Consider the following 54,739-nt stretch of genomic DNA (forward strand, 5'->3'; position numbering starts at 1 on the left):
GCAGCTGTGGCAGGAAGTCTTCGGAGGTGGCGAAGACGACGTCGTGGCCCGCGTCGCGCGCGGCGAACGCCAGCGGGAGGAGCGGGAACGTGTGACCGAAGGACCCCAGTGAGGTGAAGAGCAAGCGCACCCGCCCGACCCTAGCCCGTAGGCTGGCGCGGTGACCTTGACCTCCACGCTGCGGGACGCCGCGTTCCGCTGGATCGCCGACGACCCGGACCCCGCCTCCCGTGCCGAGCTGCAGGGGGTCGTCGCCCGCGCGCTGGGCGGCGAACCGGGGGCCGCCGACGAGCTGGCCGACCGGATGGCCGGGCCGCTGGAGTTCGGCACGGCCGGGCTGCGCGGGCCGGTGCGCGCCGGGCCGAACGGGATGAACGTCGCCGTGGTCACCCGCACGACGGCCGGGGTGGCGACCTGGCTGACCGCGCACGGGAACGCGGGCGCGCTGGTCGTCGTCGGCCGTGACGCGCGCCACGGCTCGGAGGAGTTCGCCACGGCCGCCGCGGAGGTGCTGACCGCCGCCGGCTTCACCGTCCAGGTCATGCCCGGCCCGCTGCCGACGCCGCTGCTCGCCTACGCCGTCAAGCACCTCGGCGCGGTGGCCGGGATCCAGATCACGGCGTCCCACAACCCCCCGGCGGACAACGGGTACAAGCTCTACGACGCGACCGGCGGCCAGATCGTGCCGCCGTCCGACGGCGAGATCGAGCAGGCCATCCAGGCCGCGCCGGCCGCGGTGAGCGTGCCGCGCGAGCCGGGTGCCGGGGTGGTCGACCTGCTCGGCAGCTACCTCGACGAGGTCGCCGCACTCCCGCTGGGCGCCGATCGCACCGTGCGGGTGGCCGCGACGGCGCTGCACGGCGTCGGCGCCGAGACGCTGCGCGCGGCCTTCGAGCGGGCCGGGTTCACCGACCTGCACCTGGTCGAGGCGCAGTCCACCCCGGACCCGGACTTCCCGACGGTGTCGTTCCCGAACCCGGAGGAGCCGGGCGCGACCGACCTGCTGCTGGCCCTGGCGTCCGAAGTGGACGCCGAGCTGGCGATCGCGCTCGACCCGGACGCCGACCGCTGCGCGCTGGGCGTGCGCGAGCGGGACGGCTCGTGGCGGATGCTGCGCGGTGACGAGACGGGCGTGCTGCTGGGCTCGACCATCCTGTCCACTGTGGACCGCACGATGATGCCGGACCCGCTGGTGGCCACGACGATCGTCTCGTCGTCGCTGCTGGGCGAAATCGCGAAGGCCGAGGGCGCCCGCTACGCGGAGACGCTCACCGGCTTCAAGTGGCTGGTCCGCTCCGGCGACGGGCTCGTGTTCGCCTACGAAGAGGCGCTCGGCCTCTGCGTGAACCCGGGGTTCGTGCGGGACAAGGACGGTATCGCCGCCGCGACGCTGGCGGCCGGGCTGACCGCGCGGCTGCGCGCCGAGGGCCGCACCCCCCTGGACGTCCTGGACGAGCTGGCGCAGCGGCACGGCGTGTACGTCACCGACCAGGTTTCGCTGCGGGTCACGGACCTCTCGGTGCGCGGCCGCCTGATGGGCAAGCTGCGTGAGGCCCCGCCGGCCGAGGTCGGCGGCGTCGCGGTGACGCTCGAGGACCTGCTCCCCGACGCCGACGTCCTGCGCCTGACCGGCGACGGTGTGCGGATCGTGGTGCGCCCGTCGGGCACCGAACCGAAGCTGAAGGCGTACCTGCAGGTCGTCGAGCCGGTGCGCGACTCACTGGCGGACGCGCGCGCCGCGGCCGGCAAGCGGCTGACGGCGTTGCGGGCCGACGTGGAGGCGTTGCTGTCCTGATGCCGAAGCTCCTGGTCGTGCACCACACGCCGTCCCCGTCGACGCAGGCGATGTTCGAGGCGGTGCTGGCGGGTGCTGCGCATCCGGACATCGAAGGTGTCGAAGTGGTCCGCCGCGCGGCGCTGGCGGCCACCGTCCCGGACGTCCTGGCGGCCGACGGTTACCTGCTGGGCACGCCGGCGAACCTGGGCAGCATGAGCGGCGCGCTGAAGCACTTCTTCGACACGGTCTACTACCCGTGCCTTGACGAGACGCGGGGCCGTCCGTTCGGGTACTGGATCCACGGCAACAGCGACACGTCGGGGACCGAGCGGCAACTGCTGTCCATCACGACGGGCCTGGCCTGGGTGAAGGCGGCGGATCCGGTCATCGCGACGGGCGAACCGGACAAGAAGGTGCTGGAAGCGTGCACCGAGCTGGGCGGCACGCTGGCCGCGACGCTGATGTCCTGAGGCTGGAAAAGTAAGAGGCCTGTCACCGGAAGCCCTGGGGGTCGACCTCCGGCAACAGGCCGTAGCCAAGGGTTCGCCGCGAGGCGATCGACCTTGGTGCTATGAAGCGTACTACAGACGGCCGATCATGACGAGTCGGAGGCATGGTCGCCTCTCGCCTTGTGGTTCTGTACACCCCCAGGGTACGGACGGCAAGGCGAGAGGCGAGGCCAACTGTAAACCACTGCATACGATAGCTGTCAACATGTGCGTACAGTGGTTTCCCGGCTAGAATTTTCACGGTGGAAACCTAGGGGGCGGCCATGGCACAAGAGCGCACGTTCGCGGAACGCCTGAGCGCCCTGATCGACGCGGCGCGGCTGGACGGCAAGGCACCGCACAGCTACCGCGAGATCTCCGCGGCGGTCGAGCGGGCCGGCGGGCCGGCGATGTCGCCCGCCTACCTGCAGCAGCTCGCGACCGGCAAGCGGGTCAACCCCAAGATCCACTACGTCGAGGCGCTGGCCAGGCTGTTCGGCGTGCCCGTCACCTACTTCTTCGACGCCGAGGCCACCGGGCCGGCGCCGGCGGGCGAGGTCCAGCTGATGGCGATGCGCGCGCAGGAGCTGTCGCCGCAGGGCCGCCGTCAGGTGATGGACCTGCTGGAGCTGGTGGAGCGCTACGAACGCGCCGAACGCGAAGGCCGGAACCCGGAGGACACCCCGCGATGAAGGAACGCGAGCTGCGCCGCCGGTGCCGGAAGCTGCTGAAGGACCTGGACATCGGGCCGCCGCTGGACGTCGAACAGCTGTGCGCGCGGGTGGGTGAGCAGCGGGGGAAACCGATCCGGCTGATGGCCTACCCGCTCGAGGTGCCCGGCCCGTTCGGCTGCTGGATCGCGACCTCGGCGGCGGACTACATCTTCTACCAGGCCGAAACGACGAAGTCCCACCAAGATCACATCATCCTGCACGAGCTCGGCCACATGCTCGCCGACCACCACCCGCAGGGCGACGCCGAGCCGGCGGACTTCCTGCGCGGCCCGGCTCCCGATCTTGACCCGGATGCAGTACACCGCGCACTGCGCCGCACGTCCTACGATGACGCCCACGAGTGGGAAGCCGAGACCGTAGCGACCATCATCCTCGAGTGGGCGTCGGTCCTGAACTACACGATCCCGCGGCGCGCTGCGGACCGGGATCTTCGCCGGATCCAGGGGGCGCTGGGCGATCACCAAGGGTGGTTGTGAGCACACTTTTCAGCCCCGTGAACGTTCTCGCGATGGTGCCGTTCGCCGCTGCTCTGGCGTGGCGGATCTATCAGGTGGTCCGGGCCCCGACCCTGCCGAACTGGTCGGTCACCGCGTGCATCGCCGGCTTTGCCGCCGCGTTCCTGCTGCAACAGACCGTGATCTCGGACGCCGTCGACGACGTCTTCGGCCTCGGCGCCGCCCGGGTGGCCAACAACGCGCTGCTCGCCTGCGGTGTCTCCGCGCTGATCCTGTTCTTCCTCGGCTCGGCGCTGGGGCCGGTCCGCCGCTACCGCCGTGTGGTCGTCGAGCTGGTACCGCTGGCCGCGGCGATCGTGCTGATGATCGTCGCGATGAGCGTGACACCCCCGGAGCTGCGGGGGGCCGCGCTCGGGCCGGAGACGATCCACGACAACGGCGTCGCGCTGTTCTACCTGGGCGCCGGGCTGTACCTGATCTACGCGCTGCTCGCGTGCACGGCCTGGATCGTGCGCTACCTGCGCGTCGCCGACCGGAACCTGCGGATCGGGCTGCGGCTGGGCGCGGTCGGGCTGGCGAGCGCGGCCGTCGGCAGCATCTTCCGCGCGCTGTACATCGTGGTGGCGTGGGCGTTCGGCCCGGTGGTGAAGATCCTGCTGCTGCTCGGCGTGCCGTTCGTGGTCCTCGGCGGCGCGCTGTTCCTGGCCGGCGTGACCTACCCCGGCGTCCGCGCGCGGCTGTCGGCGTTGCGGCGGCGACGACGGCACCGCCACGAGCACCAGGCGCTGGCTCCACTGTGGACGGTCCTGGTCAGTGCGTTCCCCAGCATCGTGCTGCGGACCCCGCCGCGCGAACGGTTCTCCCCGCGCAGCGTGCACCGCGTCTACTACCGCCGGGTGATCGAGATCCGCGACGGCCTGGTGCAGCTTTCGCCGTACTTGGACGCGAACTTCGGCGAGGTCGTCGCCAGCGATCCGGGCGCCGCCGCGGCCGCGCTGAAGACGGCGTTGCGGCGGCACGCGGACGGCGAGGAGAGCGACGGCCGCGCCAAGCAGGTCCTGCCCGCCGGCGCGGACGACATCGAGTCCGACGTCCGGCCGCTGCTCGCCCTTTCGGCCGCGATGGGGACGTGAGGCGTGGACACCCTGATCACCGCCGGCCGGTTGCTGCCCCGGCCGGCGACGCCGGTTACCGACGGCGCGGTCCTGGTACGCGACGGCGTGCTGGCCGCGGTGGGCCCGCGCGCGGAGGTGCTGGCCCAGGCGGCGCCCGGTTTCGCGCGGCACGACTTCCCGACCGGCACGATCATGGCGGGCCTGTTCAACGTCCACGTGCACCTGTCCTTCGACGCGTCACGCGAGATGCTGGCGAATTTCCTCGACGGCTCCTCGCTGGACGGCGCCCGCTCCCGGCTCACGTCGATGCTGCGCAGCGGCGTGACAACAGTGCGGGACCTAGGCGGCGCGGCGGTGCACCGCTCGCTGGACGACGTGGCCGCGCCGCGGCTGCTGGCGTCGGGCCCGCCGATCACGGTCCCGGACGGCCACTGCCACTTCTTCGGCGGCGCGACGACGTCCGACGCGTCGATCCGGTCCCTGATCGACGAGAACGCCGCGGCGGGCGCGGACGTGATCAAGGTGATGGCCAGCGGCGGCCAGATCACCGAGGGCGGCGCAGACATGTGGGAATCGCAGTTCGACGCCCGGCAGCTGGCCGTGATCGTCGCGCACGCGGCGTCACACGGCTTGCCGGTGGCGGCCCACGCCCACGGCGCCGACGCGATCGAGGCGGCGGTCGAGGCCGGCGTGTCGACGATCGAGCACTGCAGCTTCCTGACCGGCCCTCGCTCGTTCGACCGGCGGGACCCAGTGGCCGCTTCCATGGCCGCTCAGGGAATCTCGGCGTGTTCGACGAGCAGCCGCAACTGGCGAACGATCGTCGAGAAGCTGGGCGACGACGTCGCACAGGCGATGTACGGCCGGTTGCCATGGCTGGAGGAGCACGGCGTCCGGCTGCTGGCCGGGACGGACGCCGGCTTGCCGGGGTCGGTGTTCGACGATCCGGTGGGTGCGCTGGAGCTGTACGAGTGGCTGGGGTTCGGGCGGCGGCGGATCTTGGAGATCGCTACCGAGGACAGCGCGGCTGGGCTTGGTCTGGCTGGGGTGACCGGGCGCCTTGAGCCTGGGCTGGCGGCGGATGTGCTGGTTGTCGAGGGGGATCCGCTGGCCTCGCTCGCCGCCTTGCGGAATCCGCTGCTGGTGCTGGCTCGGGGGCTTGCGGCTTAGCGTTGTGAACGGGCCAGTCGCGGCTTTTTCGGCGCGAACGGGCCAGTCGCGCTGGTTGGCCGAGCGCACGAAAGGGCCGCTGGTGCCCTTTGCGGCACGAACGGGCCACTCGCACCACCGCCACACTCCCCCAAGGCACGAACGGCCCGCTCGCGCCTGCACAAGCCGTGAGGGGCACCTTCAGGGCTATATAAGCCATGAGGGTGCCCCTCACGGCTTATAGCGATCTCCGAGCCGCGCCCAGCCGCCGCCTCGAACGCCTCGGTCTCGCCACCCGCGCGCCGGCCCTCGCCGACCGGCGAGCGGTGCTCGTGGACGTCACCGACCGGCGAGCCGGTACGAACGGGCCACTCGACACGCCGCCAACGCGCGAACGGGCCGCTCGCGCCCTTAACCGCACGAGCGGGCCACTCGCGCTGATAGCCCGAAGGCGAACGGCCCCTCGCAGCCCCTCGGCGCGAAAGGATCGCTTGGGCCAAAGTCCCGAGTCACGAACGGATCATTCGCACCGCACGGCACGAACGGCCCAGTCGCACCGCCACCAGCACCTTGAGCGCACGAAAGGGCCACTCGCGCCCTTAACCGTACGAGCGGGCCACTCGCGCTGGTTGGCCAAGTGGCGGCAAAGGGCCACTCGCACCCTCCGCAGCGCGAAAGGGCCACTCGCGCCCTCCACAAGCACGAAAGGGCCACTCGCGCCCACAGCGTCACCCGCCCGGCTGGAACCACCCCCAGCCCACGCGTCACAACCCACCCCCACCTCCGACCTACGGCAAAGTCCCTCCTGGCAACCTCCCCGATCAGGGAATGCCAAGTTCCGTGACACCGTTTTAAAACAGTGTTACCGTAACCTCACCCCACCCGGAACAAGGAGTCCCCGATGCACGGACCCATCCAGCTCTTCACGGTGATCGCCCTGGTCTCGCTGCCCACCGTGATGTACGGCGGCTACGCGCTCATGGGCGTTATGCGCGACCGAAAACTCACCGACCACCAGCGTGCGATGTTCCGCGCCGGGCACGCGCACGCCGGTGTTCTGCTGATCCTCGCCCTGGTCACCCTGCAGATCCTCAGCCGCACCACGCTCTCCGTCAGCACGCTCTGGATCACCAGTTTCCTGCTGCTGTTCGGGATCCTGGCCCAGTCCGGCGGGTTCTTCCTGCACCTGATCCCGGACAGCGGCAAGAACCGCGGCAAGCTCGGCGGGCGGGTGACGTCCGTCGGGGCCGTGCTGCTCGGGGCGGCTACCCTGCTCACCGCGTACGGGGTCGCCTTCGCCTGACAAAACCGGTCGTTAAGCTGGTCACGTGCCTGAATACCTGCCGACCGCGCCCTACAAGGGGACCCGGGACTTCCTGCCCGCCGAGATGTCCGTGCGCACGCAGGTGTTCGGTCATCTCTACGACGTCCTCGAGCGCCGCGGCTTCCTCCGCTACGACGGGCCGATCCTCGAGTCGGCCGAGATCTACGAACGGAAGTCGGGCCAGGAGCTCGCGGACAAGCAGCTGTACACGCTCACCGACAAGGGCGGGCGGCGGCTGGCGCTGCGGCCGGAGATGACACCGTCGGTCGCTCGGATGATCGCCGGCAGCGCGAAGTCGCTCTCGTTCCCGGTGCGCTGGTACAGCCACCCGAACTGCCACCGGTACGAGGCACCGCAGCGTGGCCGTGTGCGCGAGCACTGGCAGATCAACGCCGACATCTTCGGCTCGGACAGCGCCAACTGCGAGATCGAGATCTTCGAGCTGGTGCACGACATGATGGCCGCGCTGGGCGCGACGCCGGACATGTTCGTGCTGCGCGTCAACGACCGGAACCTGCTGACGTCGGCGCTCACCGACGTCGCCGGCGTCTCCGAGGACCACCTCTCCCAGGTGTTCGCGCTGGTCGACCGCTGGGAGAAGTACCCCCGCGAGAAGCTGGCCGAGGGGGCCGCGGAGATCGGGCTGTCGGACAAGCAGTTCGCGAAGCTGGCCGAGACGCTCGACATGGGCGAGGCGCTGCTCGACGAGCTGCCGGCGGCGGTGCGCGAGCAGTCGAACCTGGTGAAGGTGCTCAACAGCAGCGCCGGCAGCCTGGTGAAGTACGAGCCGATCATCGTGCGCGGGCTGGCGTACTACACCTCGACCGTGTTCGAGGTCTTCGACACCTCGCCGGAGAACCGCCGGGCCCTGTTCGGCGGCGGCCGCTACAGCGACCTCGCGTCGATGTTCACCGCGCAGCAGATCCCGGGCATCGGGTTCGGCATGGGCGACGTCACGCTCATCGACTTCCTCGAGACGCACGGGCTGACGCCGGCCCCGCGCAGTGAGGTCGACGTCATGGTCATCCCGGTGACCGAGGATCTCTCGGACGCCGCCCGCTCGGTGGCGCAGTCGCTGCGCCAGGCCGGGCTGCGGACGTCGACGCCGATCGAGCACCGCAAGCTGGGCAAGGAACTCACCCGCGCGGACAAGGCGGGCGCGGTCGCGGTGGTGATCGTCGGCCAGGAGGACTGGGCCGCCGGGAACGTGACCGTCCGCAGCCTCGCCACCCGCGAGCAGAACCCGGTGGCGATCGCGGACGCCCCCGCGGCCGTCACCGCGCTGCTGGGCTGAAATCGGTTCGACTCCCCCTCGGCGCCCGGGCATCCTGGGCGCCGAGGGGGAATGCCGGATGACGGAAACCGAGCTGACCGTCGAGGATCTCGACGCGTTCGCCGCGGGCGACGCCCGGCGCTGGGCGGACTTCGACCTGGCGTACCGGAGGTCCTGGTGGACCGGACGCAACGCACAGTTGAGCCGCCGTCCTTCGCGGACCGAACTGGCCGAGGCCGCCTGCCACGGGAATGGGCGCCTGCGCGAAGCCGCTGTCGAGCGGCTCGCGGTCCGCACCGATCCCGAGGTACTGCCCCTGCTGCTGATCCGCTGCGTCGACTGGGTGCGGCCGATCCGGGATCTCGCGCGGCCGCTGACACTGTCCAAACTGGACGAACCGGCGTTCCGCGCGATGCTGCCGCTGATCGGCGTGCTGCGACGGCGTCAGGTCGACGACTGGATGACCACCCTGTTCCACCAGGCGCTCACCCCGCGGTTGCTCGACGACGCGCTGGCGTTGGAAGACCGCGAGAGCCGCCGCTTCGCACACACTGAGGCGGTCGGGTTCCTCCGCGCCGAGCGGCTGCTCGACATCGCCACCACGGACAACGACTTCCGGATCCGTTCGCTGTGCGGGGAAGAACTCCTCGACCGCGGGGAGGCCGTCGAAGAACTGCTCGCCGCCGGGACGCCCAAGGTCCGGATGCGCGCCCTGACGCTTCTCGGCGAAGACACCGCCGTGGCCTGCCTCGGCGACCGGGCGTCGGCGGTGCGCTCGATGGCGCAGGCGCTGGTACGGAAGGCGGGCGGCGACCCGGCCACGCACTACCGTGAGCTGCCGATCTCCGCGGGGATGCTAGCCGGGCTCGGCGAGACCGGGACGTCGGAGGACGCCGGACGGCTGGAGCGTCACCTCACCGACGAGCGGCCCCGGTTCCGCGCGCTGGCCGTCCGCGGCCTGCGCCGGGTCGCGCCGGAGTCGACGGCGGTGCGGCCGCTGCTGACGGACCCCTCCCCCGCGGTGACCCGGCAGGTGGTGGAGTTCCTGCGCGGCCGGCCGGCGCTGGTCGATGTGCCCGCGTTGCGCGCGCTGCTGAGCCCGGCGAACCGGGTCCACACGCGACGGGCGGCCGCGGCCCTGCTGCGCGACCGCGACACCTGGTTGCGGCTGCACACCGACCTCACGCTGCTGCCGGACCCGGACCTGGGCGAAGGCGCCCAGCAGGACCTGTACGCCTGCCGCAGCCACATGACGAACGTCTACACGAAACCGTCGGCGGAGCTGCGGGCGGAGATCGAGGCGGCCTGCCTCGGCCTCGAGCCGATGCTGGCCCGCGGGATCCGCCTCAGTCTCGGCAGCTGACTCACGTGAGGTCGGCGCGCAGCAGGCGGAGGGTGAACGTGGCGCCCGCGCCGGGGCGGGCGACGGCGGCGATCGTGCCGCCGTGGCCCGTCACCACCTCGCGGACCAGCGCCAGGCCGAGGCCGAAGCGGCGGCCGTCGCCGTCCGTGCCGCGGGCGAAGCGCTCGAAGATGCGGTCGGCGTCCGCCGTCGGGAAGCCGACGCCGGTGTCGCGGACGCGCAGCTCGACGTGCTCGTCGTCCGGCGCGCCCAGCGACACCTCGATCGAGCCGCCCGGCGGGGTGTGGCCCAGCGCGTTGTCCAGCAACGCCGAAAGCACCCGCCGCAACGCCGTCGGGACGCCCTGGACGACGTACGGGCCGTGCTCCCGCGTCACCGCGATGCGGACCCGGCCCGCGCCCGCGCGCACCGCCTCCGCCGCGACCACCTCGTCGGCCAGCACCCCCAGCTCGACCGGCACCAGCTCCGGACGGCCACCGCACGCCTGCGCCGACAGCAGCAGGTCCTCGACGACTTCGCCGAGTTCGCGCGTCCCGCGCACCAGCTGCTGCAGGTCGTCACCGTCCCGGCCGGACGATCGCCGGGCCAGCAGCTGCGCGCGGGTGTGCAGCCGGGTCAGCGGGGCGCGCAGCTCGTGGGACGCGTCCTCGACGAACGTGCGCTGCCGCCGCAGCGCGTCGGCCAGCGGCCGGATCGCGCGGCACGCCAGCACCCGCCCGCACACCACGGCCGCCAGCAACGCCAGCAGCTCGGCGATCCCGAGCCCGAACAGCAGCGACGACCGGTCCTGGATCTGGTACCGCTCCTCGAAGAACGCCTGCGAGACGACGCCGCCGCGGTTCTCCACCCGGATCGTGTACGTCATCCCGCCGAACGACCGGCGTTCCGTGTGGACGTCACCCGGCGACGACGCGAGCGCGTTCAGCCCGGTGATCGGCATCCCGGCCGGCGACGGCCCGGCCGGCGCGTGCAGCGCCGGGGTGAACAGCCAGACGCAGCCGGGTGGCGTCGCGGCCGGGCCGAGCTCGATGGTCCGGGCCAGCGTGCGGTCGGCGTCGGCGTGCTGCCCGGACAGCAGCATCCCGTAGGCGATCCCGCCCGCGACGACGACCAGCAGCGACACCACCACGGCGATCTGCGCGGTGATCACCCACCGCGCCCGCCGCAGGGCCCGTTCCTCGGGGTCGCCGCCGGCTCTCACACCGCGCCGATCTGGTAACCGAGCCCGTGCACCGTCCGCACGACGTCCCGGCCGAGCTTGCGCCGCAGGTAGTAGACATACGTGTCCACAATGGACTCGCCGGTCGAATCGGCGAAAACCCGGGTGCGCAGCGCCGCCCGCGGGTGGATCGCCTTCGGCCGCTGGGCCAGCGCCCGGAGCAGCTCGAACTCGCGCCCGGACAGCGTGATCCGCTCCCCGCGCGGCAGCACGACCTCGTGGCGCTGCAGGTCGAGCGCGGCTGTGCCGAGCGGGATGCACTCGGCGCCGTCGAGGTCACGGCGGCCCAGCGCACGCAGCCGGGCGAGCAGCTCTTCGGTCTCGAAGGGCTTGACGAGGTAGTCGTCGGCGCCGGCGTCCAGCCCGCTGACGCGGTCGGCGAGCGTGCTCAGCGCCGACAGCACCAGGACGCGCGTGGTGACCGCCCGGGCCCGGAGCCGCGCGAGCAGCTCCAGGCCGTCGAGCACCGGCAGCCTGCGGTCGATGATCATCACGTCGTACCGCCCGGTGAGGCCGAGGTGCAGCCCCCGCTGGCCGTCGTACGCCGCATCGGTTTCGTAGCCTTCGTCCGCGAGCAGCTCGGCGAGCAGGCCCGCGAGCTCGCGGTCGTCCTCGACGAGGAGCACTCTCGGTTTCTCCGCCGCATCGTGCACGACCCCATACTGGCAGTTATTTTCTGGTATTGAACCCTCAACTTTTCCCGGCTACCGGGACCGGCTCCGCCATCAAGACCACTTCGGTGGTCCCTCTGCGGGCATCACGCCGGTCGAGCCAGCTGAGCACCGGCGCGGTCATCACGGTGGTCACCAGGGCGACCAGCACCAGCACGGTGAACAAAGCGGGCGAAACGATCCCCGCCGCGAGCCCGACGTTCAGCGCGATCAGCTGCATCAGCCCGCGGGCGTTGATCAACGCGCCGACCCGCAGGGCGACCGGCTGCGACTCCCCCACCAGCCGGGCCGCGCCCCAGCACGCGCCGAACTTGCCGATGATCGCCACGGCGACGCACAGCAGCGCGAACAGCAGCAGCTTCGGGTCGGCGAGCAGGGCGAACCGGGTGTTCAGGCCGGAATAGGTGAAGAACAGCGGGAGGAACACGATCCGCCCGATCGGCATGATCTTCGCGAGCACGGCGTCCGCGGCGGGCACCCGCGGGAAGACGATGCCGACGCAGAAGGCACCGAACACCGCGTACAGGCCGATGATGTCGGTGAACCAGGCGGCGGCGAACAGCGTCAACGCCGTGATCAGCATCTTCTGGTCCGCGGAGATCCGTTCGCTGCCCATCGCCTTCGCGAGCACCCGGCGTCCGACCAGCACCAGCAGCAGCGCGAACAGCAGCCCGCCGCCGACGGCGATGGCCACCGGCCCGGCCGAATCGGCGTGCATGCCGAGCACGACGGCCAGCAGGACCCACGCCAGGACGTCGTCGAGCGCGCCGCAGGCCAGCGCCAGCGAGCCGAACCGGGTGCCGCCGAGCCCGCGTTCGGTGATGATCCGGGCGAGCATCGGGAACGCCGTGATCGCGAGCGCCACCCCGACGAACGCCGCCGACGTCGTCAGCGACACCCCGGACTTGCCGATGCCGGCCCAGCTCGCGCCGAACACCGCGACGCCGACGCCCAGTGCGAGCGGTACGACCGTGCCGGCCGCCGAAATCGCGCCGACCGACTTGGCCGAGCCGCGGATGCTGCGCAGGCTGAACTCGTAGCCCGCGCCGAACATGTAGATGACCAGGCCGATCTGGCCGCCGACGTAGAGCAGCGGGCGGACGCCGTCCGGGAACAGCCCCGTTTGCACCGCCGGGAGGATCAGCCCGAGCAGCGACGGGCCGAGCAGCACGCCGGCGATCATCTCGCCGACCACGGGCGGCTGGCCCAGCCGCACCGCGATCATGCAGACGACCCGGCAGACCACGAGGATGACCGCGACGGCGAGGAAGAACGCCGGCGCCGCTTCGGTGGGGGTCATGAGTTTCCTCCGGCGAAGTAGGTCGAGCAGAGGGCTTGGCGACGAGCGTCGACGACCATGTACGTGCCGAACACGAGCTGGGCCAGGCTGCGCCAGACGTCTTCCCAGCGGTCGCGCACCGCGAGCCACACCAGCGGCGCGCGCTTGCGGCGGGCCCCGCGGGGCGTCAGCAGGGCGGGCCCGCGGTTGGGGATCGAGCGCGTGTGCCCGGCGGTCGAGGCGAGGCTGAACCGGCGCAGCACCTCCCGCGCCACGACGCGCATGGTCAGCGGGGCCAGCCCGCGTGCCGGGCAGGCGCGGTTCTGCGCGATGCCGAACGGGACGAAGTTGACGTCCTTCTTGGCCTGGACGGCGTGCGAGCACCAGCGTTCCGGGTCGAACTCGTCCGGGTGCTCGAACCCCGCGTGGTGGAAGTCCGGGTAGCTGAAGCAGAGCACGGTGCCGGCCGGGATGGTCAGGTTCGGCAGCTCGATGTCGGCCGTCGAGATCCGGTGCGCGATGCCGAAGAGCGGGTACGTGCGCAGCCCTTCGTCGATGACGCGGTCGAAGTAGGCGTCGTCGTCCGGACTTTCGGCCAGCCGGCGCTGGACGTCCGGGTGCTGCGCGACGATCATCAGCAGGTGGGCCATCGCCTCGGACATCTGCACGACGGCGGTGTTGAAGAACGTGCCCTGCAGGTAGTAGGCCTGCTCCTCCCGCGTCAGGGCCTCCGGCAGCGGGTGCGGGACGTCGTCGAGGCGCCGCCGCAGGTACTTCGTGAGCCGCGCGCGGCGGCGCATGTTCCGCGGCCGCACGCACTTCAGCGCCGAGACGACGTCGTCGGCGTTCGCCACGATGAGGTCACGCGCCTCCGGCGGGCACGGCTCGTCGAAGACCAGCTCGTAGTACAGCTCGGCCCAGATCGGCATCATCTCGTCGCGCAGCCGGACCAAGCCGCCGTCCAGCTGGTCGAGCACGTGCGTCGCGACGCGCCGAGTCAGCTCCTCGGAGTCCTTTTTGGACTTGACCAGGATGTGCCGGGTGCACTTGGCGACCTCGTCGTAGCGCGGCCCCGGTTCGAGGTGCTCCTGGTGCACCTCCGGGCCCGGCGCGAGCCAGTACCAGAACAGGTCCGACAGCGCGGCGCCCTTGCTGCGGCCGTTCGCCGCCGGGTCGGCGTAGACGCGCCGGAAGTCCTCGGCGCCGATCCGCTCGCCCGGGATCGTCACCGTGTCCTCGCCGTTGACCAGCGAGAAGATCTTCACCCGCAGCGCGACGACGCGGCCGGGCAGCCACGCGGGCGCCGTCGCCACCACGGCCGCCGCAAGCGCTTTCCCGATCATCGCCGCACCTGGTCCGGCGTCAGGTCGGCCGGCCGCCGTCCGCCGCACTGGGCGAGCGCCTGGTCGAAGTCCTCCCGCAGCAGTTCGAGCACCTGCGAGACGCCTTCGCGCCCGCCCGCGGCCAGCCCCCACACCACGGGACGGCCGACGCCGACCGCGTCCGCGCCGAGGGCGAGGGCCTTGACGACGTCGGTGCCGCGGCGGATCCCGCCGTCGAGCAGCACCGGCATCGCCCCGCCGACCGCCGCCGCGATCTCGGGGAGCACGTCGATCGTGGCGGGGACGGTGTCGAGCTGGCGGCCGCCGTGGTTGGACACGACGATCCCGGCGACGCCGTGGTGCACCGCGAGGCGCGCGTCCTCGGGGTGCAGGACACCCTTGATCAGCACCGGCAGCTTGGTCTTCGAGCGCAGCCAGGCGATGTGCTCCCAGTTGAGCCCGGCCGACATGACGATGTCGCGGACGTGGCTGGCGTTGCCACCACTGCGGTTCTCACCGATGTTGCGGAGGTTCTCCACGACCAGCCCCGACGGCAGGTCGTGGAAATCGTTGCGGTCGTCGCGCTCGCGACGGCCGAGCACCGGGGAGTCCACGGTGACGACGAAAGCCTTGACGCCGGCGGCCTCGGCCCGGCGCACGACCGCCTCGGTGAACTCCAGGTCCGGCTGCAGGTAGAGCTGGAACCACAGCGCCGGGTCGGGCGCGACCTCGCGGGCCGCGGCGGCGACGTCCTCGATGGCCGTGGTCGAGGCCATGCTGACGATCATGATCGTGCCCGCGCGCGCCGCGGCCCGGGCGGTGGCGAGCTCGCCGTCGGCGTGGGCGAGCCGGTGGAACGCCGTCGGCGCGACCAGGATCGGCATCGACGCCGGCGAGCCGAGCAGCTCGACGCTCAGGTCGCGCTTGTCGCTGCCGCGCAGGACGCGGGGCAGCAGCCGCAGCCGTTTGAACGCGGTTTCGTTCTCCGCCAGGGTGATCTCGTCCTGCGCGCCGCCCGCGAAGTAGTCGTAGTGGACCGGGTCGAGCCGTTGCCGCGCCGCCGCTTCGAACTCCGCGATCGTGCGCATCACAGCTCCTTCGTGAAGAAGGCGGCCAGCGGTCCGATGTGGACTTCCCGGTCCCACTCGTTCTCGAGGTTCTCGGTGACGTGGTGGGTGGCGACCAGCTCGCCGTGGCGGTAGTGCCGGACGATCGGGTGCAGGTAGTGGCCCTCGCCGTGGTCGTTGGCCTGGTCCTGGCTGGCGCGGGCGACGAAGTCGAACGGGTCGACCTTGTCGTGATCGGGGCCGTAATCGAGGGTGACGACGAAGGCGTTCTCCGGCGGGTCGTCCAGCAGCCGCGCCACCGGCACCTCTTCGAGGTAGCTCGCGGTGTCGCCGTCGATGATCAGCACGTCGCCGAGGAAGCCGAACTGCTGGTACAGCGCGGAAGTCCGGTTGATCCGGGTGATCACGGCTTCGGTCAGCGCGTCCGGTTTCGCGGGCAGCCCGGTGTGCGGCCAGAGCTCGTCGTGGTACCGCTCGCCGAGGACCTTGGCCAGCGCGCGGACGCCGTAGCGGAAGCCGTGGATGAACGCGCTGGTGGCCTTCTTGAAGTCGCGGACCTGCGTGATCGTGCCGGCGAAGTAGAGGCCGGGCACGTTGACCGACTCCCAGCTGGACGTCTGCGCGGGGAAGCGGTCGTTGATGGTGAGCTGCGGGCGGCAGTCGTCGTCGAAGACGTCGGCGTCGAACCGGAAGCCGGTGCAGATGATCACCCGGTCGTAGCGGATCTCCTTGACGACCTCGTCGACGCGGGCGAAGGCGTACTTGACGTGGTAACCGTCGGCGTCCTTGCGGATCTCGCGGACGTCGCCGTCGAGGATCGCGTGCTGGAGCTTGAGCTGGTACATGTCGAGGATGCCCGCGTTGTACGCGCGCAGGTGGCCGACGAAGTGCGTGCGCCAGGCCAGTTTCACCGGCCGCGGGCCGCCGACGTGCACGATCGCGGCCGTCTCGATCAGGTTGTCCGCGGTCTCGAAGGCGGAGTTCCCCTTGCCGAGCACCAGGACCCGCTGGTTCTTGAACTCCTGCGGGTCGACGGAGACGTCGGAGTACTGGTCGGCCAGCTCGATGCCGGGGATGTCCGGGGTGTAGGACCTGCTGACGCCGGTCGCCATGATCAGCCGTCGCGCGCGGAACTCGGTGTCACCGGCGGTGACGACGAAGAGAGCGCTTTCCGGCTCGCGGTGCACCCGCGTCACCCGGGTGTCGTAGCGGACGTTGATCTGGTGCTTCGCCGTGTAGTCGGCGAGGTAGCGGAGCAGGTCTTCGGCGTCCGGGAAGAGCTTTTCGCTGTAGTCGGTGAAGAGCACCGGGTCGTCGTCGCCGTCGGCGAGGATCGAGTTCCAGTCCATCCGGAGGTTCAGCTCCGGGTCGGTCCAGCCGGTGTACTTCTTGTTGATCGAGATGAGCTTCCGGTGCCGCGGGTAGGTGCCGAAGAACGTGCCGGGCGCGGATCCCGCCTCCAGCACGAGGTACCGGCGCCCGGCGTGGCCGAGGAACTGCCCCAGCTGCAACCCGGCCGGCCCCGCGCCGACGACCAGATAGTCGAGAACTTCCTCGGACACGAAGACCTCCAGGCTCGGCACCGATCGCATGATCGGCACCGAGCCTTCCCCGGAGATCTCAGAAAACCTTCAGAGACAACTCGGCACGTGCTCACTTGCCCGCGGCGCGCGCCATCCGCTCCGGGTACCGCTCCCCCGCGACCGCCTCGGCGGGAGCCGCCGCTTCGATGGCCTCGATGTCGGCCGCCGTCAGCTCCAGTGAAGCCGCCGCGACGTTCTCCTCCAGGTACTTGCGCCGCTTCGTGCCCGGGATCGGCACGACGTCCTCGCCGTGGGACTGCACCCACGCCAGCGCGAGCTGCCCGGCGGTGACGCCCTTCTCCTCGGCGAGCTTGCGCAGCGCGTCGACGATCGCCATGTTGCGCTCGAAGTTGCCCTCGGCGAACCGCGGCAGGCCGCGGCGCATGTCGCCCTCCGGCAGGTCCTTCATCGTCACCGCGCCGGTCAGGAACCCGCGGCCCAGCGGCGAGAACGGCACGACGCCGATCCCCAGCTCACGGCAGGTGCCGAGGATTTCGCCCTCGATGCCGCGCGTCCACAGGGACCACTCGCTCTGCAGCGCGGTCACCGGGTGCACGGCGTGCGCGGCGCGGATCGTCGCGGCACTCGCCTCCGAGATGCCCGCGTACCGGATCTTGCCCGCTTCGACGAGGGAGGCCAGCGCGCCCCAGGTCTCTTCGATCGGCGTGTCCGGGTCGACGCGGTGCTGGTAGTAGAGGTCGATGTGGTCGACCCCGAGGCGGCGCAGCGAGTCGTCGCAGTTCTGCTTCACGTACTCGGCGTCGCCGCGGGCGCCCACCGCGCCGCCTTCGCCCCACACGATGCCGAACTTCGTCGCGAGGACGACCTCGTCGCGGCGGCCGGCGATCGCGCGGCCGACCAGCTCCTCGTTGGCGCCCTGTCCGTAGACGTTCGCCGTGTCCAGCAGGGTGACGCCGAGGTCGAGCGCCCGGTGGACCGTGGCGATCGACTCGTCTTCGTTGTCGAAGACGCCGTAGGCCTGGCTCATCCCCATGCAGCCCAGCCCCTGGGCACCGACTTCCAGTTCGCCGAGCTTCCTGGTCTTCACGCCGAGATTCCCTCCATGTCGGGTTCCACGCCGAACGCCTTGCGCTCGACCTGGGCGTAGTTGTCGATCTTGTAGTCGAGGACGTCGAGGCAGCCCTGCAGCTCGGCGATCCGCTCGGCGACCGATCGCCGCTGCTCCACCAGGAGCGCCTTGCGGCGGCCCGCGCTGGCGACGCCGTGGCGGCGCAGCGACGCGTACTCGCGCATGCTCTTGATGGGCATCCCGGTCGTGCGGAGCTTGGTCAGGAACCCCAGCCAGCCGAGGTCGTCGTCGGAGTACGCCCGGCGGCCCGCGGTGTCGCGGGCGGGCGGGTCGAGCAGTTTGATGCGCTCGTAGTACCGGAGGGTGTCGATGGACAGCCCGCTACGTCGAGCGGCTTCCGCTATCGAGTAGCTCATGACCTCGACACTACGACCTGGAGTGCACTCCAGGTCAACTCCTGGCTCTGGTCATTGATAACAGCGTTCCGATACGCTGCGTAGATGGCTCGACCACGCACGCACGACGAAGCCCTCCGGCTGAAGCTCCTGGACCGCGCCGGCGAGCTGATCGCCGCCGACGGGCCGAAGGCGCTTTCCCTGCGGAAGCTGGCCGCCGACGCCGGGACGTCGACCACCGCCGTGTACTCCCTGTTCGGCAGCAAACCCGATCTGGTGAACGCGCTCTACACCGAGGGGTTCCGCCGGTTCGGCGCCCGGATGGCCGGGACGCCGCTGACCGGCGACGCGGTCGAGGACCTCGTCACGCTCGGCAGTGCCTACCGCGCGAGCGCGCTGGCCGACCCGAACCTCTACGGGATCATGTTCACCAGGTCCGTCCCCGGGTTCGAGCCCAACGAGGACGCCGAAGAACTCGCCCGCGAGACGCTCAAGCCGCTGGAGCGCATCATCGGCCGCGCGGTGGCGGACGGCGTCTTCCTGGACGTCCCCCCGCCGACGATCGCGGTCGCCTGCTGGGCGTTCGTGCACGGGCTCGTCTCGCTGGAGCTGACCGGCAACCTGCCGGAGGAGTTCGACGTCACGAGCACCTACGAGACGGCCTTGCGCGCGAACGCCTCCGGCTGGCTGGCTCACACCAGCGGCAGCGTCCCGTCGTAGACGACCTTTTCGTGCGCGTCGAACGCCCGGACGTGCACCTTCCCGGTGTAACCCCGCGGTACCCAGGCGAGGGCCATCCCGTCGGTGACCACCGCGTCGGCGCCATCGCCGTTGCCGAACTCGAAGCCGGCCGAGGTCGCCGAGGCGGGCAGCACCACGGCGAGCGGCATCCGGGCCCGGCCCGGCGCCGCCCCCAGTTCGGGGCTGCCGAGGGTGTCCACCGGCAGGACCCGGGCCGGGACCTGCCGGTTGCCGGCCGGATCGGGATACGCGCGGGCGTTGGTCCCCGGCCGCCAGTAGTCCGGCTCCCGGGTGCAGACGATCACCCGGTCGTCCCGGCGGCCCATGACGACCTGGTAGCCGCCTTCCTCCAGCAGCGGTCCCGGCCGGTAGGCCGCGGCGTCCGGAATCACCGCGCCGGCGTCGGTGAGGCAGTCGCCCAGGGCCCGGCCCGCGGCTGAGGTGCGGTCGGCCGGTTCCGGGCGGTCGGTCACCGCGAGCAGGGGTGCCGGTGCGTCCGGCAGGGTGCTCGCCCGCCCGTTCCCGACGGCCACCTCCGACTTCGCCGGCAGCGCCCCGGTGAAGGCCACGAACTGGCGGCTGACCGGCGAGAAGCGGAGCGGCCACGCACTCACGGAGCCACCGCCCGTCTTCACGAAGAAGTCCGCCTTCGGCAAGGCCGGATCGAGGACCCCGGCCGCCAGCCCGGTCGCGCTGCGCAGCAACAGCCCGGTCCGCGTGCCGGGCGCGTACGCGGGCGTGGCTCCCGGGTCCGACAGCGTCACCGTCGTGCCGGTCGTCTCACAGAACATCGGCTTCCCGGCGGCGGTGGCCGCGACCACCGCGTCCCCGTCCCGCTCGTCGGTGAACAGCGGGACCCACTCCGCCCGCGGAGGCACCCGATCGGTCTTGCCCGCCGCTCGGACCGCGGCCCAGCAGCGGTCCAGCGAAACCGTCGCGAGCCCGGCGTCGAGCGTCGGGCCGCCGGCGACCGCGGACGGGGTGTCGGCGAGCGGCCGCAGCTGCCGCGTCACGACCACGGCACCGGCGGCCAGGACGAGCACCGCGGCCGCCGCGGCGTACCAGACGTGGGTCTTCCGGGGTGGCTTCGCGATGCCCTCGCGGAGGTTCACCCGCAGCCGGTCGCGGACGTCGTCCGGCAGCTCACGCCGTGCCGGGAGTCCTTCGATGGTCATTTCGCCTCCAGCAACGCGCGCAGCCGGGCGCGGGCCCGGGACAGGTGGGAGCGGACGGTGACCTCGGCGACGGTCAGCAACGCGGCAGCGTCCCCGATGCTCAGGTCCCCGAGCAGGCAGAGTTCGACGACTTCGCGCTGCGCCCTCGGCAGCGTCCGGACGGCCTCGACGACCTGGCGCAGCCGCTGCTCACCGTCGAGCTGCTCGGCGACGGCGTCGGCGTGGTCGGACACCACCGGCGGGTCCGGGATCCGCCGCAGCAATCGCGACCGCCGTTTGGCGCCGCGGAATTCGTCGCGGGCGGCGTTGCCCGCGACGGTGTAGAGCCACGGCAAGGCGCTGTCGCGCACCAAGGTGACGTCGGCGCGGCGGCGCCAGGCGGTCAGGAACGTCGTGGACGTCAGGTCTTCGGCGCCGGACCACGATCCGGTCAGCCGGTACGCGTGGTTCCAGACGGCCTCGGCGTGCCGCTCGAACAGCGCGCCGAACGCGTCTTCGTCACCTCCGGCCGCCCGGTCCCACAGTTCCCGGTCGCCGGCCTGGCCCACCGGTACCCCCAGATGACTGCTCACACTCGTCAGTGGCCGGCGGCGCCCGGGATGTTGTGCCGGGCTAGACGGCGCCGTACTGGCGGTCGCCCGCGTCGCCGAGGCCCGGGACGATGAAGCCCGAGTCGTTGAGCCGCTCGTCGATGCTGGCCGTGACCACGCGGACCGGCAGGCCGGTCTTCTCCAGGTGGGCCAGGCCCTCGGGCGCGGCCAGCGCGCAGATCGCCGTGACGTCGTCGGCGCCGCGGTCGGTCAGCAGCCGGATCGTGTACTCCATCGAACCGCCGGTGGCGAGCATCGGGTCGAGCACCAGCACCGGCCGGTTCGCGAGCGACTCCGGCAGCGACTCGAGGTACGGCGTCGGCTTGAGGGTTTCCTCGTCGCGCGCCAAGCCGACGAAGCCCATCTGCGCGTCCGGGATCAGCTTGTGGGCCTGGTCGGCCATGCCCAGCCCGGCCCGCAGCACCGGGACGAGCAGCGGCGGGCTGGCCAGCTTGTACCCCTCGGTGCGCGCGACCGGCGTGTGGATCCGCTCGGTCTTCACCGGCACGTCGCGCGTGGCTTCGTAGACCAGCATGACGGTCAGTTCGTGCAGCGCGGCCCGGAACGCGGCGCTGTCCGTGCGCGCGTCGCGCATGGTGGAGAGCCGGGCCTTCGCGAGGGGGTGGTCGACGACGTGCACATCCATGCAGGTCAACTTAGCCGGTCGGCGAACCTTTTCACCCAGCCGCGCTGCCAGGGTGTTTCGACGGCGCGTTCGTTGTAGTGCTCGCGCACCCACGCGACGGCGTCCTCGGCCGGGACTCCCGAAAGGACCGCCAGGCAGGCCAGCACCGTGCCGGTGCGCCCGGCACCGCCGTAGCAGGCGACTTCGACGGTTTCGATCTTGGCGCGCGCGTGCAGGGCCTTGATCTGACGCCGGGCCTCCGCGGGCTTGGCCGGCAGCAGGAAATCGGGCCAGGTGACCCATTCGTGCGGCCAGGTGATGCCGCCGCCGTGCTTGCGCCGCAACCGGCTCGTCCCCAGGTAGAGCCCGAAGTCCGGCGCCGGCCCGTCGGGCGCGGGCCGGGCGAGTCCGCGGCCGCGGACCTTGGTGCCGTCCGGGAACTCGACTGTCGGTGATCCCATCGGCCCAGTGTCCTTCGGAAGATGGACACCGTGGGTGGTTTTCGCCACTAAGCTCCCCCGGGTGAGCGAACTGACGCCCGACCAGATGCGGGCCTCCGACGCCGACCGTGAGCGCGTCGCCCAGGTGCTGCACAACGCCCTCTCGGAAGGGCGAATCACGGTGAACGAACTCGAAGAGCGGCTCACCACCGTCTACGCCGCCAAAACCCTCGGGGACCTCAAGCCGGTGACGGTGGACCTCCCGACGTCCGGCGCGGCGATCGAGCAGGCCACGACGCGCGCGCTGGGTTTCCCGGACCAGCGCATCGGCGGCCACCCGGGCTCCCCGGTCTCGATCGGCGTCATGTCCGGCGCGATCCGCAAGGGCAGCTGGGTCCTGCCCCCGCAGCACAACAGCTTCGCCTTCTGGGGCGGCGCGGAGATCGACCTCCGCCAGGCCCGCTTCGCGGAGAAGCACTGCACGATCACGGCGGTCGCCATCATGGGCGGCATCCAGATCACGGTCCCGGACGACATCAACGTGGACGTCACGGGCATCGGCTTCATGGGCGGCTTCATCCTGGAGGACAAGTCGGGAGCACCACCCGCCCCGCCGACGGCGCCGACGGTGAAGATCAACGGCCTCGGCTTCTGGGGCGGGGTGGTCGTGTACCGGAAACCGGCGCAGCGAAGCGAACCGCCGCGCATCGAAGGCGCCTGACTCGCTGCTTTGCCGCGGTGTTCCGCCGCTTCGTTGCGCCTCGGTGTTCCGCCGCTGTCTTGCGCCGCTGTCTTGCGCCTGCCCGGTCGGCGTGAACCCTTTCGTGCGCGCGAACGGTCCACTCGTGCCCTCCCGCAGGGCGCGAACGGCCCGTTCGCGCCTCACCGGCGTCACGAACGGTCCGCTCGCGCAGCCTCCGCCGCACCAATGGCCCGTTCGCACCGACATCTGCCGACGCGATCAACACCGGGTCGCCGAGTGCCCCTTGGCCAGATGCCTGCCGTCGCCACCCACGCCTCCGCGGCGAAGATCAACGGGCTCGGCTTCCGTGACTGAACGACCCATTCGCGTACGTCCACCGGCGCGAAAGGTCCACTCGTGCCCTCCCGCAGGGCGCGAACGGTCCACTCGCGCACCCGTCCCACGTCACGAACGGCCCGCTCACGCCCAACCAGCGTCGCGAACGGCCCGTTCGCACCGACTTACGTGACACTTGCCGCCGGGAACGTCACACCGGGTGACCCTCCGCCGGAGGCCGCGCGGTGTCGGACCCGCCGCCTAGACTCAGGCCCATGACAGCCACGACCAGCACGTCAGCGGCGCCGGCCACCCCGGCACCGCTGGCGGACGCGACTCGCGACGAAGCGAGCCTGCGCCGCTTCCTGCTCGGGCTGCCCGGTGTCGACCAGGTCGGCGTCGAGCAGCGCGCGGCGGGCCTCGGCACGCGCAGCATCAAGAAGGACGCCAAGCGGTGGGCCATCGACACCGCCATCTCCATGGTCGACCTGACCACCCTGGAGGGCGCCGACACCCGCGGCAAGGTCCGGGCGCTCGCCGCGAAGGCGGTCCGCCCCGACCCCGAGCGGCAGGACGCCCCGCGCGTCGCCGCCGTCTGCGTGTACCCGGACATGGTCGAGACGGCCGTCGAGGCGCTGAAGGGCAGCGGCGTGCACGTCGCGAGCGTCGCGACCGGCTTCCCCGCGGGCCGCACCAGCCGCGAGATCAAGCTGGCCGACACGAAGAACGCCGTCGACGCGGGCGCGCACGAGGTCGACATGGTGATCGACCGCGGCGCCTTCCTCGAAGGCCGCTACATGGACGTCTTCGAGGAGATCCAGGCCATCAAGGCCGCCTGCGGCGACGCCCACCTGAAGGTCATCCTCGAGACCGGCGAGCTGGCGACCTACGACAACGTGCGGCGCGCGTCGTGGCTGGCGCTGCTGGCCGGCGGAGACTTCATCAAGACGTCCACCGGCAAGGTCTCCCCCGCCGCCACGCTGCCGGTCACGCACATCATGCTGCAGGCCGTCCACGACTGGCACGTGACGACCGGGCAGCTGCGCGGCGTCAAGCCCGCGGGCGGCATCCGGACCACGAAGGACGCCATCAAGTACCTGGTCGCGGTGCACGAGGTCGCCGGCGAGCAGTGGCTGACCCCGGACCTGTTCCGCTTCGGCGCGTCCAGCCTGCTCAACGACCTGCTGCTGCAGCGCCGCACCCAGGTGGACGGCCACTACAGCGGCCCCGACTACGTGACGGTGGACTGATGCCTGTTTTCGAGTACGCACCGGCGCCGGAGTCGCGCGCCATCGCGAACCTGAAGGACCACTACAAGCCGTTCATCAACGGTGAGTTCGTCGACGGCTCGGGTGAGCCCCTCAAGACGATCAACCCGGCCACCGAAGAGGTCCTGGCCGAGGTCGGCACCGCGTCGAAGTCCGATGTGGACACCGCGGTCAAGGCCGCGCGCAAGGCGTACACCGGCGTCTGGTCGAAGATGCCGGGCACCGAGCGCGCGAAGTACCTCTTCCGCATCGCGCGGCTGATCCAGGAGCGCTCGCGCGAGCTGGCGGTGCTGGAAAGCCTGGACAACGGCAAGCCGATCAAGGAGTCGCGCGACTCCGACGTCCCGACCGCGGCGGCGCACTTCTTCTACCACGCGGGCTGGGCCGACAAGCTGGAGTACGCGGGTTACGGGCCGAATCCGCAGCCCCTGGGCGTGGCCGGGCAGATCATCCCGTGGAACTTCCCGCTGCTGATGCTGGCCTGGAAGATCGCGCCGGCGCTGGCCACCGGCAACACCGTGGTGCTGAAGCCGGCGGAGACGACGCCGTTGACCGCGCTGGTGTTCGCCGAGATCTGCCAGCAGGCCGAGCTGCCGCCGGGCGTGGTGAACATCCTCCCGGGCGCGGGCGACATCGGTGCGTCCATTGTGGAGCATCCCGACATCAACAAGATCGCGTTCACCGGCTCGACCGAGGTCGGCAAGGCGATCCAGCGCGAAGTCGCGGGCACGGCGAAGAAGCTGACGCTGGAGCTGGGCGGCAAGGCGGCGAACATCGTCTTCGAGGACGCGCCGCTGGACCAGGCGATCGAAGGCATCGTCAACGGCATCTTCTTCAACCAGGGCCACGTCTGCTGCGCGGGCTCGCGGTTGCTGGTGCAGGAATCCATCGCCGAAGAGGTGCTGGAGAAGCTGCGCTACCGCGTCTCGACGCTGCGCCTGGGCGACCCGCTGGACAAGAACACCGACATCGGCGCGATCAACTCGGCCGAGCAGCTGGCGAAGATCCGCGGGCTCGTCGAAGCGGGTGACGCCGAGGGCGCGCAGCGCTGGACCAGCCCGTGCCCGGTGCCGGACCGCGGGTTCTTCTTCGCCCCCACGGTGTTCGCGAACGTCCACCAGTCGATGCGCATCGCGCGCGAGGAGATCTTCGGCCCGGTGCTGTCGGTGCTGACGTTCCGCACGCCGGACGAGGCCGTCGCGAAGGCGAACAACACGCCGTACGGGCTTTCGGCCGGGATCTGGACCGAGAAGGGCTCGCGCATCCTGTGGATGGCGAACCAGCTGCGGGCCGGCGTCGTCTGGGCCAACACCTTCAACCGCTTCGACCCCGCCGCGCCGTTCGGCGGCTACCAGGAATCCGGTTTCGGGCGCGAAGGCGGCCGCACCGGGCTGGAGGCGTACCTGAATGTCTGACCGAATCTCCGTCGCCAAGACGTACAAGCTGTACGTGGGCGGCAAGTTCCCGCGCTCGGAGTCCGGGCGGGTCTACCCCGTGACGGACGCCAAGGGCAAGTTCCTGGCGAACGCGGCCCACGCGTCCCGCAAGGACGTCCGCGACGCGGTGGTCGCGGCCCGCAAGGCCTTCCCGGGCTGGTCGTCGGCCACGGCGTACAACCGCGGCCAGGTCCTGTACCGGGTGGCCGAGGTGCTGGAAGGCCGTCGCGACCAGTTCATCGCCGAAGTTTCCGCTTCGGAGGGTCTGGCGGCGAAGAAGGCCGAGTCCCTTGTGGACGCCGCGATCGACCGCTGGGTCTGGTACGCGGGCTGGACGGACAAGATCGCCACGGTCCTCGGCGCGGCCAACCCGGTGGCGGGCCCGTACTTCTCGTTCACCGTCCCGGAACCGACGGGTGTGGTGGGCATCCTGGCGCCGCAGCAGTCGTCGTTGCTGGGCCTGGTCAGCGTCCTGGCCCCGGTCCTGGCCACGGGCTCGACGGCGGTGGTGGTCTCGAGCGCGGAGCGCCCGCTGCCGGCGATCACGCTGTCGGAGGTCCTGGCGACGTCCGACGTCCCGGGCGGGGTGGCGAACATCCTGACGGGCCACGCGTCGGAGCTGGGCTCATGGCTGGCTTCACACGGCGACGTCAACGCCCTGGACCCGACGGGCGCTCTCCCCGCGGACCGCCCGGAACTGGCCCGCGAGGCGGCGAACACGGTGAAGCGGGTCCTGACGGTCCCGGACACCGAGCCGGACTGGACGGTCGCCCCGGACCTCTCCCGGCTGCGCCGCTACCTGGAGGCCAAGACGGTCTGGCACCCGCTGGGCGTCTGAGTTTTCGCTGGTGAAGGCCACCACCCGGGGCTGCCGGGTGGTGGCCTTCACGCGTACCGATGCACCCGCGGGCCTACCCCTGGATCCCACCCCGGACAGTCACCAAGATCAGGCGCACCCTGCCGCTCTTCGGAACCCTCACCACCGTCGCTGGGTGCGTTGCCGTTCCGGTCCTGGGGTTGCAGCACGCCGACCAGCCACGATGCCGCCAACGGCATCCCCGTATTGCTCGACATCTCCAGTGCCGTTCTGCTGCTCATGACCGGCATCGCGCTGCCCTTTGCCCCGAGGTGGGTGGAGGCCACCACCACTGCACCGGCACCGGTTACATCCTGCGGCTCCGCCGGCCTACCTTTCCGTCGGGCCACAGTGCGGCGCGTGCGTGCCGGTCGTCGTCCTGCTGCTCCGCTACCGCAGATCAGCTTCGGGATCTTCGTCTTCCTGGTCATGCCGCTGGTCGCGTTCGTCCTCGGCTGCGTCGACCTCGCGATCGGGCTGCCCGTGCTGCGGCCCTCCCCGCGCACCATCCAGCGGTATGCGCGCTAACTCATCGTCACCGAGAAGTCCGTCAGCGTGAACCGGGCCTTGCCGCCGCCCGTCGAGCAGAACTCGATGCCGTAGCCGATCTGGTTGACCGTGGGGTTCGGCGGGATGAAGCCCTTGCCGATGCCCCAGGCGATCATCGCCTTCAGGTCCACCGCGCCCGAGTACTGCGTCGTCTGGGAGACGAACGCGATGTAACCGTCGTCGTCCGCCCAGACGTCGTACGAGTGGCCGCCCGCGGAGTACGTCGCCACCTTGTCACCCGAGGGCTGCTGCTTGAGGTTCTCCGTCCAGACCATCACCTCGGTCACGCCCTTGCCGTCGCCGACGCCGTTGAGCCAGAGGTCGTACGCGACGTCGTAGATGCCCGTGCCCGGGCCGCGGCCGGCGAACGTCGACCGGATCACCGAATAGTCGTTGAACGGCTTCCCGTTCTGGTCATTGATGTCCTTGTGAACGTTCGGATAGGTTTTCACCGACGTCGTCGACGGCTGGGTGGAATCCACATACCAATTGTCGTACGCGCAGGCCCGCAAAGTTTCCGGGCCCGCTTCGTCCGAATTCCACATGTTGTTGTGGACGTAGTAGCCGCCGTCGGACCAGCCGCCGTCGGCGTCGCTCGTGGTGAACTCCGGGCTGCCGCAGTTGCGCGACGGAGTCACCGAAGGCGGACTCGGCGCAGGTCGGGGCGTACTTGACGGCGCCGAAGCAGACGTCGCCGGAGCCGAAGACGTCGAAGATGCCGAAGCTGTCACCGACGGCAGCGGCACGGACGAGGACACCGCGGCCGGAGCCGCCGAACCGCCGTCCTGCCCGCACGCCGCGAGCACGAAGAAGGGAACGATCAACAAAGCAGCAAGGGTTCTTCGTCGCATTTTCCCGCCTCGTCAACAATGGCAGAACGAGGCGGAACCCTAACACGCGAAAATGACGATCAGTGTTCTTCGGGATCCAGGTCGTGGGACGTGATCGGACGGCCCGGCAGCGGCGTTCCCGGGCGCGCGCTCAGCCCGTCGATCATGATGCCGACGCAGCGGCTCGCCGCCATCGCCGCGACCTCGTCCGTCTTCGCGCGCATCTGGCGCAGCAGCGTCGCGAACAGGATCGCGATGTCCCCCGCGCCGACGTCCATCCGGAGCTTGCCCTCGGCCTGGGCGCCGCGGACGAAGTCGTCGAGCACCACGAGGATCTCGTCACGGAGCCGGCGGACCTCCGGGTCGCCCTTCAGGATCACCAGCGCCCGGTGCGACACCATCGCCAGCTGGACGACCAGCTGCAGCTCGACCGACTGCCGCAGCAGCCGCTCGAGCCCGTTCCACGGGGACGTCTCCTCCGCGGCGATCCGGCGCGCGTCGATCAGCACCCGCTCGAAGTTGTCCATCGCGACAGCCCTGACCAGGGCGTCCCGGTCCGGGAAGCGGCGGTACAGGGTGCCGACACCGACGCCGGCCGCGCGGGCGATCTCCTCCATCGGCACTTCGGCTCCGGACGCGGCGAAGATGCTCTTCGCGGCGGCCAGGATCTGGTCGCGATTCCGCCGCGCATCCGCCCGCAGGCTGGTCTCGGGGTCTGCCGTCATGCCGTTCGCCTCTCGCTGAATCTGGCGCGGGGTGATTCTCGCATGGTCAGGCAGCCACACAGTGCATCCGCAAGATGTCACCCGTTAGCTAGTGGACGACTTCCTTCCGCTTCGGTACGTTGGGTTCTAGAACCGGAATGTAATCCTCCACATACTTTCCGTCCGATTTGGGGATCCGAAATGACCGAAGTCGCCGAACCCACCACGACCGCGACCGGGGAAGAGGCCTTCCCGCTGGTGCGCAGCTGCCCGTTCGCGCCGCCGCCGGCGTACGGCAAGCTGCGCGAAGCGGGCCCCGTGCACCGCGTCGAGCTGCAGTCCGGCCAGGAGGCCTGGGCGATCACCCGGCTCGAGGACGTCCGGCAGATGCTGACCGATCCGCGGTTCAGCTCCGACCGGTTCAACCCGGGCTTCCCGTTCCTGACCAAGCAGGGCCGCCCGGTGCGGCGGACCAACTTCACCGCGTCGCTGATCAACATGGACCCGCCGCAGCACGGCGCGGCCCGGCGCGAGGTCGTCGGCGAGTTCACGGTGAAGCGGATGAAGGCGCTCCAGCCGCGCATCCAGCAGATCGTCGACGAGCACATCGACGCGATCCTGGCCGGCCCGAAGCCCGCCGACCTCGTCACCGCGCTGTCGCTGCCGGTGCCGTCCCTGGTCATCTGCGAGCTGCTCGGCGTCCCGTACGCCGATCACGACTTCTTCCAGGTCCGCAGCTCGACCCTGCTCAACCGGGACGTCGAGCAGGACGACCGGATCAAGGCCGTCGACGAGCTGCAGAGCTACCTCGACCAGCTGGTCACCCAGAAGGAGAACGAGCCGGCCGACGACCTGCTCAGCCGCCAGATCGCCAAGCAGCGCGAGGACCACGGCGACGTCGACCACGACTCGCTCGTCTCGCTGGCGTTCCTGCTGCTCATCGCCGGGCACGAGACGACGGCGAACATGATCTCGCTCGGCACCGTCGCGCTGCTGGAGAACCCGGACCAGCTCGAGCTCATCAAGAACGACCCGGGCAAGACGCTCGACGCCGTCGAGGAGCTGCTCCGGTACTTCACGATCGCCGAGTTCGCGACGTCGCGCGTCGCCACCGAGGACGTCGAGATCGGCGGCCAGCTGATCCGCGAGGGTGAGGGCGTGCTCGGCCTGAGCTACTCCGGCAACCGTGACGAGGAGGCGTTCGAGGACGCCGACAAGCTCGACCTGGAGCGCGGCGCGCGCCACCACGTCGCGTTCGGCTTCGGGCCGCACCAGTGCCTCGGCCAGAACCTCGCCCGGATGGAGCTGCAGATCGTGTTCGACACGCTCTTCCGCCGTCTCCCGGAGCTGAAGCTGGCCGCGCCGGTGGAGCAGCTGCCGTTCAAGCACGACTCGTCGATCTTCGGTTTGTACTGCCTGCCCGTGACCTGGTGACAAGGGGGAAGTCATGACGACTGTCGAGCAGCACGAATTCCCGATGACCCGCACGTGCCCGTTCGCGCCGCCGCCGGCGTACGAGGAGATCCGTGAGGAGGAGGCCGTCACGCAGGTGCGGCTGCCGGACGGCGGCCAGGCCTGGGTGGTCACCCGGCTGGAGGACGTCCGGACCGTGCTGAACGACCGGCGGTTCAGCGCCGACCGGCAGCACCCGGACTTCCCGCAGCTGGTCAAGGGCGGTTTCCGGCGGCAGGGTGACGAGCGCACCATGATCACCATGGACGCGCCCGAGCACGGGCCGGCCCGCAAGGCCGTGCTCGGCGAGTTCACCGTGCGCCGGATGGAGGCGCTGCGGCCGCGGATCCAGGAGATCGTCGACGAGCAGATCGACGCGCTGCTGGCCGGCCCGAAGCCGGGCGACCTGGTCGAGACGCTGTCGCTGGCGGTCCCGTCGCTGGTGATCTGCGAGATGCTCGGCGTGCCCTACGCCGACCACGACTTCTTCCAGACCCACACGGCGAAGCTGATCAAGCGCTCGACGTCGCCGGAGGAGCGGCGGGCGGCGTTCGACACCATCCGCGGGTACATGGCCGACCTCATCGCGAAGAAGGAGGCGAACCCGCCGGACGACCTGCTCGGACGGCAGATCGTCAAGCTCCGCGAGGAGGGCACCTACCGGCGGGAGTCGCTGGCCGCGACCGGGTTCCTGCTGCTGGTGGCCGGGCACGAGACGACGGCGAACATGATCTCGCTGTCCACCGTGGCGTTCCTGCGCAACCCGGAGCAGCTCGCGGCGATCAAGGCCGACCCCGGCAAGACGCTCGACGCCGTCGAGGAGATGCTGCGCTACTGGACGATCGTCGACGCGGCCACCGCGCGCCTGTGCGTGGAGGACGTCGAGGTCGGCGGCCAGCTGATCCGCGCCGGGGAAGGTGTGCTGGCGCTGGGCTACGCGGCGAACCGCGACCCACGGGCGTTCGAGAACGCCGACGAGCTGGACATCGAGCGCGGCGCCCGCCACCACGTCGCGTTCGGCTTCGGCCCGCACCAGTGCCTCGGCCAGAACCTCGCCCGGATGGAACTGCAGATCGTCTTCGACACGCTCTTCCGGCGCATCCCGACGCTGGAGCTGGGCGCGGACGTCGACGACCTGCCGTTCAAGGACGACGCGAACATCTACGGCCTGTACCGGCTGCCGGTGACCTGGTAAAGATCGAACGGACGGCCCTCCCACCACAGGAGAAGAACCATGAAGATCATCGCGGACACCGGCAAGTGCGTCGGCGCCGGTCAGTGCGTGCTCACCGAGCCCGCGCTGTTCGACCAGAGCGAGGACGACGGCACGGTCATCGTCCTCAACGAGACGCCCGAGGGTGAGCTGGTCGAGAAGGCCCGCGAAGCGGTGCACGTCTGCCCGAGCCAGGCCCTCTCGCTGCAGGAGTAGCCAGGGAAACGGCCACCTCGCGGGCAAGGGGTTTCCCGCGAGGTGGCCGTGGCCTGTTTTCTCTCAGGAGAGACGCAGGGTCGTTTCCGGGTTGAAGGCGTGGGTCTCGCCTTCGCCGCGCAGGCCGACCCGTACGTTGTCGCCCATGCGCGGCGGGGTGCGGCCGTCGACGCGGACCACGAAGCGGTCGTCGCCGACCTTGCCGTGCAGGTACGCGTCCGCGCCCAGCTCCTCGACCAGCTCCACCACCAGCTCGAAGCCGCCCTCGGAGACCAGTTCCAGAGACTCCGGCCGGACGCCGAACGTGACCTCCTTGAGGTCCTGCGACGACGCCGAGGAGATCACCGACCGCGGCAGCGGCAGGGTGACGTCGCCCAGCTTGACGCCGCCCTCGGTCAGGGGCAGCTGGGCCAGGTTCATCGCCGGCGACCCGATGAAGCCCGCCACGAACGAGTTCGTCGGGTTCTCGTACAGCTCCCGCGGCGACGCGCACTGCTGCAGCACCCCGTCGCGCAGCACCGCCACCCGATCGCCCATCGTCATCGCCTCGACCTGGTCGTGGGTGACGTAGATGGTCGTCGTGCCGAGACGCTGCTGCAGCTGAGCGATGTTCGCCCGGGTCTCCACCCGCAGCTTCGCGTCCAGGTTGGACAGTGGCTCGTCCATCAGGAACACGCTCGGCTCACGCACGATCGCCCGGCCCATCGCGACGCGCTGCCGCTGGCCGCCCGAGAGCGCCTTCGGCTTGCGGTCAAGGTACTTGGACAGGTCGAGCATCGCGGCGGCCTCGGCCACCTTCGCGTCGATGTCCGCTTTGGACAGTCCGCGCAGCTTCAGCGCGAAGCCCATGTTGTCGGCCACCGTCATGTGCGGGTACAGCGCGTAGGACTGGAACACCATCGCGATGTCCCGGTCCTTCGGCGGCAGGTTCGTGACGTCGCGGTCGCCGATGTGGATGGCTCCTTCGTCGACGTCCTCGAGCCCGGCGAGCATCCGCAGCGCCGTCGACTTGCCCGAACCGGACGGGCCGACCAGCACCAGGAACTCGCCGTCCGGCACCGCGAGGTCGAGCCGGTCGACCGCCTTCACCGACGAAGCACCGGGGTAGATCCGGGACGCCTGCTGATATTCGACACCTGACATGACTACTTCACCGCTCCCATGGACAGACCCCGGACGAGGTGGTTCTGCGCGAACCAGCCGACGATCATCACCGGCAGCGAGGCCAGCAACGCGGCTGCGGACAACTGGGCCCAGTACAGGCCCTCACTCGTGATGAACCCGACGAGGAACACCGGCACGGTGCCGGCCCGCGCCGCCGTCAGGTTGACCGCGTAGAAGAACTCGGTCCAGGAGAAGATCACGCAGATCAGCGCGGTCGCCGCGATCCCGGGCGCGACCACCGGCATGATGATCTTGCGCAACAGGGTCGGCAGGTTCGCGCCGTCGATCCGCCCGGCCTCGATCATCTCGTGCGGCACCTCGAGGAAGAACGACCGCATCATCCAGATGGCCAGCGGCAGGTTCATCGACGTGTAGAGGATGACCAGCGCCCACACGGTGTCCAGCAGCTCGGTGTTCTGGGAGATGATGTACAGCGGGATGATCGCCGCGACGATCGGCAGCATCTTCGTCGAGAGGAAGAAGCCCAGCGCGTTGGACGTCTTCTTCACCGGTGCCAGCGAAAGCGCGTACGCGGCCGGGATGCCGAGCAGCAGCACCAGCAGCGTCGAGAGCACCGTGACGAACGCGGAGTTCGACACGTAGGGCAGGAACCCGCCCTTCAGGACGTTCGCGATCTGGTCGAACGTCGGGCTGAAGAACAGCTTCGGCGGGTCGGTGTAGGCGTCGGCCTCCTGCTTGAACGCCGTGAGGATCATCCACAGCAGCGGGAAGACGAACAGGATCGCGATGATCCACGTGACGACGGTCAGCGAAGCCGGGCCGAGCTTGCGCTTCGGCTTGCGGGCCGGAGGGGCGGCGGTGGCCGCCTCCTGGCGAGTGTCCACTGTGGTCATTTGACGCCTCCGTCCACCGAGAAGGTGCGGAACATCAAGCGCAGTGCGAAGGTCGCGACGATCATCGTCAGGATCACGACGATCACGCCCATCGCCGACGACTGGCCGACGTCGAAGCCTTCGAACGCGCGCTGGTAGATGTAGTACGGCAGGTTGGTGCTGGCCACGCCCGGCCCGCCCTGCGTCATCAGGAAGATCGCGTCGAAGCTGTTCACGATGTAGATCGCGCCCAGCAGCGTCGCCAGCTGCAGGAACCGGGACAGGTGCGGCAGCGTGATCGAGGCGAACGTCCGCCAGCGGCTCGCGCCGTCGACCGAAGCGGCCTCCAGGACCTCCTTGGACTGGCTCTGCAGGCCGGCCAGGATCAGCAGCATCATGAACGGCGTCCACTGCCACACGATCTGGGCCATCACCGACGCCAGCGGGAACTCCGAAAGCCAGTCGGTGTCGGTGCCGAAGACGAAGTGCAGCAGCCCGTACGTCGGGTCGAACATCGTCGTCTTCCACAGCAGTGCGCCGGCCGCCGGCAGGATCAGGAACGGCGTGATCAGCAGCGTCCGGACGAAACCGCGGCCCATGAACTTCCGGTCCAGCAGGATCGCCAGGCCGAGGCCGAGCAGCAGCGCGACGAGCACGCAGACCACGGTCAGCAGCACCGTGTTCAGCAGCGCGACCAGGAACGTCGTGTCGCTGAAGACGTCGATGTAGTTGTCCAGGCCGACGAAGTGCCGCGAACCCGGGCGAACCAGGTTCCAGGACTGGAACGAGTAGAACACGGTCAGCAGGAACGGCAGCTGCGTCACGGCGATGACGAAGATCAACGCCGGCAGCAGCGGCAGCCGCCGCTTGGCCGCGGAGCTCAGGCCCTTCTTTTCCTCGGCCTTCGCCTGCGAGTGGGAGGTGGGGGTGGATACGGAGAGCGTGGACATCACTTCACCGCCTTGTAGGAGTCGCCCACCGTCAGGGCGTAGTCCTGGGACTGCTTCAGGGCGTCGTCGACCGACTCGCGGCCGGCGATCGCGGCCGACAGCTGCTGGCTCACCCGGGTGCCCAGGTCCTGGAACTCGGGGATGCCGACGAACTGGATGCCGGGGTAGGGCACCGGGTTCGCCATGGCCTTCTGCTGGTTCGCGTCCGCGATGCCGTCCAGCGTCGGCTTCGCGTAGGCCTGCGCGGCCTTGGCGTAGTCGGGAATGTCGTAAGTGGACTGACGCACACCCGGCGGGACGCGGTTCCAGCCGTAGGTCTGGCCGACCTTCTGCACGTACGCCTTGTCGGTCATCCAGGCCATGAACTTCCAGGCCGCGTCCTTGTCCTTGGCGACCTTCGGGATGCCGAGGGCCCAGGTGTAGAGCCAGCCGCTGGCCTGCGTCTTGACGACCGGGGCCGGCGCGTAACCCGACTTGCCGACGATCTTGCTGCTCGACGGGTCCTCGTTGGTGCCCGCCATGACCGTGGCGTCGTACCACATCGCGGCGTTGCCCTGCGTGTAGCGCGTGCCGCACTCGGAGAACCCGGCGCTGGAGGCACCGACCTCACCGTGGTCGCGGATCAGGTTGACGTAGAAGTTCGCGGCGTCCTTGAACTCCGGCGACGTCAGCTTGGCGTTCCAGTCCTTGTCGAACCACTGCGCGCCGAAGGTGTTGGCCACCGTGGTGAACGGCGCGAGGCTCTCGCCCCAGCCGGGCTTCCCGCGCAGGCAGATGCCCGAGACGCCGTTGGCCTTGTCGTCGAGCTTCGCGGCGAAGTCGGCGATCTGCTGCCAGGTCGGCTTGGCCGGCATGGTCAGCCCGGCCTTCTGGAAGAGGTCCTTGCGGTAGGCCAGGAACGACGACTCGCCGTAGAACGGCACCGCGTACATCTGGTTCTGGTACGACAGCGACTGCTTGATGCTGGGGATGAAGTCGCCTTCGTCGTAACCCGGGGTGGCCGCCATGTGCGGTTCGAGGTTCTCGAGCCAGCCGTTGGCCGCCCACTGCGGGGCCTCGTAGTTGCTGATCATCACGACGTCGAACTCGCCGCCCTCGGTGGCGGTCGACGCGGTGATCTTGGCGCGGGCCTGGTTCTCCGGCAGCGACACGAACTTGAGGTTGATCCCCGTCGCCTTCTCGAACTCCGGCGCGAGCGAGATCGCGTCCTTCATCTGCGGGTTGGACACGATCGCGATGACGAGGGTGCTCCCGCCGGTGCCGACCGAGCCGGCGCCGGCGCAGCCGGTGGCCAGCAACGACGTCGCAGCGAGGAGGGTGAGCAGCTTACGCACGGCTACCTCCCGGAAGTACTTGCACCTTGAGGCCCGAGCCGCTGCGCATCTTCGCGAGCGCCTCGGGGTACTGCTCCAGCGGCAGGGTGTCCGTGAGCAGCGAATCGGTGTCGATCGCACCGTTCGCGACGAGGTCGAGCGCGGCGCCGAAGCTGTTCAGCACGGCCATCGAGCCGACGATGGTGATCTCGTCGTTGTAGATCCGGAACGGCGAAAGCGCGACGCGGGCCTCGGCCGGGGCGACCCCGAAGACGAGCAGCCGTCCACCACGCCGGACCGAGTCGAAGGCGGCTTCGATGGCCGGGGCGGCGCCGGTGCAGTCGACGGCGACGTCGAACGTCTCGCCGTTCAGCTCCTTGACGTCCGACGCGGTGGCGACGGCGCCGAGGCTGCTCGACCGCGGCAACCGGGAAGCGTTGCGGTCGACCATCGTGACCTGCGCGCCGGAGCGCTGCAGCAGCTGCTGCATGATCAGGCCCATCGTGCCGGCGCCCACGACCAGGATGCGTTCCCCGGCTTCGACACCGACGCGGCGCACGCCGTGCACCGCGCAGGAGACGGGCTCGACCAGCGCGCCCTGCTCCCAGGTCATCGAGTCGGGCATCCGGTAGCAGTTGGCCGACGGCACGGCGACGAACTCCGCGAAGGCGCCGTCGACGGTGTCACCGGTGGCATTCCAGTTGGCGCACAGGTTTCCGTGGCCGGAGCGGCACGGGCCGCAGTAGCCGCAGAACAGGGAGGGGTCGACGGCGACGCGGTCGCCGATCTTCCAGTCGCCCGGCACGTCCACGCCGAGCTCGACGATCTCCCCGGCGAACTCGTGCCCGGGGACGATGGGGTACGGAGTCGGCGGGAAGTGCCCGTCGGCGATGTGCAGGTCGGTGCCGCAGATGCCGCACGCACCGACCTTGACGATGACCTGCCGTTCCCCCGGTTTTGGATCGGGCACCTCGCCGACCCGGATCTCGCCGGGCCGATCGATGATGGCGGCACGCATGCCAAGCCCCTTCCTCGCGCTCATATGAGCGTCGTTGACCTATGGCGTCGAGAACATGTGAAGGCATTACAGGACTGACCTGTGTGTTACGTCAACCTTTCGGGCATATTTCTAGCTATAGTGCTCATATGAGCACGTCTAAGAAGCAGTCGTCGCTGACCGAAGCTATGCTCCTCGCGACCGTCGCCCGGCGCTTCTACGTGCAGGGACGCTCCAAGCTGGAGATCGCCGATGAGTTCGGCGTCAGCCGGTTCAAGGTCGCGCGGATGCTCGACACGGCCATGGAGTCCGGCCTGGTCAGGGTGGAGTTCGCGCTGCCGGCACCGGTCGACCTCGCCCTGTCGGACGAGGTCCGCTCCGCATACGGCCTGGACCGAGCCCTGGTGCTCGAACGCTCAACCGAGCGGGAGCCGAAGGAGGTCGTCCGGGCGAAAATCGGCACCCTGGCGGCCCGGCTGCTCGAGGAGGTCGTGGGGACCGACGACATCGTCGGGCTCTCGTGGGCCCGCTCGGTGAACGCGATGACCGAGGCGATCCGGACGCTGCCGCGCTGCCCGATCGTCCAGCTCTGCGGGGTGCAGGCCGGGATGGACATGCGCGGCCGTTCGGTCGAGACGGTCAGCCGCGTGACCGCGGTGTCCGGCGGCGACGCCTACCCGATCTTCGGCCCGCTGGTGCTCCCGGACCGCCGCACGACGGAGACGCTTCGGCGTCAGCCGGGCATCGCCGAGACGTTCGGCCAGTTCCGCAACCTGACCAAGGCGGTGGTGAGCATCGGTGCGTGGCAACCGGGCGAGTCGACCGTCTACGACGCGCTTGACGAGGCAGAGCGAGCGGCGATAGCGGCCCGCGGCGCGACGGCGGAGGTCGCGGCCCGCCTGTTCGACGAGTCGGGCAACGCCCTGTCGACGGGCTTGGCCCACCACGTGCTGGCGATCAGCCACGAGGAGCTGATGGCAGTCCCAGAAGTGATCGCTCTGGGCTACAGCAAGCCAAAAGCCTCGGCGGTAGACGCGGTCCTGCGCTCAGGCATGGTCTCGACCCTGATCACCGACGCCGCAGCCGCAGTCCCGCTCTTGGCCCTGGCAGCCAAAAACCCACCCCGCTGACCCCCGCACTTTCGCCGAGAAAGATGCGCTTCCCGGGCCCCGAGACGCAACTTTCGCCGAGAAAGATGCGTTTGGTGGAACCTGGGTTTCAGAATGTGGGGCCTAACGCCCTGGGTGTAGGCGTTGTCCGGCGCGCTAACCCAGCGGGTGCAGATCGGGTGTCGCGGGCTCCGGGGTTACGCCCGATGTGCGGGTGCGGCTTCTCCGTGAGCCTTGAACCGTGACCCGAACCAAGACTTCTCCGCGCCGGCGGCAGGCCGTCGTCTGGCTGCACGTCGTGTCGTCGGTCGCCTGGATGAGCCAGGCCCTCGCGCTCGTCGTGCTGATGGCGCTGGCCCTCACCCGTCCCGCGCAGGCCGCCGCCGCGACCGCGATGGCCGACCGGCTCGACTCCGTGCTCCTCGCCCCGATGGCGAACGTCTCCGCCTTCACCGGCCTCGTGCTCGCCGGCGCGACCGCGTGGGGCTACTTCCGGCACTGGTGGGTGCTCACCAAGTTCGCCCTGACGTTCGTCCAGCTCTACGCCGGGATCTTCCTGCTCTCCCCCGCGTTGCGGGAGTCCGCCGACACGGCCACCGCCACCTGGCTGCAGATCGCCGGCGCCTCGCTGATGGCGAGCGCGTTGTCCTTCCAGGCGTGGCTCTCGATCGCCAAGCCCGGCAAGCGGACGCCGTGGTCGCCCGCCCCGAAACCGCCGACCGCGCCGACCTGGGTGTTCGTGGCCGGGGTGGCCGCGCCCGCGTTCGACGTCGGCGCCGGGCTCGCCGCCGGCTACCCGCTGCCCGCGTTGTCGCTGGTCACGCTGGTCGTACTCGGTTTTGAGCGGCGACGACGTCGTCGCCGTGCTCAGCCGCCCACCGCCCGAAGCCCTCGATCGGCTCCAGCAGCGTCTCCCCCAGCGGTGTAAGGGCGTACGCGCCTTCGCGTCGCTCGACGAGCCCGTCGAACTCCAGGCGCCGCACGGTTTCCGTGAGCACCTTGGCGCTGATCCCGCCGATCGTGCGGCGCAGCTCGCCGTGCCGGCGCGGGCCGTGGCGCAGCGCCCACACCACGACCGGGTTCCAGGTGTTGGCGACGAGGTCGAACGCGAGCCGCGTCGGGCAGTCGGCGAGCAGGTCCATCGGTTACCTTCCGGTTCCTTCCGGGGTCTCTAACGTCGTGCTGGTACAGCAAAGCACGAGGAGGACGCATGCGGATCGGGATCTTCGGCACCGGCGCGATGGCGACGGCGCTGGGCGCGCACTGGACGAACGCCGGCCACGAACTGCGGGTGGCCGGCCGTGGCAGGTGGGCCGAGGTGGCGTCGTTCGCGGACGCCGTGCTCCTGGCGATCCCCGCGGACGCCGTCTTCGAAGTCCTGCCGAAAGCGGGCCCCCTGCACGGGAAAGTCCTGGTCGACTGCACCAACCAGCCCGGCCCGACCGGCACCGAACCCCCGCCCGGCACCCCGGTGGCGACGCGCATCGCGGCCGCCGCACCGGACGCGCACGTCGTCAAGGCGTTCAACCTCGCCTCGGCCGACGTCTGGCGCAAGCCGCCCGCGACGCTCACGGTCCCGCTCTGCGGCGACGATCCGGGCGCCCTCGACACGGTCCGCACGCTGGTCCGCGACGTCGGCTGCACGCCGGTCCTCGGCGGCGGCCTGGACCGCGCGCACCTGCTGGAGGCGACAGCGGCGTTCGCCATCGGCCTGTGGTTCGCGGGCGAAGACGCCCAGGCGATCCTGGTTTCAGCCGACGGCTGAGACGTTTCCGGCAGCCAGGTCCGCGGCCCGGGCCCGCAGAGGTGCGCCGCCGCGCGGGATGAGCGTCACCGTGCCGTCGGCCAGGTCCGTGACCAGCGTGCTCAACGTCAGCAGCGGGTCGCCGTCGGCGGCGTTGCGGTGCACGTCGTTCGTCAGCGTGTCCGCCAGCCACTTCGCGTCCGGCGCGACCGGCGCCAGGTGCGCGCAGACCTCGGCGCGGTCCAGGCTCTCCTCCGCGGCCGCGTCGAGGTCCGGCGGCAGCTGGCGGAAGTGGTTGGTGTGCCAGGAAAACCCACTGCCCACAGTGGTCACCGCGGTCTCGTGGCCCGCCTTCTCGACCATGGTCACCCCGGCCGCACCGACCTGGCCCATCGTGTACGCGAACCCGCCGGCCGAAGGGTGTGAACGCAGCAGCGACACCGCCTCCGCCACCGTGACGGCCCGCTGCGCCGACCGCGCCAGGAAGTGCCGCCCGGCGCACGGGGAGGACGAGACGACGTCAACGCTGTCGATCCCCCACACCAGGCCGTGCGTGGTGAGCGTGAACGTGTTGGCGGGCACGAAACCCGGGTACCACCAGACGCAGACGCCGGGTTCCCCGTCGATCAGCAGGGTCAGCAGGCGCCCGATGCCGTCGAACACCGGCGCGCCGTCCTCGTTGTGCCCCAGCAGGCTCGGCGCACCGACCCACGCGAGGTCGGTGCAGCCGGTGCCGTCGCCCCTGCCCAGGTCGCCGCGCAGGTTGGCCAGCAGCAGGTCGTCGAACGGCACCCCGGCGCCCGCGGCCATGGCCGCCAGCTCGGCGTAGGCGTCCGGGTGCTCGACCTGTGACGCCGATTCGATCGCCCGGAACAGCACCGGCGAGCGCCGCGCTCGCTCGGTGACCGGCCAGGACGACAGTCCGTCGAGGACGGTCCGGATGTCGTCGGCCGCGTACGCCCCCAGCTCGCGGAAAGCGGCTTCGCGGGGACCTCGGACGACCGTCCAGCGCACGTCACCGATCCGGTGCTCCACGACCGTCGCGACCATGCGATCACGATGCCTGAGCAGTCAGGAAATGGCAACGCTCTAGTGTGCGCCCACCTCGGTCACCCGGACCACGGCCGAGCCGGCCTCGTCGGACGCCGCCAGGTCGATCTCCGCGCTGATGCCCCAGTCGTGGTCGCCGGCCGGGTCGTCGAAGATCTGGCGGACCTTCCAGACGTCCGGCAGCTGCTCGATGATGATCAGCGCCGGGCCGCGCGCGTCCGGGCCGGTGCCGAGCGAGTCGTACTCCTCGAAGTAGTCCTCGATCGCGTCTTCCCAGGCCTCGGCGTCCCAGCCGGACGCCGCGTCCAGCTCACCCAGCACGTTCCACGCCCGCCGCCCGAACAGCTCGACCCGGCGGAACAGCTCGTTGCGCACCAGGACGCGGAACGCGCGCTCGTTGCGCGTGACGGCCGGCGGTTCGGACGGCGGCCGATGGGACACCGGACCTTCTTCGTCCGGGTGACGCAACGCTTCCCACTCGTCCAGCAAGCTGGAGTCGACCTGCCGGACGAGCTCGCCGAGCCACTCGATGAGGTCCTGCAGCGGTTCGGTCTTCGCCTCGTCGGGCACCGTGTGGCGCAGCGCGTCGTAGGTGTCCGCGAGGTAGCGCAGCACCAGGCCTTCCGACCGCGCCAGCTGGTAGAAACCGATGTACTCGACGAAGTTCATCGCGCGCTCGTACATGTCGCGCACGACCGACTTCGGCGACAGCTCGTAGTCGTCGACCCACGGGTGGCCCTGCCGGTAGCTGTGGAACGCGCCCTGCAGCAGCTCTTCCAGCGGCTTCGGGTACGAGACGTTCTCGAGCAGCTCCATGCGCTCGTCGTACTCGATGCCTTCGGCCTTCATGGCGTTGACGGCCTCGCCGCGCGCCTTGAACTGCTGCTGCGACAGCACGGGCCTCGGGTTGTCCACAGTGGATTCCACAGTGGACACGACGTCGAGCGGGTAGCTCGGCGACTCCAGGTCGAACAGCTCGATCGCGGCGAGCGCGAACGGCGAAAGCGGCTGGTTGAGGGCGAAGTCGAACTGCAGGTCGACGGTGAGCCGGACGATCCGGCCCTGCTCGTCCGGCTCGGGCAGCCGCTCGACGATGTCGGCGGACAGCAGCGCGCGGTAGATCGCGATGGCGCGCAGGATGAGCTTGCGCTGCGACGCGCGGTCCTCGTGGTTGTCCTCCAGCAGGTGGCGCATGGAGTCGAACGCGTTGCCCGGCCGCGAGATCACGTTCAGCAGCATCGAGTGCGTGACCTTGAAGCTGGACGTCAGCGGCTCGGGCTCGGCCGCGATCAGCCGGTCGAACGTGCTCTCGGTCCAGTTGACGAAGCCCTCCGGCGCCTTCTTCCGGACGATCTTCTTCCTCTTCTTCGGGTCGTCGCCCGCCTTCTCCAGCGCCTTCGCGTTCTCGACGACGTGGTCGGGCGCCTGCACCACGACGTAGCCGTCGGTGTCGTAGCCCGCCCGGCCGGCGCGGCCGGCGATCTGGTGGAACTCGCGCGCCTTGAGGTGGCGCTGGCGGACGCCGTCGTACTTCGTCAGCGCGGAGAAGACCACTGTCCTGATTGGTACGTTGATGCCGACCCCGAGGGTGTCCGTCCCGCAGATCACCTTCAGCAGCCCGGACTGGGCCAAGGTCTCGACCAGTCGGCGGTACTTCGGCAGCATGCCGGCGTGGTGGACGCCGATGCCGTGGCGGACCAGCCGCGAGAGCGTCTTGCCGAAGCCGGCGGAGAACCGGAAGTCGCCGAGCAGCTCGGCGATGGCTTCCTTCTCGGCCTTGGTCGTGACGTTGATGCTCATCAGCGTCTGCGCCCGCTCGATGGCCGCGGCCTGCGAGAAGTGCACGACGTAGACCGGCGCCTGGCCGCCGTTGAGCAGCTCGGACATGGTCTCGTGCAGCGGGGTCAGCGCGTACCGGAAGGTCAGCGGCACCGGGCGCTGCACCGACGTGACCACGGCCGTCGGCTTGCCGGTGCGCCGGGTGAGGTCCTTCTCGAAGAAGGACACGTCGCCCAAGGTCGCCGACATCAGGACGAACTGGGCCTTCGGCAGCTCGAGGATCGGCACCTGCCACGCCCAGCCGCGGTCGGGCTCGGAGTAGAAGTGGAACTCGTCGGCCACGACCTGCCCGACCGGGGCGTCGGCCCCGAACCGCAACGCGATGTTCGCCAGGATTTCGGCCGTGCAGCAGATGATCGGCGCGTCCGGGTTGACGGCGGAGTCCCCGGTCATCATCCCGACGTTGTCCGCGCCGAAGATCTCGATGAGCTGGAAGAACTTCTCCGACACGAGCGCTTTGATGGGCGCGGTGTAGTAGCTGCGGCGGCCGTGGGCGAGCGCGGTGAAGTGCGCGCCGACGGCGACGAGGCTCTTCCCGGAGCCGGTCGGCGTCGAGAGGATGACGTTCGATCCGGAGACGACCTCCATCACCGCCTCCTCCTGCGCCGGGTACAGCTCGATGCCCCGTTCGGCCGTCCAGGTCGTGAAGGCTTCGAACAGGGTGTCGGGGTCGGGATCCGCAGGCAGGAGGTCTGTGAGAGTCATCAGGCGTCCATCGTGCCATCCGCTCGTCGCAAAGTCGGCAGGGGCAATCGCGTCGCGCGTGGTAAACCCGTAGGCTTCGCGGTACCGCGCATCGACCGGGGGATACATTCGGTCTCGCGCGCACACGGGCGGTAATCCGGAGGGCTTAGGAATGGCACAGGACATCATCCCGATCGAACTCGGCCTGCCGCAGGGGGACGTCGTCACCCTGTGGGCGCCGCGCTGGCGGGAAGACGGCGAGGAGTGGGAGGCGTTCCTCGGCGACGAGGACGACCTGTACGCCTTTCCGGATGCGGCGCACCTAGCCGCGTTCGTGCGCACTTCCGAGCGCCACGACCTGCTGGACCACCCGGCGTGGGACGCCGTGCCGTCGCTGAACGTCCCGGAGCTGATCCCGGACGAGGACCACACGTACGACCTCGTCGGCGTGCCCGAGCTCGTCGCCGAAGAGCCGGACATGTGGCACATCGCGGAGCTCGCCGAGATCATCGGCATCGTCCGCTCGCTCGCCGACGTCTGCGACCTCGAAGAGGTCCACGAGATCCTCGACTCGACCGAGGGCTTCTCGCTGCTCGACCAGGGCACCCTCCCGTTCACCGGGAGCGTCGGCGTCCAGGTGTGGAACGACCTGTCCGAGACGGTGTCGACCAAGTGGGACACGATCCTGGACGCGATCGACGGCCTGGTGACCGCGCCCGACGTCGACGAGAAGGTCCTGGAGCAGACCGCCGAGGAGCTGGCGGCGTTCCACGAGGAGTCCGCGGAGGCCGAAGCCGGCGCCGAAGGTGAAGAGGACCTCGAGGCCATCGACTCCGCCGACTCCGATGAGGACGAGGACGACGAAGAGGACGAGGGCCCGGTCGGTTTCTGGGCCGAGGTCGGCATCGACCCGATCAAGATCATCACGTCCGGCGCGGAGTACTACACGCTGCGCTGCTACCTCGACGACGCGCCGGTGTTCCTCGGCAGCGAGGGCGAGATCGACGTCTACACGTCCGAGAAGGCGCTGGCGCGAGCCCTGGCCGACGGCAAGGACCTCGCCGACACCGACCTCGCCGACGTGTCCACCTGGGAAGAGGTGCTCGCCAAGGCGACCGCCGGCGAGCTCGAGATCGAGGTCGACCAGGAGAACACGTACGTCCTCACCGGCATCGACGCCGACATCGCCGAAGGCCCGGAGGCGATCGACCCGACGCAGCTGGAGCTGGCCGTCGAGCTGATCACGGACGCGGCCGACTGGGCGGGCGACGACACGGCCGAGACGGCACTGGCGGGCAACGAAAGCCTGGGCTGGCTGGTCTCCTTCGTCCTGCGCCCCGACCCGACGCGCCTCGAGCCGAGCGCCCCGTTCGACGCGGAGCAGGGCTCGTGGCGCAAGCTGGTGGAGACGTTCGAAAACCGCCTCACGGTCGCCTGATTTCCCGACCTCACGAAGGCCGCCTCCCGCTGCGGGAGGCGGCCTTCGTCGTGTCGGCCCGCTTATCTGTCCACAGCCCAGCCCTGATGTGGACAACCCGGCCCGCTCCGCCGTCGGCCCCCGGATTCCGTCGTGGGCGGCCGATACGCTGGAAACCGGGGGGCGGCGCCCCACGTTCTGCTTCGCCCACCTGCCCGCCGCCTGCCTCCTGCCTCCTGCCGCCCACGCTCTCGGCTCTCGCACTCGGCCGGCTCGCGTACCCAGGCAGCCGGATCACGTACCTGGAACGCCAACTCGCGTACCTGGAGGGTCGGTTCGCGCACCCGAAGGGTCGGCTCACGCGGGACTCGCGTGCTTGGACGCGCATCCCGCGTGATTGAGGGCGTAACTCGCGTGCCGGAGGGGCATCACGCGTGTCTGGAGGGCATCGCGCGTGATTGGGGAGGCATCACGCGTGATCAGAGGGACGACACGCGGACCTGGGCGGACGACACGCGTACCCCCGTGGACGACACGCGTACCGGGACGGACGACACGGGGTCAGTCCGTCGAGGACTGCTCCGCGCGGGTCGGGACCACCGCGATCGCCAGCGCCGGGAAGATCGCCGCGACGCAGAAGGCCAGCGCGTAGCGGCTGTCGCCGATGACCAGGCCGAGCAGGGGCGGCGTGAGCGATGCCGCGATGTTCTGGCCCGTGTTCTGCGTGCCCATCGCGCGCCCCGACCACGCCAGGCCCGCCAGTTCAGCCGAGGCCGTGAAGCCGAGGCCGTTGTCGGCGACCGTGATGATCCCCGCCAGCGCCAGCGCGAGCAGCACCAGCCACGGCCACGTCGTGTCCCCCAGCGCCACCAGCAGCATGACGAGACAGCTGAACACCGCGAGCTGCCGCATCGGGCGGAGCCGGCTGCCGACGCGGTCGGACCACCAGCCCGACCCGAGCCGGCCCGCGGCGCCCAGGATCTGGACCACCGCCAGGTACCAGCCCGCCGACAGCGGGCTCCAGTGCTGCACCGCGACCAGGTACACCGGCGCGAAGGCCGACACCGCGAACTGCGGGACCACCAGCAGCGCGCTCGCGCCGTGCACCCGCCACAGCGTCGGATGCCGGTACGGCGACGGCGGCTTCTCACCCGAAGCCGGCCGAGGCGGCCGCGGCGGGTCCTTGACGAGCCACGCCACCAGCAGCGCGACGAGGATCGCCAGCCCGGCCGGCAGCAGCATCGCCGCACGAAACCCGAAGTGCGCGGCCAGCGGCGGCAGCCCGAGCGCCGCGACGCCGACCCCCAGCGGCTGGGCCGTCTGGCGGATCCCCATCGCGACCCCGCGCTCGGACTTCGCGAACCAGCCCATGACGACCCGGCCGCTCGCCGCGTTCACCGACGCCGTGCACGCACCGGCCACCAGGAACACTCCAAAGAGCAGCCCGACCGAGTGAGCGCCGAGCCCGGCGTACACCAGGAGTAACCCCGAGGCCCCCAGCCCGAGGGCCATGATCAGACGCTCTCCGTAACGGTCCGCAGCCGCGCCCCACACGATCAGGGTGAACAACAACCCGATGCTCGGGGCCGCGACGACCGTCCCGGCCTGGGCCAGCGTCAGTCCTTCCGCCGCCCGCATGGCCGGGACCAGGAACGGGAGGCCGTAGAGGAACGAACAGCTCGCGGTCTGCGCGGCGAGGCCGAGCGCGAGGATGAGCCACCGCCGTGAACTCGCCTGCACCTGCTCGACCGAACCGTCCGCGACCTGCGCCATCGTCGTCACCGTCTCAAAATCTGAGAACAACTTCCTACATGGTGAACGATAGTTGTCGTGCCTAAGGACCGCAACCACCTATCGGCGGCCACGGTCCGGGAGCCGGCGGGTCAGCTCAGGGCGGCGTACCCGGGCTTGATCACGTCGTCGATCAGCGCGAGCCGGGAGTCAAAATCGATGAAGGCGGATTTCATCGCATTGATCGTGAACCAGCGCAGCTCGTCCAGGCCATAGCCGAAGGTCTCGTGCAGCGTGGCGAATTCGCTGGTCATCGTGCATCCGCTCATCAGCCGGTTGTCCGTGTTGACGGTCACCCGGAAGCGCAGCTTCGCCAGCAGCCCGATGGGGTGCTCGGCGATCGAGCGCGCGGCGCCTGTTTGGACGTTCGACGTCGGGCAGATCTCCAGCGGGATGCGGCGGTCACGGACATAGGCGGCCAACCGTCCAAGGTGGACCGTGCCGTCGGCGTCGCTCTTGATGTCCTCGATGATCCGCACGCCGTGCCCCAGCCGTTCGGCGCCGCAGTGCTGAATCGCCTCCCAAATGGACGGAAGGCCGAACGCTTCACCGGCGTGAATGGTGAAATGCGCATTGTTCTGCCGCAAATACTCGAAAGCGTCGAGATTGCGGGTCGGCGGGAATCCGTCCTCCGGGCCGGCGATGTCGAACCCGACGACGCCGGCGTCGCGGTAGCGGACGGCCAGGTTCGCGATCTCGAGGGCCCTGGCGTGCTGGCGCATCGCGCAGAGCAACGTCCCGACGCGGATCGAACCACCGGCCGCGGCCACGCGCCGTGTGCCCTCCGTGAACCCCGCCTGGACAGCCTCAACCACCGCATCGAGTGACAGACCGCGTTCGACGAACAACTCCGGTGCGTAGCGCACCTCGGCGTAGACGACGCCGTCGGCGGCCAGGTCTTCGACAGCTTCCGCGGCGACCCTGACCAGGGATTCCTCCGTTTGCATCACACCGCAGGTGTGCGCGAACGTCTCGAGGTAGGACACGAGTGAGCCGGAATCGGCCGCTCGGCGGAACCAGCTGCCCAGCTCGGCGGCGTCGGTGGTGGGCAGGCCGGCATAACCGGTGGCGTCGGCGAGCTCGGCCACGGTCGACGGCCGGAGGCCGCCGTCCAGGTGGTCGTGCAGCAGCACCTTGGGCGCGCGGCGGAGCGTCTCGATGGGCAGATCAGGGGTTTCGTCGGACATCCCTCAACGGTAACCTCGGTGTCATTCCCCTACATGGCCGTAACTCTCAGCCTCGGGCTAACCCTCAGCGTCGAGATCAGGTAACGAATCGGCCATCCGGGGGCAGCCTCCGCAATACCCGCTTCACGGGGGCCATACGCACAGCAATTTCGCAATCGTTAAGCTTCGTGGCACGTCCCTCCATTTCCCCGCCGACGAAGGACACACAGCAGTGACCACTGACAACCACATTGCCGCCCCGTCCTTCGACCGGATGCGCAACATGCTGGTGCGCGCGGCCGAAGTGCGTGAGAGCGAGCAGCAGCAGATCTTCGACGCGCTCGACGACATCTACGCCCGCCTCGCGCCGGTGGACTCGCTGGGCGCGGTCCGCAAGCGGCTCTCCGAGATGCCCGACCGCACCGAGGTCAGCGTCCTGGCCGAGCGCCTCGACGAGACGATGTCCCGGCTGGAGGCCCAGGACAACGCCATCGCCGCGCTGACCCGCGCCGTCGAGAGCATCGTCGACAAGCTGGCCAAGCCGTTCGCGCAGCTCGACGGCCGCCTCGACGGCATGGCCGCGCGCTTCGAAGGCGTCGCGGGCCGGATGGACGGACTCGAGGACAAGCTCCAGAACATCCACCGCCGGATCGACGAGGTCGGCGGCCACCTCGACAAGCAGGACGCGAAGCTCGACTCGATCCCGCAGTCGGTCCTCGGCCCGGTCCGCGAGCGGATCGAGCAGTCCGAGGCGTCGCTGCGCGACCGCGTCGACCACGCCGACCACGAGCTGCGGGGCAAGGTCGACGAGCTGAGCCGCGTCACGCAGGAGCGGATCGGCGAGCTGGACCGCGTCACCGGCGAGCGGATCGGCGCGAACACCGAGGCGCTCAAGGTCGCGCTGACCGAGACCGGCGAGATGATCGACGCCTCGGACCGCCTGGAGAAGCTCGGCAACCGCCTGGAGACGGTCACCACCCGCCTCGACGACCTGGCCGGCCGCCTCGACAAGGTCGAGGACGGCTTCCTCTCCGGCATCGGCGACCTCGACGGCGCGCTCAAGGCCGGGCTGTCCAAGGTCGAGGGCACGCTGTCGAAGCAGCCGGACACCGACTCGGTCGACACGCTGGTCCGCAAGAGCAACGACGAGAGCGTCCGCCGCATCGGCGGCCAGCTCGACGAGGCGATGGCGACGTTCGCGGAGCTGATGCTCGGCGGCGGCCCCGCGGTGCAGCAGATCGCGCCGGCGCCCCCGGCCCCGCGCCAGCCGCGCCGCAGCTCGCGCAACGGCCGCGCGCCGAAGCCGGCCGACGCCAAGGCCAAGCCGGGCGAAGGTTCGGAAGAGCCCACGGAGTAAGCAAGCCCCAGGAGAAGGCCCCCGCCGGTACGCCGGCGGGGGCCTCTTCGTGTCCAGGTCCGTGAAGGCCCCATTGAGGGACTCTGAGTCCCTCAATGGGGCCTTCACGGACTTACGACGTCACTCGGTCGGGTGATCATCTTCGCGATGATCATCACACCGTGCCGCGGATCGTCTCCCGGACGATCGGGTCCGGCGCGGATGCCGCCGAGGCGACCGAGTAGGCGCCTTCCAGCGCCGCCAGGGCGGCGGGGACCGCGGACGGCGTGTCCGTGTGCAGTTCCAGCAGCGGCTCACCCTCGGTGACGGCCTCGCCGGGCTTCGCCAGGCACAGGATGCCGGCCGCGGCCTGCACCGGATCCTCCTTGCGGGCCCGGCCCGCGCCCAGCCGCCACGATGCGACGCCCACCGCGTACGCGTCCAGCGAAGCCAGCACCCCGGAAGCCGGGGCGACCAACGTGTGGACATGAGAAGGAGACGGCAGCGGCGCCGTCGGGTCGCCGCCCTGGGCCGAGATCATCCGGCACCACGTCTCGTACGCCTCGCCCGACGCGAGCACCGCCGCCGGGTCGACGTCCAGGCCGGCCAGCGCCAGCATCTCCCGCGCCAGCGCCAAAGTGAGCGTGACGACGTCCGACGGCCCGCCGCCCTGCAGCACCTCGACCGACTCCGCGACCTCGACCGCGTTGCCGACCGCGCGCCCCAGCGGGACGTTCATGTCGGTCAGCAGCGCCGTCGTCGGGACGCCGTGGTCGACGCCGATCGACGTCAACGTCGAAGCCAAGGTCCGGGCCTGGTCGAGCGTCTTCATGAACGCGCCCGACCCGAACTTCACGTCCAGGACCAGCCCGGACGCACCTTCCGCGATCTTCTTGCTCATGATCGAGCTGGCGATCAGCGGGATCGACTCGACCGTCGACGTCACGTCCCGCAGCGCGTACAGCTTCTTGTCCGCCGGGGCCAGCCCGGCCGTCGCCGCGCAGACCACCGCGCCGACGTCCTCCAGCTGAGCCTGGATCTCCGCCGTGGTCAGGGAAGCGCGCCAGCCGGGGATGGACTCCAGCTTGTCGAGCGTGCCGCCGGTGTGCCCGAGCCCGCGGCCGGACAGCTGCGGCACGGCCGCGCCGCACGCGGCCACCAGCGGCGCGAGCGGCAGCGTGATCTTGTCGCCGACACCCCCCGTCGAGTGCTTGTCGACCGTCGGGCGGGACACGTCCAAGGAGAGCCGTTCACCGGACGCGATCATCGCGCCGGTCCAGCGCGAGATCTCGTCGGAGTCCATACCCCGCAGGAAGATCGCCATCGCCAGCGCCGACATCTGCTCCTCGGCGACCACACCGTGGGTGTAGGCGTCGACGACCCAGTCGATCTGCTCGTCGGTCAACCGGCCGCCGTCCCGCTTGGCGCGGATGACGTCGACGGCCGAAAAAGGCTCAGGGGTGTGCATGCCGTCCATGCTAACCGCGGAAGACGCCGGCGAGCGGAGAACTCAGTTGACTGTGGCACACGTCTTGGGAACGGTCGGCGAGGTGTTCGGCGGATTCAACGTTTCCCAGGTGAGACAGAATTCAGCGCCGCTGGGATAGGAAACCCCGATCCACGCGCTCTGCCGGTCACCGTACTGCAGGGTCTGCTTCTGCGTGCAGATCCGGTCGTACCCGCGGTTGACCCCGTCGTGCTCCACACTTGGCGTGTCACAACCACTGTCGTTGACCTGGGTGACGTTGATCGCGCGCAGCGTGTGCCCGTCCGGCGCCATCTCCAGCTGCAGGCAGCTCTTGATCGAACTGTTCCAGTTGACGTGGCAATTCAGTGTGCCCGCGGACGCCGGGGACGCACCGGCGAATACCGTCAGCGCCGCCAGGAATGGCAGTACCAAAGCCACGCGGAGTATTTTTTTCACGAGAACTCGTCCCTCCTCGATATTTCGGCGGGGACCGTCGAGAATATCCGAAAAGGACTGAAGCAATTTCGACCGTAACACGTGCTCGCGCCGGTCGCAACGCACCGGCGCGAGCACGGGGATCACTCCGGCAGGTCCTCGGGACCGAACGCGTCCGGCAGCACGTCCGACATCGGCAGGATGCCGCTCGGCGTGTCCACCAGGCAAGCGGAACCGCCCAGCTCGAACAGGATCTGACGGCAGCGGCCGCACGGCATCAGCAGGTCACCCGCACCGCTGCGGCAGGCGACGGCGACCAGCCGGCCACCACCGGACAGCCGCAGCTGACCGGCCATCGTGCACTCCGCGCAGAGCCCGAGCCCGTAGGACGCGTTCTCGACGTTGCACCCGGTGACGATGCGGCCGTCGTCGACGATCCCGGCCACGCCGACCAGCAACCCCGAATAAGGCGCATACGCGTGGGAAGCCGCTTCGATCGCGCGAGAACGCAGCGCATCCCAGTCCACTGTGGATACTTCAGGCACTAGTCCTCACCCCGCCGGTACGGCTGGCCGTCGGCCTTCGGCGGCCGCAGCCGCTGCGAGGCGACCGCGAGCACGATCAGCGTCACGAAGTGCGCGGTGTACGGGATCAGGTCCGACGGCAGCGTGTCGTTGGCCCAGTAGATCGCGTACAGCACGCCGGCGCCGACGACGCCGAGCCCGGCCGCGAGCCACTGCTTGCGGAACAGCTGCACCACCACGATCACCACGAGCAGGATGGCCGCGCCGTAGAACAGCGCGAGGACCGCTTCGCCGCCACCGGCGAGCTGCAGGCCGTCGGAGTAACCGAACAGCGCCGCGCCACCGAGCAGCCCGCCGGGCCGCCAGTTGCCGAAGATCATCGCCGCGAGGCCGATGTACCCGCGGCTGTTGGTCTGGTTCTCCAGGTAGTCCGCGCCGCCGTGCAGCAGCACGAGCGACGCGCCGCCCATCCCGGCGAACGCGCCCGAGATCAGCATCGCGACGTACTTGTGCCGGTAGACGTTGATGCCCAGGGACTCCGCGGCCACCGGGTTCTCGCCGCACGAGCGCAGCCGCAGGCCGAAGCGTGTGCGCCACAGCACCCAGAAGCTCACCGGCACCAGGAGGATCGCGATGAGCGTCAGCGGCGCCACCTCGGTGACCAGGCCACGCAGGATGCCGGCGACGTCGGAGATGCCGACGCGCTGCTCCTTCTCCAGATCGGCGAGCCAGTCGGAGACGCCCGCCGCGGAGTACGTGTCGAACTTCGGCACCACCGGCGACTGCCGCGGGTTGCCCGACAGCGGCTCGAAGATCAGGTTCGCCAGGTACTTGGTGACGCCGAGGCCCAGCAGGTTGATCGCGACGCCGGAGACGATGTGGTTGACGTTGAACGTCACCGTCGCCACCGCGTGCAGCAGGCCGCCCAGTGCGCCGAACGCGATCGCGGCCAGCAGACCGGCCCACACCCCGCCGTAGAACGAACCCCAGGCGGCGCCCCACGTGCCGAGGATCATCATGCCCTCGAGACCGATGTTGACCACGCCCGCGCGCTCGGCCCAGAGGCCGCCCAGCGCGCAGAGCAGGATCGGCAACGCCAGCCGCAACGCCGTCTGCGCGGTGTTGGACGACGTCAGCGCCGAGACGCCGGTCGCGTAGGACGTGGTCGAGAGCACGATGATCGCGACGACCGCCCAGATGACCCCGCGGAGCCAGCCGGGGACACGGGGCCGCTTGCGGTGCACCGGCATGGCGCCGGGGCTGCCCGCGTCGGGCCGGGAAACGTCGGTGACGACCATCAGACGGCACCCCCTTCGGCGACCGAAGCGCCCTTGCGGCCGTTGCCGCCGAGTGCGCGGCCGACTCTGCGTTGTTCGGCCGCCAGGTCGGCCCGGCGGACGATTTCGTACGCCACGACGACCGACAGCACGATGATGCCCTGCATGATCGTCGCGATCTCCTTGGACACGTTGATCTGCTCCAGTGATACCGCGGAGGTGTCGAGGAACGACCACAGCAGCGCGCCGAGCGCGATGCCACCGGGGTGGTTGCGGCCGAGCAACGCGACCGCGATGCCGGTGAAGCCGTACATCTGCGTCGAGGTGATCCCGTAGTGGTAGTCGCGGCCGAGCAGCTCGGGCATGGCGACCAGGCCGGCCACCGCGCCGGAGAGGACCATCGCGATGAGCGTCATCTTCTTGGCGTTGACACCGCCGGCCGCGGCCGCGGTGGTGGACTCGCCCGACGCCTTGAGCTCGAACCCGAACCGCGTGCGGTTGAGCATGAACCAGTAGCTGCCCCCGATGAGGGCGGCGATCAGGACGAACCCGAACAGCGTGCCCGAACCGAGCGGGATGCCCGGGATCCGCCCGGAGGGCGCGATGTCCTTGGTACCGAGGTTGTTCCCGCTCAGCACCCCGAACTGGTCGGCGTTGATGAGGAACGCGATGATCCCGCCGACGATCGAGTTCAGCATGATCGTCGAAATGACTTCGCTGACCCCTCGGGTCACCTTCAGCACCGCCGGGATGGCCGCGTAGAACCCGCCGGCGAGGATGGCGACGGCGAGGATGACCACGACGTGGATCACCGGCGGCAGCTTCAGCGCGCCGCCGATGATGGCCGCGACCACCGCGGCGAACCGGTACTGGCCCTCGACCCCGATGTTGAAGAGGTTCATCTGGAAGCCGATGGCGACCGCGAGCCCGGACAGGTAGTACACGGTCGCGAGGTTCACGGTGTCGACCGCGGTCGAGCCCTTGAACATCTGGCCGATCATGGTGCCGTACGCCTGCAGCGGGTCGGCCCCCGAGATGATCAGCGCGATCGCCGACAGCAGCACGGCGAACGCGATCGCCAGCAGCGGTGGCAGCAGTTTCGTGCGCCAGGAGGTCATTCTTCGTCACCCTCTCCTGCGCCGGTCATCGCCGAGCCCAGTTCCTGCGGCGTCACGGTGGCGGGGTCGGCCTCGCTGACGAGCCGCCCGCGCAGCATGACGCGGATCGTGTCGGACAGGCCGATGAGCTCGTCGAGGTCGGCCGAGATCAGCAGCACGGCGAGGCCGGCGGCGCGCGCCTGGCGGATGTTCTCCCAGATCAGCGCCTGCGCGCCGACGTCGACCCCGCGCGTGGGGTGCGAGGCGATGAGCAGGACCGGGTTGCCGGACAGCTCGCGCCCGACGATCAGCTTCTGCTGGTTGCCGCCCGAAAGCGCCGCGGCCGGGACGTCGATCCCCGGCGTGCGGACGTCGTACTCGCGCACGATCCGCTCGGTGTCCGCGCGGGTGCCCGCGATGTCGAGCAACTGTCCTTTGGAGACCGGTTCACGGGTCTGGTAGCCGAGCATCCGGTTGACCCACAACGGTTGTGTCAGCAGCAGGCTGTGCCGCGTGCGGTCCTCGGCGATGTACCCGATGCCGGCTTCGCGACGGGCGAGCGTGCCGGCCTTCGTCAGGTCGCGCGCCGTTCCGTCGGCGTCGACCAGTTCGATGGTGCCGCCGGACGCCTTGCGCATGCCCATGATGGTCTCGACGAGCTCGGTCTGGCCGTTGCCCTCGACCCCGGCGACGCCGAGCACCTCGCCCGCGTGCACGGTGAAGGAGACGTCGTCGAGCGCGTTGCGGTCGGAGCCCTCGGCGCCCAGCGTCAGCCCGGTCAGCCGCAGCACGGCCCGGTCGGTGACGGTGGACTCGCGGGTCTCCGGGCTGGGCAGCTCGGAGCCGACCATCATCTCGGCGAGCTGGCGCGAGGTGATGGTCTTCGGGTCGGCCGTGCCGACGGTGGTGCCGCGCCGGATCACCGTGACGGTGTCGGCGATCGCGCGCACCTCGTCGAGCTTGTGCGAGATGAAGAGGAAGGTGTAACCGTCGGCCTTCATCTCCCGGACGGTCGCGAAGAGCGCGTCGACCTCCTGCGGCACGAGCACCGCGGTCGGCTCGTCCAGGATGATGATCTTGGCGCCGCGGTAGAGCACCTTGACGATCTCGACGCGCTGGCGGTCGGCGACGCCGAGCTCCTCCAGCAGCGTCTCCGGCTTCGCGTGCAGGCCGGTCCGCTGCGCGAGC

The 54,739-nt window shown here is 70.2% G+C and carries 55 protein-coding genes (2 of these 55 cut by a window edge); 24 read left to right on the forward strand and 31 right to left on the reverse strand.

Annotated features, from left to right (window positions below):
- Positions 1 to 130: the 5' portion of a glycosyltransferase gene (locus ACIOD2_RS16505; protein WP_400538644.1), read on the reverse strand. The gene continues 1,031 nt to the left of window position 1, outside the view; only the first 130 of its 1,161 coding nucleotides appear in the window; its start codon is at positions 128 to 130; its stop codon lies off the left edge, out of view.
- Between the two features lie 30 nt (positions 131 to 160).
- On the opposite strand from ACIOD2_RS16505, the gene ACIOD2_RS16510 reads away from it, so the two are divergent.
- The 9 genes from ACIOD2_RS16510 (at position 161) to ACIOD2_RS16550 (ending at position 9,678) form a co-directional block, all read left to right on the forward strand.
- The gene (locus ACIOD2_RS16510) at positions 161 to 1,795 is read left to right on the forward strand and encodes a phospho-sugar mutase (RefSeq protein WP_400538646.1); all 1,635 of its coding nucleotides are present in this window, start codon (positions 161 to 163) and stop codon (positions 1,793 to 1,795) included.
- The gene (locus tag ACIOD2_RS16515; protein WP_400538648.1) at positions 1,795 to 2,247 is read left to right on the forward strand and encodes a flavodoxin family protein; all 453 of its coding nucleotides are present in this window, start codon (positions 1,795 to 1,797) and stop codon (positions 2,245 to 2,247) included. The genes ACIOD2_RS16510 and ACIOD2_RS16515 overlap by 1 nt, the downstream gene beginning before the upstream one ends.
- A gap of 302 nt (positions 2,248 to 2,549) precedes the next feature.
- A complete protein-coding gene (locus ACIOD2_RS16520; protein ID WP_323329713.1) occupies positions 2,550 to 2,957 on the forward strand; it encodes a helix-turn-helix transcriptional regulator in 408 nt (135 codons plus the stop codon).
- Positions 2,954 to 3,475 (forward strand): hypothetical protein, encoded by a 522-nt coding sequence (locus tag ACIOD2_RS16525; RefSeq protein ID WP_400538650.1) that lies wholly within the window; start codon positions 2,954 to 2,956, stop codon positions 3,473 to 3,475. The genes ACIOD2_RS16520 and ACIOD2_RS16525 overlap by 4 nt, the downstream gene beginning before the upstream one ends.
- On the forward strand, positions 3,472 to 4,587 hold the full coding sequence (locus ACIOD2_RS16530) for an MAB_1171c family putative transporter (protein ID WP_400538652.1): 1,116 nt from the start codon (positions 3,472 to 3,474) through the stop codon (positions 4,585 to 4,587). The genes ACIOD2_RS16525 and ACIOD2_RS16530 overlap by 4 nt, the downstream gene beginning before the upstream one ends.
- A 3-nt stretch (positions 4,588 to 4,590) precedes the next feature.
- Positions 4,591 to 5,739 (forward strand): amidohydrolase family protein, encoded by a 1,149-nt coding sequence (locus tag ACIOD2_RS16535; protein ID WP_400538654.1) that lies wholly within the window; start codon positions 4,591 to 4,593, stop codon positions 5,737 to 5,739.
- 880 nt (positions 5,740 to 6,619) lie between these two features.
- A complete protein-coding gene (locus ACIOD2_RS16540) occupies positions 6,620 to 7,021 on the forward strand; it encodes a hypothetical protein (protein ID WP_400538656.1) in 402 nt (133 codons plus the stop codon).
- A 25-nt stretch (positions 7,022 to 7,046) separates the two neighbouring features.
- The gene (hisS, locus tag ACIOD2_RS16545) at positions 7,047 to 8,336 is read left to right on the forward strand and encodes a histidine--tRNA ligase (RefSeq protein WP_400538658.1); all 1,290 of its coding nucleotides are present in this window, start codon (positions 7,047 to 7,049) and stop codon (positions 8,334 to 8,336) included.
- A 58-nt stretch (positions 8,337 to 8,394) separates the two neighbouring features.
- Positions 8,395 to 9,678 (forward strand): hypothetical protein, encoded by a 1,284-nt coding sequence (locus ACIOD2_RS16550; RefSeq protein ID WP_400538660.1) that lies wholly within the window; start codon positions 8,395 to 8,397, stop codon positions 9,676 to 9,678.
- A 1-nt stretch (position 9,679) separates the two neighbouring features.
- On the opposite strand, the gene ACIOD2_RS16555 is transcribed toward ACIOD2_RS16550, so the two are convergent.
- From ACIOD2_RS16555 to ACIOD2_RS16590, 8 genes are all read right to left on the reverse strand, one after another.
- Positions 9,680 to 10,879: a sensor histidine kinase gene (locus tag ACIOD2_RS16555; protein WP_400538662.1), complete on the reverse strand. Its 1,200-nt coding sequence runs from the start codon at positions 10,877 to 10,879 to the stop codon at positions 9,680 to 9,682.
- Positions 10,876 to 11,523 carry a response regulator transcription factor gene (locus ACIOD2_RS16560; RefSeq protein ID WP_392764556.1) on the reverse strand — a complete coding sequence of 216 codons (648 nt, stop codon included), beginning with the start codon at positions 11,521 to 11,523 and terminating at the stop codon, positions 10,876 to 10,878. The genes ACIOD2_RS16555 and ACIOD2_RS16560 overlap by 4 nt, the downstream gene beginning before the upstream one ends.
- Before the next feature lie 64 nt (positions 11,524 to 11,587).
- The gene (locus tag ACIOD2_RS16565) at positions 11,588 to 12,868 is read right to left on the reverse strand and encodes a cation:proton antiporter (protein WP_400538664.1); all 1,281 of its coding nucleotides are present in this window, start codon (positions 12,866 to 12,868) and stop codon (positions 11,588 to 11,590) included.
- Entirely contained in the window at positions 12,865 to 14,190 is a 1,326-nt protein-coding gene (locus ACIOD2_RS16570; RefSeq protein ID WP_400538666.1) for a cytochrome P450, read from the reverse strand. Before ACIOD2_RS16570 ends, ACIOD2_RS16565 begins: the two co-directional genes overlap by 4 nt.
- Positions 14,187 to 15,257 (reverse strand): alpha-hydroxy acid oxidase, encoded by a 1,071-nt coding sequence (locus ACIOD2_RS16575; RefSeq protein ID WP_400538668.1) that lies wholly within the window; start codon positions 15,255 to 15,257, stop codon positions 14,187 to 14,189. Before ACIOD2_RS16575 ends, ACIOD2_RS16570 begins: the two co-directional genes overlap by 4 nt.
- On the reverse strand, positions 15,257 to 16,828 hold the full coding sequence (locus ACIOD2_RS16580; protein ID WP_400540366.1) for an NAD(P)-binding domain-containing protein: 1,572 nt from the start codon (positions 16,826 to 16,828) through the stop codon (positions 15,257 to 15,259). Before ACIOD2_RS16580 ends, ACIOD2_RS16575 begins: the two co-directional genes overlap by 1 nt.
- Before the next feature lie 61 nt (positions 16,829 to 16,889).
- A complete protein-coding gene (locus ACIOD2_RS16585; protein WP_400540368.1) occupies positions 16,890 to 17,813 on the reverse strand; it encodes an aldo/keto reductase in 924 nt (307 codons plus the stop codon).
- Positions 17,814 to 17,863: 50 nt separating this feature from the next.
- Positions 17,864 to 18,265, reverse strand: a complete 402-nt coding sequence (locus tag ACIOD2_RS16590) for a MerR family transcriptional regulator (protein ID WP_400538670.1) — start codon at positions 18,263 to 18,265, stop codon at positions 17,864 to 17,866.
- A gap of 84 nt (positions 18,266 to 18,349) precedes the next feature.
- On the opposite strand from ACIOD2_RS16590, the gene ACIOD2_RS16595 reads away from it, so the two are divergent.
- On the forward strand, positions 18,350 to 18,964 hold the full coding sequence (locus ACIOD2_RS16595; RefSeq protein WP_400538672.1) for a TetR/AcrR family transcriptional regulator: 615 nt from the start codon (positions 18,350 to 18,352) through the stop codon (positions 18,962 to 18,964).
- Here ACIOD2_RS16595 and ACIOD2_RS16600 read toward each other — a convergent pair.
- From ACIOD2_RS16600 to ACIOD2_RS16615, 4 genes are read right to left on the reverse strand one after another with little or no spacing between them, the layout of a single operon-like run.
- Positions 18,937 to 20,160, reverse strand: coding sequence for a hypothetical protein (locus ACIOD2_RS16600; RefSeq protein ID WP_400538674.1), 1,224 nt, complete (start codon positions 20,158 to 20,160; stop codon positions 18,937 to 18,939). The genes ACIOD2_RS16595 and ACIOD2_RS16600 overlap by 28 nt on opposite strands.
- Positions 20,157 to 20,732, reverse strand: a complete 576-nt coding sequence (locus ACIOD2_RS16605; protein ID WP_400538675.1) for an RNA polymerase sigma factor — start codon at positions 20,730 to 20,732, stop codon at positions 20,157 to 20,159. The genes ACIOD2_RS16600 and ACIOD2_RS16605 overlap by 4 nt, the downstream gene beginning before the upstream one ends.
- A 40-nt stretch (positions 20,733 to 20,772) precedes the next feature.
- Positions 20,773 to 21,396, reverse strand: a complete 624-nt coding sequence (upp, locus tag ACIOD2_RS16610; protein WP_323329699.1) for a uracil phosphoribosyltransferase — start codon at positions 21,394 to 21,396, stop codon at positions 20,773 to 20,775.
- A gap of 5 nt (positions 21,397 to 21,401) precedes the next feature.
- The gene (locus ACIOD2_RS16615) at positions 21,402 to 21,836 is read right to left on the reverse strand and encodes a protein-tyrosine phosphatase family protein (protein WP_400538678.1); all 435 of its coding nucleotides are present in this window, start codon (positions 21,834 to 21,836) and stop codon (positions 21,402 to 21,404) included.
- 85 nt (positions 21,837 to 21,921) lie between these two features.
- Between ACIOD2_RS16615 and ACIOD2_RS16620 the strand changes: the two genes are divergently transcribed.
- From ACIOD2_RS16620 to ACIOD2_RS16640, 5 genes are all read left to right on the forward strand, one after another.
- Positions 21,922 to 22,536, forward strand: a complete 615-nt coding sequence (locus ACIOD2_RS16620) for a DUF1707 domain-containing protein (protein WP_400540370.1) — start codon at positions 21,922 to 21,924, stop codon at positions 22,534 to 22,536.
- A 572-nt stretch (positions 22,537 to 23,108) separates the two neighbouring features.
- The gene (deoC, locus tag ACIOD2_RS16625; RefSeq protein WP_400538680.1) at positions 23,109 to 24,083 is read left to right on the forward strand and encodes a deoxyribose-phosphate aldolase; all 975 of its coding nucleotides are present in this window, start codon (positions 23,109 to 23,111) and stop codon (positions 24,081 to 24,083) included.
- Positions 24,083 to 25,516: an aldehyde dehydrogenase family protein gene (locus ACIOD2_RS16630; protein ID WP_400538682.1), complete on the forward strand. Its 1,434-nt coding sequence runs from the start codon at positions 24,083 to 24,085 to the stop codon at positions 25,514 to 25,516. The genes deoC and ACIOD2_RS16630 overlap by 1 nt, the downstream gene beginning before the upstream one ends.
- Positions 25,509 to 26,375 (forward strand): aldehyde dehydrogenase family protein, encoded by an 867-nt coding sequence (locus ACIOD2_RS16635; protein ID WP_400538684.1) that lies wholly within the window; start codon positions 25,509 to 25,511, stop codon positions 26,373 to 26,375. The genes ACIOD2_RS16630 and ACIOD2_RS16635 overlap by 8 nt, the downstream gene beginning before the upstream one ends.
- Before the next feature lie 378 nt (positions 26,376 to 26,753).
- Complete coding sequence (locus ACIOD2_RS16640; RefSeq protein ID WP_400538686.1) at positions 26,754 to 26,921, forward strand: hypothetical protein; 168 nt, start codon at positions 26,754 to 26,756, stop codon at positions 26,919 to 26,921.
- On the opposite strand, the gene ACIOD2_RS16645 is transcribed toward ACIOD2_RS16640, so the two are convergent.
- Positions 26,918 to 27,580 (reverse strand): hypothetical protein, encoded by a 663-nt coding sequence (locus tag ACIOD2_RS16645; protein WP_400538688.1) that lies wholly within the window; start codon positions 27,578 to 27,580, stop codon positions 26,918 to 26,920. The two genes, ACIOD2_RS16640 and ACIOD2_RS16645, sit on opposite strands and share 4 nt — an antisense overlap.
- Between ACIOD2_RS16645 and ACIOD2_RS16650 the strand changes: the two genes are divergently transcribed.
- Positions 27,564 to 27,836: a hypothetical protein gene (locus ACIOD2_RS16650; protein WP_400538690.1), complete on the forward strand. Its 273-nt coding sequence runs from the start codon at positions 27,564 to 27,566 to the stop codon at positions 27,834 to 27,836. The genes ACIOD2_RS16645 and ACIOD2_RS16650 overlap by 17 nt on opposite strands.
- Positions 27,837 to 27,852: 16 nt before the next feature.
- On the opposite strand, the gene ACIOD2_RS16655 is transcribed toward ACIOD2_RS16650, so the two are convergent.
- Complete coding sequence (locus ACIOD2_RS16655) at positions 27,853 to 28,497, reverse strand: helix-turn-helix domain-containing protein (protein WP_323329691.1); 645 nt, start codon at positions 28,495 to 28,497, stop codon at positions 27,853 to 27,855.
- A 180-nt stretch (positions 28,498 to 28,677) separates the two neighbouring features.
- Between ACIOD2_RS16655 and ACIOD2_RS16660 the strand changes: the two genes are divergently transcribed.
- Genes ACIOD2_RS16660 through ACIOD2_RS16670 form a run of 3 tightly spaced genes read left to right on the forward strand, consistent with a single transcriptional unit; the run spans position 28,678 to position 31,357 of the window.
- Positions 28,678 to 29,910, forward strand: a complete 1,233-nt coding sequence (locus ACIOD2_RS16660) for a cytochrome P450 (protein ID WP_400538692.1) — start codon at positions 28,678 to 28,680, stop codon at positions 29,908 to 29,910.
- 13 nt (positions 29,911 to 29,923) lie between these two features.
- A complete protein-coding gene (locus ACIOD2_RS16665) occupies positions 29,924 to 31,123 on the forward strand; it encodes a cytochrome P450 (RefSeq protein WP_400538694.1) in 1,200 nt (399 codons plus the stop codon).
- A 39-nt stretch (positions 31,124 to 31,162) separates the two neighbouring features.
- Positions 31,163 to 31,357, forward strand: a complete 195-nt coding sequence (locus ACIOD2_RS16670; RefSeq protein WP_290056061.1) for a ferredoxin — start codon at positions 31,163 to 31,165, stop codon at positions 31,355 to 31,357.
- A gap of 63 nt (positions 31,358 to 31,420) precedes the next feature.
- Here ACIOD2_RS16670 and ACIOD2_RS16675 read toward each other — a convergent pair whose 3' ends face one another.
- Genes ACIOD2_RS16675 through ACIOD2_RS16695 form a run of 5 tightly spaced genes read right to left on the reverse strand, consistent with a single transcriptional unit; the run spans position 31,421 to position 36,635 of the window.
- Entirely contained in the window at positions 31,421 to 32,500 is a 1,080-nt protein-coding gene (locus ACIOD2_RS16675) for an ABC transporter ATP-binding protein (RefSeq protein WP_400538697.1), read from the reverse strand.
- A gap of 2 nt (positions 32,501 to 32,502) precedes the next feature.
- Positions 32,503 to 33,375, reverse strand: a complete 873-nt coding sequence (locus ACIOD2_RS16680) for a carbohydrate ABC transporter permease (RefSeq protein WP_400538699.1) — start codon at positions 33,373 to 33,375, stop codon at positions 32,503 to 32,505.
- Positions 33,372 to 34,304, reverse strand: a complete 933-nt coding sequence (locus tag ACIOD2_RS16685) for a carbohydrate ABC transporter permease (RefSeq protein ID WP_400538701.1) — start codon at positions 34,302 to 34,304, stop codon at positions 33,372 to 33,374. Before ACIOD2_RS16685 ends, ACIOD2_RS16680 begins: the two co-directional genes overlap by 4 nt.
- On the reverse strand, positions 34,304 to 35,638 hold the full coding sequence (locus tag ACIOD2_RS16690; protein WP_400538703.1) for an ABC transporter substrate-binding protein: 1,335 nt from the start codon (positions 35,636 to 35,638) through the stop codon (positions 34,304 to 34,306). The genes ACIOD2_RS16685 and ACIOD2_RS16690 overlap by 1 nt, the downstream gene beginning before the upstream one ends.
- The gene (locus ACIOD2_RS16695) at positions 35,631 to 36,635 is read right to left on the reverse strand and encodes a zinc-dependent alcohol dehydrogenase family protein (protein ID WP_323329683.1); all 1,005 of its coding nucleotides are present in this window, start codon (positions 36,633 to 36,635) and stop codon (positions 35,631 to 35,633) included. The genes ACIOD2_RS16690 and ACIOD2_RS16695 overlap by 8 nt, the downstream gene beginning before the upstream one ends.
- A gap of 128 nt (positions 36,636 to 36,763) precedes the next feature.
- Between ACIOD2_RS16695 and ACIOD2_RS16700 the strand changes: the two genes are divergently transcribed.
- Both ACIOD2_RS16700 and ACIOD2_RS16705 read left to right on the forward strand, forming a co-directional pair.
- Positions 36,764 to 37,744 carry a sugar-binding transcriptional regulator gene (locus ACIOD2_RS16700; RefSeq protein ID WP_400538705.1) on the forward strand — a complete coding sequence of 327 codons (981 nt, stop codon included), beginning with the start codon at positions 36,764 to 36,766 and terminating at the stop codon, positions 37,742 to 37,744.
- Positions 37,745 to 37,964: 220 nt separating this feature from the next.
- The gene (locus ACIOD2_RS16705) at positions 37,965 to 38,651 is read left to right on the forward strand and encodes a hypothetical protein (protein WP_400538707.1); all 687 of its coding nucleotides are present in this window, start codon (positions 37,965 to 37,967) and stop codon (positions 38,649 to 38,651) included.
- Here the strand turns inward: ACIOD2_RS16705 and ACIOD2_RS16710 are convergent.
- On the reverse strand, positions 38,542 to 38,865 hold the full coding sequence (locus ACIOD2_RS16710; RefSeq protein ID WP_400538709.1) for a winged helix-turn-helix transcriptional regulator: 324 nt from the start codon (positions 38,863 to 38,865) through the stop codon (positions 38,542 to 38,544). The two genes, ACIOD2_RS16705 and ACIOD2_RS16710, sit on opposite strands and share 110 nt — an antisense overlap.
- Before the next feature lie 68 nt (positions 38,866 to 38,933).
- On the opposite strand from ACIOD2_RS16710, the gene ACIOD2_RS16715 reads away from it, so the two are divergent.
- Positions 38,934 to 39,488: an NADPH-dependent F420 reductase gene (locus ACIOD2_RS16715; RefSeq protein ID WP_400538711.1), complete on the forward strand. Its 555-nt coding sequence runs from the start codon at positions 38,934 to 38,936 to the stop codon at positions 39,486 to 39,488.
- On the opposite strand, the gene ACIOD2_RS16720 is transcribed toward ACIOD2_RS16715, so the two are convergent.
- Positions 39,474 to 40,517 carry a C45 family autoproteolytic acyltransferase/hydolase gene (locus ACIOD2_RS16720; RefSeq protein WP_400538713.1) on the reverse strand — a complete coding sequence of 348 codons (1,044 nt, stop codon included), beginning with the start codon at positions 40,515 to 40,517 and terminating at the stop codon, positions 39,474 to 39,476. The two genes, ACIOD2_RS16715 and ACIOD2_RS16720, sit on opposite strands and share 15 nt — an antisense overlap.
- Positions 40,518 to 40,556: 39 nt before the next feature.
- Positions 40,557 to 43,061, reverse strand: coding sequence for a DEAD/DEAH box helicase (locus ACIOD2_RS16725; RefSeq protein WP_400538715.1), 2,505 nt, complete (start codon positions 43,059 to 43,061; stop codon positions 40,557 to 40,559).
- Positions 43,062 to 43,212: 151 nt separating this feature from the next.
- Between ACIOD2_RS16725 and ACIOD2_RS16730 the strand changes: the two genes are divergently transcribed.
- Positions 43,213 to 44,478 (forward strand): primosomal protein, encoded by a 1,266-nt coding sequence (locus tag ACIOD2_RS16730; protein ID WP_400538717.1) that lies wholly within the window; start codon positions 43,213 to 43,215, stop codon positions 44,476 to 44,478.
- Positions 44,479 to 45,018: 540 nt separating this feature from the next.
- Here ACIOD2_RS16730 and ACIOD2_RS16735 read toward each other — a convergent pair.
- Entirely contained in the window at positions 45,019 to 46,230 is a 1,212-nt protein-coding gene (locus tag ACIOD2_RS16735; RefSeq protein WP_400538719.1) for an MFS transporter, read from the reverse strand.
- Between the two features lie 110 nt (positions 46,231 to 46,340).
- Entirely contained in the window at positions 46,341 to 47,435 is a 1,095-nt protein-coding gene (locus ACIOD2_RS16740; RefSeq protein WP_400538721.1) for an adenosine deaminase, read from the reverse strand.
- Positions 47,436 to 47,646: 211 nt separating this feature from the next.
- On the opposite strand from ACIOD2_RS16740, the gene ACIOD2_RS16745 reads away from it, so the two are divergent.
- Entirely contained in the window at positions 47,647 to 48,771 is a 1,125-nt protein-coding gene (locus ACIOD2_RS16745; RefSeq protein WP_400538723.1) for a PA containing protein, read from the forward strand.
- Positions 48,772 to 48,925: 154 nt separating this feature from the next.
- On the opposite strand, the gene ACIOD2_RS16750 is transcribed toward ACIOD2_RS16745, so the two are convergent.
- The 6 genes in view from ACIOD2_RS16750 to ACIOD2_RS16775 are tightly spaced (at most 42 nt apart) and all read right to left on the reverse strand, a layout consistent with a single transcriptional unit that may run on beyond the window.
- Positions 48,926 to 50,218 (reverse strand): thymidine phosphorylase, encoded by a 1,293-nt coding sequence (locus tag ACIOD2_RS16750; RefSeq protein ID WP_400538725.1) that lies wholly within the window; start codon positions 50,216 to 50,218, stop codon positions 48,926 to 48,928.
- A gap of 42 nt (positions 50,219 to 50,260) precedes the next feature.
- Entirely contained in the window at positions 50,261 to 50,800 is a 540-nt protein-coding gene (locus ACIOD2_RS16755; RefSeq protein ID WP_400538727.1) for a hypothetical protein, read from the reverse strand.
- Positions 50,797 to 51,198 carry a cytidine deaminase gene (locus ACIOD2_RS16760; RefSeq protein WP_400538729.1) on the reverse strand — a complete coding sequence of 134 codons (402 nt, stop codon included), beginning with the start codon at positions 51,196 to 51,198 and terminating at the stop codon, positions 50,797 to 50,799. Before ACIOD2_RS16760 ends, ACIOD2_RS16755 begins: the two co-directional genes overlap by 4 nt.
- Positions 51,198 to 52,475, reverse strand: a complete 1,278-nt coding sequence (locus ACIOD2_RS16765; protein ID WP_400538731.1) for an ABC transporter permease — start codon at positions 52,473 to 52,475, stop codon at positions 51,198 to 51,200. Before ACIOD2_RS16765 ends, ACIOD2_RS16760 begins: the two co-directional genes overlap by 1 nt.
- Positions 52,475 to 53,572 (reverse strand): ABC transporter permease, encoded by a 1,098-nt coding sequence (locus ACIOD2_RS16770; RefSeq protein ID WP_400538733.1) that lies wholly within the window; start codon positions 53,570 to 53,572, stop codon positions 52,475 to 52,477. Before ACIOD2_RS16770 ends, ACIOD2_RS16765 begins: the two co-directional genes overlap by 1 nt.
- A protein-coding gene (locus ACIOD2_RS16775) for an ABC transporter ATP-binding protein (protein ID WP_400538735.1) crosses the window boundary here: on the reverse strand, positions 53,569 to 54,739 show its 3' portion. 401 nt of this gene lie beyond the right edge of the window; the window shows 1,171 of its 1,572 coding nt (coding positions 402-1,572); its start codon lies off the right edge, out of view; the stop codon is at positions 53,569 to 53,571. Before ACIOD2_RS16775 ends, ACIOD2_RS16770 begins: the two co-directional genes overlap by 4 nt.

Source organism: Amycolatopsis sp. NPDC088138 (assembly GCF_044741685.1).
Classification (GTDB): Bacteria; Actinomycetota; Actinomycetes; order Mycobacteriales; family Pseudonocardiaceae; genus Amycolatopsis.

What these genes read in the sequence shown, in the direction of transcription:
- ACIOD2_RS16515 (WP_400538648.1), top strand. Translation starts at nt 1,795, where the DNA reads ATGCCGAAGCTCCTGGTCGTGCACCACACGCCGTCCCCGTCGACGCAG.
- ACIOD2_RS16520 (WP_323329713.1), top strand. Translation starts at nt 2,550, where the DNA reads ATGGCACAAGAGCGCACGTTCGCGGAACGCCTGAGCGCCCTGATCGAC.
- ACIOD2_RS16525 (WP_400538650.1), top strand. Translation starts at nt 2,954, where the DNA reads ATGAAGGAACGCGAGCTGCGCCGCCGGTGCCGGAAGCTGCTGAAGGAC.
- ACIOD2_RS16540 (WP_400538656.1), top strand. Translation starts at nt 6,620, where the DNA reads ATGCACGGACCCATCCAGCTCTTCACGGTGATCGCCCTGGTCTCGCTG.
- ACIOD2_RS16550 (WP_400538660.1), top strand. Translation starts at nt 8,395, where the DNA reads ATGACGGAAACCGAGCTGACCGTCGAGGATCTCGACGCGTTCGCCGCG.
- ACIOD2_RS16565 (WP_400538664.1), bottom strand. Translation starts at nt 12,868, where the DNA reads ATGACCCCCACCGAAGCGGCGCCGGCGTTCTTCCTCGCCGTCGCGGTC.
- ACIOD2_RS16570 (WP_400538666.1), bottom strand. Translation starts at nt 14,190, where the DNA reads ATGATCGGGAAAGCGCTTGCGGCGGCCGTGGTGGCGACGGCGCCCGCG.
- ACIOD2_RS16575 (WP_400538668.1), bottom strand. Translation starts at nt 15,257, where the DNA reads ATGCGCACGATCGCGGAGTTCGAAGCGGCGGCGCGGCAACGGCTCGAC.
- ACIOD2_RS16580 (WP_400540366.1), bottom strand. Translation starts at nt 16,828, where the DNA reads ATGCGATCGGTGCCGAGCCTGGAGGTCTTCGTGTCCGAGGAAGTTCTC.
- ACIOD2_RS16585 (WP_400540368.1), bottom strand. Translation starts at nt 17,813, where the DNA reads ATGGGGATGAGCCAGGCCTACGGCGTCTTCGACAACGAAGACGAGTCG.
- ACIOD2_RS16590 (WP_400538670.1), bottom strand. Translation starts at nt 18,265, where the DNA reads ATGAGCTACTCGATAGCGGAAGCCGCTCGACGTAGCGGGCTGTCCATC.
- ACIOD2_RS16595 (WP_400538672.1), top strand. Translation starts at nt 18,350, where the DNA reads ATGGCTCGACCACGCACGCACGACGAAGCCCTCCGGCTGAAGCTCCTG.
- ACIOD2_RS16600 (WP_400538674.1), bottom strand. Translation starts at nt 20,160, where the DNA reads ATGACCATCGAAGGACTCCCGGCACGGCGTGAGCTGCCGGACGACGTC.
- upp (WP_323329699.1), bottom strand. Translation starts at nt 21,396, where the DNA reads ATGGATGTGCACGTCGTCGACCACCCCCTCGCGAAGGCCCGGCTCTCC.
- ACIOD2_RS16615 (WP_400538678.1), bottom strand. Translation starts at nt 21,836, where the DNA reads ATGGGATCACCGACAGTCGAGTTCCCGGACGGCACCAAGGTCCGCGGC.
- ACIOD2_RS16620 (WP_400540370.1), top strand. Translation starts at nt 21,922, where the DNA reads ATGCGGGCCTCCGACGCCGACCGTGAGCGCGTCGCCCAGGTGCTGCAC.
- deoC (WP_400538680.1), top strand. Translation starts at nt 23,109, where the DNA reads ATGACAGCCACGACCAGCACGTCAGCGGCGCCGGCCACCCCGGCACCG.
- ACIOD2_RS16630 (WP_400538682.1), top strand. Translation starts at nt 24,083, where the DNA reads ATGCCTGTTTTCGAGTACGCACCGGCGCCGGAGTCGCGCGCCATCGCG.
- ACIOD2_RS16635 (WP_400538684.1), top strand. Translation starts at nt 25,509, where the DNA reads ATGTCTGACCGAATCTCCGTCGCCAAGACGTACAAGCTGTACGTGGGC.
- ACIOD2_RS16655 (WP_323329691.1), bottom strand. Translation starts at nt 28,497, where the DNA reads ATGACGGCAGACCCCGAGACCAGCCTGCGGGCGGATGCGCGGCGGAAT.
- ACIOD2_RS16660 (WP_400538692.1), top strand. Translation starts at nt 28,678, where the DNA reads ATGACCGAAGTCGCCGAACCCACCACGACCGCGACCGGGGAAGAGGCC.
- ACIOD2_RS16665 (WP_400538694.1), top strand. Translation starts at nt 29,924, where the DNA reads ATGACGACTGTCGAGCAGCACGAATTCCCGATGACCCGCACGTGCCCG.
- ACIOD2_RS16670 (WP_290056061.1), top strand. Translation starts at nt 31,163, where the DNA reads ATGAAGATCATCGCGGACACCGGCAAGTGCGTCGGCGCCGGTCAGTGC.
- ACIOD2_RS16675 (WP_400538697.1), bottom strand. Translation starts at nt 32,500, where the DNA reads ATGTCAGGTGTCGAATATCAGCAGGCGTCCCGGATCTACCCCGGTGCT.
- ACIOD2_RS16680 (WP_400538699.1), bottom strand. Translation starts at nt 33,375, where the DNA reads ATGACCACAGTGGACACTCGCCAGGAGGCGGCCACCGCCGCCCCTCCG.
- ACIOD2_RS16685 (WP_400538701.1), bottom strand. Translation starts at nt 34,304, where the DNA reads ATGTCCACGCTCTCCGTATCCACCCCCACCTCCCACTCGCAGGCGAAG.
- ACIOD2_RS16695 (WP_323329683.1), bottom strand. Translation starts at nt 36,635, where the DNA reads ATGCGTGCCGCCATCATCGATCGGCCCGGCGAGATCCGGGTCGGCGAG.
- ACIOD2_RS16700 (WP_400538705.1), top strand. Translation starts at nt 36,764, where the DNA reads ATGAGCACGTCTAAGAAGCAGTCGTCGCTGACCGAAGCTATGCTCCTC.
- ACIOD2_RS16710 (WP_400538709.1), bottom strand. Translation starts at nt 38,865, where the DNA reads ATGGACCTGCTCGCCGACTGCCCGACGCGGCTCGCGTTCGACCTCGTC.
- ACIOD2_RS16715 (WP_400538711.1), top strand. Translation starts at nt 38,934, where the DNA reads ATGCGGATCGGGATCTTCGGCACCGGCGCGATGGCGACGGCGCTGGGC.
- ACIOD2_RS16720 (WP_400538713.1), bottom strand. Translation starts at nt 40,517, where the DNA reads ATGGTCGCGACGGTCGTGGAGCACCGGATCGGTGACGTGCGCTGGACG.
- ACIOD2_RS16725 (WP_400538715.1), bottom strand. Translation starts at nt 43,061, where the DNA reads ATGACTCTCACAGACCTCCTGCCTGCGGATCCCGACCCCGACACCCTG.
- ACIOD2_RS16730 (WP_400538717.1), top strand. Translation starts at nt 43,213, where the DNA reads ATGGCACAGGACATCATCCCGATCGAACTCGGCCTGCCGCAGGGGGAC.
- ACIOD2_RS16735 (WP_400538719.1), bottom strand. Translation starts at nt 46,230, where the DNA reads ATGGCGCAGGTCGCGGACGGTTCGGTCGAGCAGGTGCAGGCGAGTTCA.
- ACIOD2_RS16740 (WP_400538721.1), bottom strand. Translation starts at nt 47,435, where the DNA reads ATGTCCGACGAAACCCCTGATCTGCCCATCGAGACGCTCCGCCGCGCG.
- ACIOD2_RS16750 (WP_400538725.1), bottom strand. Translation starts at nt 50,218, where the DNA reads ATGCACACCCCTGAGCCTTTTTCGGCCGTCGACGTCATCCGCGCCAAG.
- ACIOD2_RS16765 (WP_400538731.1), bottom strand. Translation starts at nt 52,475, where the DNA reads ATGGTCGTCACCGACGTTTCCCGGCCCGACGCGGGCAGCCCCGGCGCC.
- ACIOD2_RS16770 (WP_400538733.1), bottom strand. Translation starts at nt 53,572, where the DNA reads ATGACCTCCTGGCGCACGAAACTGCTGCCACCGCTGCTGGCGATCGCG.